This is a genomic window from Xenorhabdus hominickii (assembly GCF_002632725.1).
Taxonomy (GTDB): domain Bacteria; phylum Pseudomonadota; class Gammaproteobacteria; order Enterobacterales; family Enterobacteriaceae; genus Xenorhabdus; species Xenorhabdus hominickii.
Genome location: NZ_NJAI01000012.1, coordinates 1 through 56995, shown reverse-complemented (window position 1 = coordinate 56995; position 56995 = coordinate 1). Strand labels below are relative to the sequence as shown.

The 56995-nt window shown below is 46.0% G+C and carries 63 protein-coding genes and 3 pseudogenes; 46 read left to right on the top strand and 20 right to left on the bottom strand.

The features are described from left to right. From Xhom_RS28490 to Xhom_RS23645, 6 genes and pseudogenes are all read right to left on the bottom strand, one after another. Nucleotides 1–110 (bottom strand): IS1 family transposase (locus Xhom_RS28490; protein WP_338063730.1); only part of this gene is annotated, 110 nt, incomplete at its 3' end. Nucleotides 111–156: 46 nt separating this feature from the next. Beyond that, a pseudogene (locus tag Xhom_RS38225) lies at nucleotides 157–255 on the bottom strand (type II toxin-antitoxin system HicA family toxin); the annotation flags it as partial. Between the two features lie 595 nt (nucleotides 256–850). After that, nucleotides 851–1126 carry a hypothetical protein gene (locus tag Xhom_RS23660; protein ID WP_099140005.1) on the bottom strand — a complete coding sequence of 92 codons (276 nt, stop codon included), beginning with the start codon at nucleotides 1124–1126 and terminating at the stop codon, nucleotides 851–853. A gap of 28 nt (nucleotides 1127–1154) precedes the next feature. Beyond that, the gene (locus Xhom_RS23655; RefSeq protein ID WP_099140004.1) at nucleotides 1155–1436 is read right to left on the bottom strand and encodes a type II toxin-antitoxin system RelE family toxin; all 282 of its coding nucleotides are present in this window, start codon (nucleotides 1434–1436) and stop codon (nucleotides 1155–1157) included. After that, entirely contained in the window at nucleotides 1426–1677 is a 252-nt protein-coding gene (locus Xhom_RS23650; protein WP_099140003.1) for a type II toxin-antitoxin system Phd/YefM family antitoxin, read from the bottom strand. The genes Xhom_RS23655 and Xhom_RS23650 overlap by 11 nt, the downstream gene beginning before the upstream one ends. A gap of 495 nt (nucleotides 1678–2172) precedes the next feature. Continuing rightward, complete coding sequence (locus tag Xhom_RS23645; protein ID WP_099140002.1) at nucleotides 2173–2487, bottom strand: hypothetical protein; 315 nt, start codon at nucleotides 2485–2487, stop codon at nucleotides 2173–2175. Between the two features lie 267 nt (nucleotides 2488–2754). Between Xhom_RS23645 and Xhom_RS23640 the strand changes: the two genes are divergently transcribed. Then, nucleotides 2755–3219, top strand: coding sequence for a hypothetical protein (locus tag Xhom_RS23640; RefSeq protein WP_099140001.1), 465 nt, complete (start codon nucleotides 2755–2757; stop codon nucleotides 3217–3219). A 55-nt stretch (nucleotides 3220–3274) separates the two neighbouring features. Here the strand turns inward: Xhom_RS23640 and Xhom_RS23635 are convergent, their stop codons facing one another. Then, a complete protein-coding gene (locus Xhom_RS23635; RefSeq protein WP_099140000.1) occupies nucleotides 3275–3685 on the bottom strand; it encodes a hypothetical protein in 411 nt (136 codons plus the stop codon). Between the two features lie 178 nt (nucleotides 3686–3863). Here Xhom_RS23635 and Xhom_RS23630 point away from each other — a divergent pair, with 178 nt between their 5' ends. The 25 genes from Xhom_RS23630 to Xhom_RS23510 all read left to right on the top strand — a co-directional run bounded on the left by Xhom_RS23630 (nucleotide 3864) and on the right by Xhom_RS23510 (nucleotide 31702). Further along, nucleotides 3864–5645: a capsid protein gene (locus tag Xhom_RS23630; protein WP_211287909.1), complete on the top strand. Its 1782-nt coding sequence runs from the start codon at nucleotides 3864–3866 to the stop codon at nucleotides 5643–5645. A 46-nt stretch (nucleotides 5646–5691) separates the two neighbouring features. After that, nucleotides 5692–7278 carry a phage tail protein gene (locus tag Xhom_RS23625; RefSeq protein ID WP_099139999.1) on the top strand — a complete coding sequence of 529 codons (1587 nt, stop codon included), beginning with the start codon at nucleotides 5692–5694 and terminating at the stop codon, nucleotides 7276–7278. Between the two features lie 17 nt (nucleotides 7279–7295). Continuing rightward, on the top strand, nucleotides 7296–8006 hold the full coding sequence (locus tag Xhom_RS23620; RefSeq protein WP_099139998.1) for a hypothetical protein: 711 nt from the start codon (nucleotides 7296–7298) through the stop codon (nucleotides 8004–8006). A 42-nt stretch (nucleotides 8007–8048) separates the two neighbouring features. Continuing rightward, a complete protein-coding gene (locus Xhom_RS23615; RefSeq protein WP_099139997.1) occupies nucleotides 8049–8624 on the top strand; it encodes a hypothetical protein in 576 nt (191 codons plus the stop codon). Between the two features lie 12 nt (nucleotides 8625–8636). Next, nucleotides 8637–9128, top strand: a complete 492-nt coding sequence (locus Xhom_RS23610) for a baseplate protein (RefSeq protein ID WP_099139996.1) — start codon at nucleotides 8637–8639, stop codon at nucleotides 9126–9128. 3 nt (nucleotides 9129–9131) lie between these two features. Continuing rightward, nucleotides 9132–9686 carry a hypothetical protein gene (locus tag Xhom_RS23605; protein ID WP_099139995.1) on the top strand — a complete coding sequence of 185 codons (555 nt, stop codon included), beginning with the start codon at nucleotides 9132–9134 and terminating at the stop codon, nucleotides 9684–9686. Between the two features lie 14 nt (nucleotides 9687–9700). Then, nucleotides 9701–10423 (top strand): phage tail protein, encoded by a 723-nt coding sequence (locus Xhom_RS23600; RefSeq protein ID WP_099139994.1) that lies wholly within the window; start codon nucleotides 9701–9703, stop codon nucleotides 10421–10423. Between the two features lie 68 nt (nucleotides 10424–10491). Further along, nucleotides 10492–11265 carry a hypothetical protein gene (locus Xhom_RS23595; RefSeq protein ID WP_145957501.1) on the top strand — a complete coding sequence of 258 codons (774 nt, stop codon included), beginning with the start codon at nucleotides 10492–10494 and terminating at the stop codon, nucleotides 11263–11265. A gap of 124 nt (nucleotides 11266–11389) precedes the next feature. Continuing rightward, nucleotides 11390–16399 (top strand): hypothetical protein, encoded by a 5010-nt coding sequence (locus Xhom_RS23590; RefSeq protein ID WP_099139992.1) that lies wholly within the window; start codon nucleotides 11390–11392, stop codon nucleotides 16397–16399. Between the two features lie 2 nt (nucleotides 16400–16401). Continuing rightward, a complete protein-coding gene (locus tag Xhom_RS23585) occupies nucleotides 16402–16758 on the top strand; it encodes a hypothetical protein (protein WP_099139991.1) in 357 nt (118 codons plus the stop codon). Further along, the gene (locus Xhom_RS23580) at nucleotides 16755–18167 is read left to right on the top strand and encodes a baseplate J/gp47 family protein (protein WP_099139990.1); all 1413 of its coding nucleotides are present in this window, start codon (nucleotides 16755–16757) and stop codon (nucleotides 18165–18167) included. The genes Xhom_RS23585 and Xhom_RS23580 overlap by 4 nt, the downstream gene beginning before the upstream one ends. Nucleotides 18168–18175: 8 nt before the next feature. Continuing rightward, nucleotides 18176–20197 (top strand): hypothetical protein, encoded by a 2022-nt coding sequence (locus Xhom_RS23575; protein ID WP_099139989.1) that lies wholly within the window; start codon nucleotides 18176–18178, stop codon nucleotides 20195–20197. Between the two features lie 72 nt (nucleotides 20198–20269). Further along, nucleotides 20270–20719 carry a phage tail protein gene (locus tag Xhom_RS38220; protein WP_244590812.1) on the top strand — a complete coding sequence of 150 codons (450 nt, stop codon included), beginning with the start codon at nucleotides 20270–20272 and terminating at the stop codon, nucleotides 20717–20719. A 26-nt stretch (nucleotides 20720–20745) separates the two neighbouring features. Further along, entirely contained in the window at nucleotides 20746–22863 is a 2118-nt protein-coding gene (locus tag Xhom_RS23565; RefSeq protein WP_145957500.1) for a hypothetical protein, read from the top strand. Nucleotides 22864–22866: 3 nt separating this feature from the next. Continuing rightward, on the top strand, nucleotides 22867–23382 hold the full coding sequence (locus Xhom_RS23560; protein WP_099139987.1) for a tail fiber assembly protein: 516 nt from the start codon (nucleotides 22867–22869) through the stop codon (nucleotides 23380–23382). 69 nt (nucleotides 23383–23451) lie between these two features. Further along, nucleotides 23452–23973: a hypothetical protein gene (locus Xhom_RS23555; RefSeq protein ID WP_099139986.1), complete on the top strand. Its 522-nt coding sequence runs from the start codon at nucleotides 23452–23454 to the stop codon at nucleotides 23971–23973. 688 nt (nucleotides 23974–24661) lie between these two features. Beyond that, nucleotides 24662–24967, top strand: a complete 306-nt coding sequence (locus tag Xhom_RS23550) for a holin (RefSeq protein ID WP_099139985.1) — start codon at nucleotides 24662–24664, stop codon at nucleotides 24965–24967. Next, nucleotides 24964–25395: a lysis protein gene (locus Xhom_RS23545; RefSeq protein WP_099139984.1), complete on the top strand. Its 432-nt coding sequence runs from the start codon at nucleotides 24964–24966 to the stop codon at nucleotides 25393–25395. Before Xhom_RS23550 ends, Xhom_RS23545 begins: the two co-directional genes overlap by 4 nt. Beyond that, a complete protein-coding gene (locus tag Xhom_RS23540; RefSeq protein WP_099139983.1) occupies nucleotides 25395–26027 on the top strand; it encodes a defense against restriction DarA-related protein in 633 nt (210 codons plus the stop codon). The genes Xhom_RS23545 and Xhom_RS23540 overlap by 1 nt, the downstream gene beginning before the upstream one ends. Beyond that, nucleotides 26024–27160, top strand: coding sequence for an antirestriction phage head protein DarA (gene darA, locus Xhom_RS23535; protein WP_099139982.1), 1137 nt, complete (start codon nucleotides 26024–26026; stop codon nucleotides 27158–27160). The genes Xhom_RS23540 and darA overlap by 4 nt, the downstream gene beginning before the upstream one ends. Nucleotide 27161: 1 nt before the next feature. Beyond that, nucleotides 27162–27545 (top strand): ddrA, encoded by a 384-nt coding sequence (locus Xhom_RS23530; protein WP_099139981.1) that lies wholly within the window; start codon nucleotides 27162–27164, stop codon nucleotides 27543–27545. Nucleotides 27546–27592: 47 nt separating this feature from the next. Beyond that, nucleotides 27593–28933 (top strand): RHS repeat-associated core domain-containing protein, encoded by a 1341-nt coding sequence (locus tag Xhom_RS38215; protein WP_244590811.1) that lies wholly within the window; start codon nucleotides 27593–27595, stop codon nucleotides 28931–28933. Between the two features lie 15 nt (nucleotides 28934–28948). Further along, on the top strand, nucleotides 28949–29566 hold the full coding sequence (locus Xhom_RS23520) for a hypothetical protein (RefSeq protein ID WP_099139980.1): 618 nt from the start codon (nucleotides 28949–28951) through the stop codon (nucleotides 29564–29566). Nucleotides 29567–29920: 354 nt separating this feature from the next. Further along, nucleotides 29921–30424 carry a TIGR02594 family protein gene (locus Xhom_RS23515; RefSeq protein ID WP_099139979.1) on the top strand — a complete coding sequence of 168 codons (504 nt, stop codon included), beginning with the start codon at nucleotides 29921–29923 and terminating at the stop codon, nucleotides 30422–30424. A gap of 402 nt (nucleotides 30425–30826) precedes the next feature. Beyond that, a complete protein-coding gene (locus Xhom_RS23510) occupies nucleotides 30827–31702 on the top strand; it encodes a RepB family plasmid replication initiator protein (protein ID WP_211287908.1) in 876 nt (291 codons plus the stop codon). A gap of 358 nt (nucleotides 31703–32060) precedes the next feature. On the opposite strand, the gene Xhom_RS23505 is transcribed toward Xhom_RS23510, so the two are convergent. Continuing rightward, the gene (locus tag Xhom_RS23505; RefSeq protein ID WP_099139978.1) at nucleotides 32061–32468 is read right to left on the bottom strand and encodes a type II toxin-antitoxin system HicB family antitoxin; all 408 of its coding nucleotides are present in this window, start codon (nucleotides 32466–32468) and stop codon (nucleotides 32061–32063) included. A 61-nt stretch (nucleotides 32469–32529) separates the two neighbouring features. Then, entirely contained in the window at nucleotides 32530–32718 is a 189-nt protein-coding gene (locus Xhom_RS23500) for a type II toxin-antitoxin system HicA family toxin (RefSeq protein ID WP_099139977.1), read from the bottom strand. A gap of 209 nt (nucleotides 32719–32927) precedes the next feature. Between Xhom_RS23500 and Xhom_RS23495 the strand changes: the two are divergent. Continuing rightward, nucleotides 32928–33502, top strand: a pseudogene (locus tag Xhom_RS23495) (IS6 family transposase). Nucleotides 33503–33662: 160 nt separating this feature from the next. On the opposite strand, the gene Xhom_RS23490 reads toward Xhom_RS23495, so the two are convergent. The 3 genes from Xhom_RS23490 to Xhom_RS23480 are packed head-to-tail and all read right to left on the bottom strand — an operon-like array spanning nucleotide 33663 to nucleotide 35190. Beyond that, a complete protein-coding gene (locus Xhom_RS23490) occupies nucleotides 33663–33950 on the bottom strand; it encodes a type II toxin-antitoxin system RelE family toxin (RefSeq protein ID WP_099139976.1) in 288 nt (95 codons plus the stop codon). Beyond that, nucleotides 33947–34198: a type II toxin-antitoxin system Phd/YefM family antitoxin gene (locus Xhom_RS23485; protein ID WP_099139975.1), complete on the bottom strand. Its 252-nt coding sequence runs from the start codon at nucleotides 34196–34198 to the stop codon at nucleotides 33947–33949. The genes Xhom_RS23490 and Xhom_RS23485 overlap by 4 nt, the downstream gene beginning before the upstream one ends. A 56-nt stretch (nucleotides 34199–34254) precedes the next feature. Beyond that, nucleotides 34255–35190 (bottom strand): hypothetical protein, encoded by a 936-nt coding sequence (locus Xhom_RS23480; protein WP_099139974.1) that lies wholly within the window; start codon nucleotides 35188–35190, stop codon nucleotides 34255–34257. A gap of 590 nt (nucleotides 35191–35780) precedes the next feature. Between Xhom_RS23480 and Xhom_RS23475 the strand changes: the two genes are divergently transcribed. The 4 genes from Xhom_RS23475 (at nucleotide 35781) to Xhom_RS23460 (ending at nucleotide 37950) form a co-directional block, all read left to right on the top strand. Continuing rightward, nucleotides 35781–36113, top strand: a complete 333-nt coding sequence (locus Xhom_RS23475; protein ID WP_099139973.1) for a helix-turn-helix domain-containing protein — start codon at nucleotides 35781–35783, stop codon at nucleotides 36111–36113. Next, entirely contained in the window at nucleotides 36079–36786 is a 708-nt protein-coding gene (locus tag Xhom_RS23470) for a hypothetical protein (protein ID WP_099139972.1), read from the top strand. Before Xhom_RS23475 ends, Xhom_RS23470 begins: the two co-directional genes overlap by 35 nt. A gap of 57 nt (nucleotides 36787–36843) precedes the next feature. After that, nucleotides 36844–37630, top strand: a protein-coding gene (locus Xhom_RS23465) for an IS5 family transposase (RefSeq protein ID WP_099139971.1) whose coding sequence is annotated in 2 segments (ribosomal slippage) — nucleotides 36844–37106 and nucleotides 37105–37630 — 789 coding nt in all. Because the reading frame shifts where the segments join, the coding sequence is not laid out codon by codon here. 92 nt (nucleotides 37631–37722) lie between these two features. After that, the gene (locus tag Xhom_RS23460) at nucleotides 37723–37950 is read left to right on the top strand and encodes a hypothetical protein (protein ID WP_099139970.1); all 228 of its coding nucleotides are present in this window, start codon (nucleotides 37723–37725) and stop codon (nucleotides 37948–37950) included. Nucleotides 37951–38132: 182 nt separating this feature from the next. Here the strand turns inward: Xhom_RS23460 and Xhom_RS23455 are convergent, their stop codons facing one another. Together Xhom_RS23455 and Xhom_RS23450 are read right to left on the bottom strand one after the other, a co-directional pair. Continuing rightward, the gene (locus Xhom_RS23455; protein WP_099139969.1) at nucleotides 38133–39164 is read right to left on the bottom strand and encodes a head processing protein; all 1032 of its coding nucleotides are present in this window, start codon (nucleotides 39162–39164) and stop codon (nucleotides 38133–38135) included. 32 nt (nucleotides 39165–39196) lie between these two features. Beyond that, nucleotides 39197–40873, bottom strand: a complete 1677-nt coding sequence (locus Xhom_RS23450; RefSeq protein ID WP_099139968.1) for a phage portal protein — start codon at nucleotides 40871–40873, stop codon at nucleotides 39197–39199. A gap of 139 nt (nucleotides 40874–41012) precedes the next feature. Between Xhom_RS23450 and Xhom_RS34790 the strand changes: the two genes are divergently transcribed. The 3 genes from Xhom_RS34790 to Xhom_RS31705 all read left to right on the top strand — a co-directional run bounded on the left by Xhom_RS34790 (nucleotide 41013) and on the right by Xhom_RS31705 (nucleotide 42177). After that, on the top strand, nucleotides 41013–41630 hold the full coding sequence (locus tag Xhom_RS34790; protein ID WP_211287907.1) for an RHS repeat-associated core domain-containing protein: 618 nt from the start codon (nucleotides 41013–41015) through the stop codon (nucleotides 41628–41630). 1 nt (nucleotide 41631) lies between these two features. Next, nucleotides 41632–41886: a cadherin repeat domain-containing protein gene (locus Xhom_RS23440; protein WP_099139967.1), complete on the top strand. Its 255-nt coding sequence runs from the start codon at nucleotides 41632–41634 to the stop codon at nucleotides 41884–41886. 69 nt (nucleotides 41887–41955) lie between these two features. Next, on the top strand, nucleotides 41956–42177 hold the full coding sequence (locus Xhom_RS31705; protein WP_169928534.1) for a hypothetical protein: 222 nt from the start codon (nucleotides 41956–41958) through the stop codon (nucleotides 42175–42177). On the opposite strand, the pseudogene Xhom_RS23435 reads toward Xhom_RS31705, so the two are convergent. Next, nucleotides 42118–42772: pseudogene (locus Xhom_RS23435) on the bottom strand (IS6 family transposase). The gene Xhom_RS31705 and the pseudogene Xhom_RS23435 overlap by 60 nt on opposite strands. Before the next feature lie 73 nt (nucleotides 42773–42845). On the opposite strand from Xhom_RS23435, the gene Xhom_RS23430 reads away from it, so the two are divergent. The 8 genes from Xhom_RS23430 to Xhom_RS23395 all read left to right on the top strand — a co-directional run bounded on the left by Xhom_RS23430 (nucleotide 42846) and on the right by Xhom_RS23395 (nucleotide 46671). Continuing rightward, the gene (locus Xhom_RS23430) at nucleotides 42846–43040 is read left to right on the top strand and encodes a hypothetical protein (protein WP_099139966.1); all 195 of its coding nucleotides are present in this window, start codon (nucleotides 42846–42848) and stop codon (nucleotides 43038–43040) included. 21 nt (nucleotides 43041–43061) lie between these two features. Further along, nucleotides 43062–43280 (top strand): hypothetical protein, encoded by a 219-nt coding sequence (locus Xhom_RS23425; protein ID WP_099139965.1) that lies wholly within the window; start codon nucleotides 43062–43064, stop codon nucleotides 43278–43280. A 116-nt stretch (nucleotides 43281–43396) separates the two neighbouring features. Then, nucleotides 43397–43717 carry a hypothetical protein gene (locus tag Xhom_RS23420; RefSeq protein WP_099139964.1) on the top strand — a complete coding sequence of 107 codons (321 nt, stop codon included), beginning with the start codon at nucleotides 43397–43399 and terminating at the stop codon, nucleotides 43715–43717. Beyond that, entirely contained in the window at nucleotides 43714–43992 is a 279-nt protein-coding gene (locus Xhom_RS23415; RefSeq protein ID WP_099139963.1) for a hypothetical protein, read from the top strand. The genes Xhom_RS23420 and Xhom_RS23415 overlap by 4 nt, the downstream gene beginning before the upstream one ends. Nucleotides 43993–44354: 362 nt before the next feature. Beyond that, on the top strand, nucleotides 44355–44960 hold the full coding sequence (locus Xhom_RS23410) for a VRR-NUC domain-containing protein (RefSeq protein ID WP_099139962.1): 606 nt from the start codon (nucleotides 44355–44357) through the stop codon (nucleotides 44958–44960). Continuing rightward, on the top strand, nucleotides 44947–45516 hold the full coding sequence (locus tag Xhom_RS23405; protein ID WP_099139961.1) for a Thoeris anti-defense Tad2 family protein: 570 nt from the start codon (nucleotides 44947–44949) through the stop codon (nucleotides 45514–45516). Before Xhom_RS23410 ends, Xhom_RS23405 begins: the two co-directional genes overlap by 14 nt. Then, a complete protein-coding gene (locus Xhom_RS23400) occupies nucleotides 45509–45805 on the top strand; it encodes a hypothetical protein (protein WP_099139960.1) in 297 nt (98 codons plus the stop codon). Before Xhom_RS23405 ends, Xhom_RS23400 begins: the two co-directional genes overlap by 8 nt. A 602-nt stretch (nucleotides 45806–46407) precedes the next feature. Further along, a complete protein-coding gene (locus tag Xhom_RS23395) occupies nucleotides 46408–46671 on the top strand; it encodes a hypothetical protein (protein WP_099139959.1) in 264 nt (87 codons plus the stop codon). A gap of 141 nt (nucleotides 46672–46812) precedes the next feature. On the opposite strand, the gene Xhom_RS23390 is transcribed toward Xhom_RS23395, so the two are convergent. Continuing rightward, nucleotides 46813–47382 carry a helix-turn-helix transcriptional regulator gene (locus Xhom_RS23390; protein ID WP_099139958.1) on the bottom strand — a complete coding sequence of 190 codons (570 nt, stop codon included), beginning with the start codon at nucleotides 47380–47382 and terminating at the stop codon, nucleotides 46813–46815. A gap of 534 nt (nucleotides 47383–47916) precedes the next feature. On the opposite strand from Xhom_RS23390, the gene Xhom_RS23380 reads away from it, so the two are divergent. Beyond that, nucleotides 47917–48312 (top strand): hypothetical protein, encoded by a 396-nt coding sequence (locus tag Xhom_RS23380; RefSeq protein ID WP_099139956.1) that lies wholly within the window; start codon nucleotides 47917–47919, stop codon nucleotides 48310–48312. Between the two features lie 424 nt (nucleotides 48313–48736). On the opposite strand, the gene Xhom_RS23375 is transcribed toward Xhom_RS23380, so the two are convergent. Then, nucleotides 48737–49720, bottom strand: coding sequence for a ParB family protein (locus Xhom_RS23375; RefSeq protein WP_099139955.1), 984 nt, complete (start codon nucleotides 49718–49720; stop codon nucleotides 48737–48739). Beyond that, a complete protein-coding gene (locus Xhom_RS23370; RefSeq protein WP_099139954.1) occupies nucleotides 49717–50922 on the bottom strand; it encodes an AAA family ATPase in 1206 nt (401 codons plus the stop codon). The genes Xhom_RS23375 and Xhom_RS23370 overlap by 4 nt, the downstream gene beginning before the upstream one ends. A gap of 258 nt (nucleotides 50923–51180) precedes the next feature. On the opposite strand from Xhom_RS23370, the gene Xhom_RS23365 reads away from it, so the two are divergent. Further along, entirely contained in the window at nucleotides 51181–52350 is a 1170-nt protein-coding gene (locus tag Xhom_RS23365; protein ID WP_099139953.1) for a hypothetical protein, read from the top strand. Nucleotides 52351–52355: 5 nt separating this feature from the next. After that, the gene (locus Xhom_RS23360) at nucleotides 52356–53879 is read left to right on the top strand and encodes a terminase (RefSeq protein WP_099139952.1); all 1524 of its coding nucleotides are present in this window, start codon (nucleotides 52356–52358) and stop codon (nucleotides 53877–53879) included. On the opposite strand, the gene Xhom_RS23355 is transcribed toward Xhom_RS23360, so the two are convergent. Together Xhom_RS23355 and Xhom_RS31700 are read right to left on the bottom strand one after the other, a co-directional pair. Beyond that, nucleotides 53852–54817, bottom strand: coding sequence for a hypothetical protein (locus Xhom_RS23355; RefSeq protein WP_099139951.1), 966 nt, complete (start codon nucleotides 54815–54817; stop codon nucleotides 53852–53854). The two genes, Xhom_RS23360 and Xhom_RS23355, sit on opposite strands and share 28 nt — an antisense overlap. 117 nt (nucleotides 54818–54934) lie before the next feature. Continuing rightward, complete coding sequence (locus Xhom_RS31700; protein WP_211287906.1) at nucleotides 54935–55093, bottom strand: hypothetical protein; 159 nt, start codon at nucleotides 55091–55093, stop codon at nucleotides 54935–54937. Between the two features lie 470 nt (nucleotides 55094–55563). On the opposite strand from Xhom_RS31700, the gene Xhom_RS23345 reads away from it, so the two are divergent. Then, on the top strand, nucleotides 55564–56622 hold the full coding sequence (locus tag Xhom_RS23345; protein ID WP_099139949.1) for a tyrosine-type recombinase/integrase: 1059 nt from the start codon (nucleotides 55564–55566) through the stop codon (nucleotides 56620–56622). Nucleotides 56623–56995 lie beyond the last annotated feature (373 nt).

Here is a 56995-nt window from a genome sequence, read left to right as displayed (position 1 = left end):
TTACAGCAGGTATAGCAACGATAACGAGGATGTCCGCCATTCCCTTTTCCATGTCCTTTGACATGTTCTGATTTGTGACAATAACGGCAATAGACGTCAACTTTGGCCATGCTTTACCCTTAAAAGGCGGGAAGCATATCACAACAACTAACTATTTAATACATGACCCCATTTAATACCGGATTTTGGCGGTTTGGTTAGGACGTCATCCAGTGTTTTGCGGTGCTTTGTACTCAATTCCTTAACCTTAATCATTATCACTGTTTTCCTTTGTGATGTCAAACAATGACGTCATAATACAACACACTAACAGCGACGTCAATTAATGACGTCAAAAAACAAAGTTTGAGAAAAACGTAAACGAAAACCACACAATCATTTGTTAATATTTGAACAATCCCCCATCTGAGATAACACTATTCAGAGCGCGTTACAGCGCTCAATACGGTTAATTCGGCATTATCCGGCGAAAATACCAACCTGAAAACAGCGGTCAATGTTCAGAGCGAGAATATACGCCTTTTGCACCATGACATCGCTGAACGGGATAACCGGTTAATTGAATTAACGTAGTCTATAAGGAAAAAGTCAGACAATCGTTAGCGGAGTGCAACGATAAAAATCAGAGGGCAAATGAGATGAATGCAAGACTATAACAACTCAACTTGCATGAACTCAGCGGTCATTTTCAGAAGATGATGTCACACCAGAAATTATACTACTCATCCCCGTTGATACGGGGAACATGATACGGAAAACAAAAAAAATCAAAAAACAACAACGGTTTATGCCCGATAACCGTATCGACCTTGGCTAATCGGGTAATTTACCGATTTTTTCCGCTAACTGATTAAGACCAGATCGGATTATTCACCCATTCACGAATAATAGACAAATTTCTCTCATCTAAGCAGTTCATAGCTTGAATAAAATCAAAATTATATCGGTTATCATTATTCCAAATGCCAAGATAGAACCTGAGCATATGTTGCTCCCCCGTGCTTAATAAGCCCATTCTATTTTCGACTTCACCTTCAAAAAGATGACTTTCCTTCCAATCCCAAAAATCAATAAATTCTGGATGATTTCGCTGAATAAACGCTTTAAATTTGAGTCTGTCTTCCATTTTCATCCCCCTTATTGTTTAGACTCGCTTATCGCTTATCTGCCTGTCCATAAACTTCATCATCAGCACGTTTGCCAACAGCGATCACAAGCAGCAAGACCTTGTTATCAATCACCTCATAGACCAAACGGTATCCTGACGATTTCAGTTTAATCTTAAATCGGTTAGTTCGCCCACTTAATCGAGAAGCTGGGACGTGAGGGTTTTCTAAACGTTCAGCCAACTTCTTTTTCAGTTGCTCCCGTATTGTGTGCCCCAAATTTTTCCACTCCTTGAGCGCTCTTTTCTCAAATTCGAGTTTATAGGTCATCGAAACTAACACTCACAAATTCAGGATCTTCCAGTCGTTTATCTGCGATGAGGTTTAGTTCAGCATCTTCCGCTAATTCCAGATAATACGCGTATAGTTCAGGAGGAACACAATAGAATGCGGGTTCATTGCGATTCAGGATTGCAACCGCACCCCCCTCCCCTTCTTCAAGGGTTCCCATTGGGTTACGTTTTAGATCAGTGATGCTGGCCGCTGTGGTTGTTAAGACTTGATAAGCCATATTTTCCCCCGCTGTTAAGTACATTAATAGAATTTTTAAAAACACCATAATAGCACCTTTTAAAGCGCTTTTAAAAGTACCATTAAAAGATTTTTTATGTCGGGTGATATTCTATTGCGATTGTTTCAGGCCGGAAAATTATCTGTGCCGATAGGGGCATTTTCCCCCGCCCATTTCCTGAATAGATAATAGATATGAAGGATGAAGCGTAATAAGATCGGGAAAACCTGATAGCAGGGGCTATCAGGTTTTTTAGTGCCAGTGAAAACATTGAGGTATATTATTACTTTAGCGATATTAAATGATATTAAATGATATTAAATAGCGTGTAATGCCTTTTACAGTGTAGCCCTATTTTCGAAAAACAGGGGGATAGAGGTCACAAAATGAATTTTATTTGTATTCGCCAAATTCCGCTCAGTGAAAACTTCTATAATAATAAACATAACACTGTTTATTCTGTTTACAGGTAGTCTGCAAGAATAACGCCCCTCATTATTCATCACCCTTAATAGAACTCCTTTTCTCTTCATGCCACGTTTTAAATTTAGCGGTTTTCTCTATTTGTTCGACACGGTGACGTTGATACGCAAAGCGATTCACCAACGAGCCTGACTCAGCAGCCGGAACGGGATCACCTAAAAAATGCTGGATGGCTGCCCCCGTCCACCCTTGACGACTTTTCAGCTCTGAGAGGGTAATCCATTCGCGTTCCCACGAGGCTCGTCGATCTCGACGCTCTTGCTGTTTTTTACGTCGAAATGCAGCCAGCTCTTTGTGGGAAATATATCGAAAATATGGAAAAATCACGAGACCTCCTTGATATAAAGGATGAGTTCATGAATATGAATATGAATATGAATATGAATACAGAGATTATAAGACAAATATCAGAAACCCTGGGAAATGGAGTGAATAAAACTACGTCACGCTAACAGTGACATCAATTAATGACGTCAAAAAACAAAGTTTGAGAAAAACGTAAGCGAAAACCACACAATCATTTTTTAATATTTGAACAATCCCCCCATCTGAGATAATACTATTCGTTATGGTTATTGGCTGGTTGGAGGCGGTATGTTAACGCCCTCAGAAAAAGACAAGATGTATAAAGATGTTGGTTGGGTAAACAAAAAAAGAGTGTATATTCCTTACGGAACAATATTTAATCATGGAAGTACTTTACACAGGATCGGTGGTGCTACAGTTGAGGGTGTTGGGCAAACCGGGCACACTGGAGACGCAATTTGGTTGGCACCTGAACAAGATGAAAAGGCACCTACTGGTTATACTAAGTCTCGTTATAATCCGGGTTCATCGCGTGTATTATCTAAGTATAAGGTTACAGCACCGCTAACATTAGCAGCACTTGATGACGACCATGATTACTTAGAGCATAGCGATATAGAGTCATGGAAACTAATTAAGGAATATGATGGGTTGGATGGTGTTGCGTCATTGTATGCAGTTAATCAGATCCAAGAAATTTTGTTGTTCAACAAAACGAAAATAACGCTAATACAACGAACTGAATTAAAATAGTGCATGTTTGGGTATGTAAAAGGCCACGTATACATGGCCTTTTACATAGCCATTATTAATTTCCGCGCCAATCGTAAAACATCTCATCCATCGGGGCATTATCCCCCATTTTCTCTAGGCATATTTCCTGAATGGCCCTGCTCGCACTGCCCTTCCCCAGTGCCTGCAAAAACGCATACATCTGGGTTGGCATTGATAATGACGCGATTTTCGGCGTTTTCAGGCTGCGTTTTTTCCCCAGTTTAGGCCACGGGATCAGTGCCAACGTTTTCTCGTTCACCTGACCCATGCTGAAAATAAACAGCGGCGCTTTCTTGTATTCCAGCACAATATCTTTCGCGGTTTCGCGCAAATCCGCATCCGTCAGCAAGGATTCAATATGCTGGCGGATAATTTTTCTGTCACGGGTAAAACATAAATGACTCTGGCGACCATTCTCATACGTCAGGTAAGCGCGATAGCTCATAATTTCCTTATTTACTCATAACTCAACGGGGTAATGACGGAAAATTCTAAATGATTTTTTTTGGAAAAAATACAAAAAGCGCAGCGTTAGGGTTAGGGAGGGATATTGTAGTTAACCTATGCTAAGCCCGTCGAAAAGCTAACTCCCGTGTCTTCGCACTCTGAAAAGGGGCATTACGGTGAGTAATAATATTAAAGCATTTAAAGAGCGTCAGAAAGACGTGAATGAGCGCGCGGCACAAGTCCTTTCGTTTGCAGCCCATGCACAATTCAGGGACGGGGCTTTCATTGACGATCCCCAGGAACGTTACGCCAGTATCTTAGCATCGGCAAAAACCGTCCCGATGTTTGAGGGCGTGAATCCGGAATATGTCGGCCAGGTCGCCAGTGCGTGGGCGGATAGTCTGGCTGAATACAGTGATCGCAATGGTCATTACCCCTCATCTGAAATTCTGGCCAACTGTCACCATGCGTGTGAGCGCCTGATTCTGGAAGCTGCGGCAGAAAAACATGAGGGTGTTGGCGCGGCCATGTTCGAAAGTGTCAAATCGGATATGTCCACCAGCGACGGTGTGATGCGGCAGGCGCTTTTTGCCGCCCTGATCCTGCCGACGGCGTTAGGCGCCGCGACGGGGGATGCCTGTACATTCGTCCCCTGTGAACGCGATGAATCAAACGTTTATGAAGTCTTCAACGTAGCAGGGTCTAAATTTGGTTCCTATGACATCGGGGATGAGCTGAATATGCAATCTGCCGGTGTTTACTCACAAATGAGTCGCACCTATATTTTCCCTGATGACCAGCAACCCGACGGCACTAAAAAAACATTCAAATTCAAGGTAGCACAAACGCAGGAAGGCCAAGAAATGCCTATCCGTGCGGGTCGCACGGTACTGATGGTCAACCGTAAACGCTCTGATCGTGATAACAAGTCAGGCAAAGTCTATTTTGACGGACAGGATCATTCCGGCATCACATATTCAATCACCGGCACCATTGATTATGCCAAAGGCGACATCACGGTCGATTTTAACGGTGACACCATTCCGGCAAAAGGCACGGAGTTAGCCGTTGCGCTCGAAATTGATATTGAGAAAAAAGCCGACCTGATCCCACTGGTGAATCACGGAATGCGTAAATGGGAAGTGGTGCCGTCCCAATACGTATTGGCAGCGGAACACACCATACAATCGCTGATGGACGCCCGCCGCGAATTTGGGCTGGATTTAGCCTCCCTGCAATTCTCCACCGTGCGCAGCTGGTTATCCCATGAAATTGACATGATGCGCCTGCGCAAAATTGTCTTTCATACTATCCACGGCAGCGAATTTGATATTGCCCTGCCAACCACCCAACAATGGGATTCCTACGTTGCGTTGCTGAAATCGGCCATCACGCACGAATCCACCCAAATGACCAATCGCACCAAAAAAACAGGGATTCGCGGGGGGTTTGCGGGTGGGGCGGCGGCGAACTTCATTAAATCCATGCCGGAAACTTACTTCAAACCTGCGGACGGGTATGTCCAGTCCCCCCGCATTCAGTTCATCGGCACGTTGTTTGGTGTGTACCGTATTTTTGAAGTGCCGGAAACGGTTTGTGAGCAACTGTCTGACGAGGGGTGTCAGTTCTCTGCCAACGACATTTTTTTCTATGGCCGTGGGGACAATATCGGCGATGCCGGTTTAGTGGCCGGTGATGCCGTGCCTGCCATTCCGTTCGTTCATCCAACGACAACCGCTCTCATCAATCGCACCACCTTATGGGGTTCAGCGATCAATGAAATTCATCCCCGAAATGGCGAAAAATATTTCACAAAACTCACGCTGACCAACACCAAGATCGGCGCCATCGACATGCTCACCGGCAAACTCATTGCTGACGGCCATCGCGTGACGGCGCCCCCCTCAGACTCAAAGGTCGATATCGAAAAAAACCGCAATAAAAAAAACCTTGATTAAATTTCATTGATTACGGCGCCCGCCAGGGCGCCATAAGGAAGAACAAATGAATAAAATTCCTTTCGCTCTGGGTCAGGCTCCCGGTGTGGCCATTATGCCGCCAAACGCGGACGCCACCTTTACGAATGCGACAGGGGGTTCCTCCGTTTTTGCCGGTGTGGTGGTGGCAAAGCGGGGAAAACCCAACACCGTACTGCACGTCACACCGGATACCTTACACAAAGTCTTGGGTGCCCCCATCCATCCCCACTCAAGCAAGCATTTTGAGCCGTATCGTCATGTCTATCAGGCGTTAAATGGGGGCAATGGCTATGTCGTCCGCGTTGCTCCATCCGACATGAAAATTCCGTACCTAAAAGTGATCGACCCCAATAACAACACTTGGATGACTCCCGTGCTTTATACGGGTAATTTTACTTTCGGTTCAGAAATACCGACGAACAATACAACGTTCTTTTCCATCTATGTTGATGATGGTGATGCCTCTGATAATCGCACCTTGTCACTGATTAGAAACTCAGACAAAAAAGGGCTTTACACCCTGATCCTCAAAGAAGTCGATGATTTGAAACGCGAAACGACACTGGATACCATTCAGGTGTCGTTTAATCCTGAAGCGCTTAATGACATGGGACAACCTGCGTTCTTGCCTATCGCACTGGAAAATAATACGCATCGTTTACGAGCGGTCGTCGGTGACAGAGACAAAATGGCGCAATTTCCACCTGATTATGCCGGATTTAAAAACCAGAAATTTGAGGGCGGATCAGACGGTAATATTAACGACATTAAAGATGCTCATTATGGGGAGGCGCTTCAAGCACTGACGGCTTCAATGGTGAATTATACCGCGATTTTATCATTAGGGTGTTATTCGTCTTACGTTTTAGCCAAACTCGCAGAATTAGCGAATAATGTCCGTGTAGATATGTTCTGTGATTTACCCCCTGCCCTTCTGCCTAATCCGGCGATTAATGTCGCTGATAACCAAGGGTTTGGGGAGTACGCCCATATTTGCCGTTATTATTTCCCGTATCAGTCCCGTGATCCGTTCTCCGGTGGTCAGGTGGTGTATGGGCTGTCAGGTGATGCGTTCACCGCTAAGGCCAAAGGCGTTGCGATGGTTGCAGACGTGGGAGGCTATCACTTATCCCCCGCAGGACAATCCCGCGGCGTGTTGCTGCGACAAAACATCAAACCGCTGCCGGCCGCCGCTGAGATTGACCGCGAAAATTACGCCACTAAAGGGATCAATACCGTGGGCTTTGCTTCAGACGGTTCCGTCATGATCGATGACGCACTCACCACGTATGCCAAGAGAAACTATTTCAGGTTCCAGCATGTTAATAGTACGTTCAATGCGATTGCCCGCCTTGTCTATGACATTGGCAATGCACTGAAACATGAGCCTGATGGCATTACCCGCCGGGGTCTGGAGAGAGAAATTCCGAGGTTACTCGACCGTTTTGTGGCCTCCGGCGCATTAGTCTCTCCCCGTAATGCGGCAGAGGGTACAGCGCCCTATGAAGTAACGGTGACACAGGATGAGTTTGATATGTGGCATATCCGGTATGCCGCCTGTCCAACCGGTGTATCACGCCGAATCATCGCTGAACCGGTGCTAATCCCGTAATGAAGGAGGTAATCAAAATGAGTAAAGGCATGTTCACACGCGGTGTGCTGCTTCATTCCCGTTTAAGGGCATTCGCAACGCCAGCCGGTCAGGTGGCGATGATGGAATCCAATCAGGCTCACCCCGTGGGTAATCATCAATCGCGGCCTTCCGCTGGGGATGAGATGCTGCTGGAAGCCGTGTATAAAAAGGCCGAACAAGACGCCCGTGGGATTGCCGCTGCCGCAGTGATTGACTGGGTTCAGAATGGTGAAGGCACGTTCGATTCCTTTGATGAATTCGCACTGGGACTGGCTGATCTGCTTCAGGATAACGATGATGACCTCACTGATGAGCAAATCGACGACTACAACATGTGGTTAGGGTTCATGGCGGACGCGACAGTTTCAATGGGGGCCGATCAAGGTGATGTGACGGCCATGATCGACAATGCCGATGATGAGGCGGCGGATGCCGTTCTTTCTGCTATTGACATTTCACCCGATGATGAAGACGACATTATTGCGGAATTTTCGGTCACGGGGGGGGATGACGGCGCCATGATGGAAGCCAGCATCAAAGTGGTACGCGAGGGTGTCGTTAAGCTGATCCGCAAGCGCCCCCGTCCGCGCCGTTTAAGTGCGGCACAGAAAAGTGCGCTGAAAAAAGCCCGCATGAAAGCGCAAACCGCGTCGGCCAGGAAAGCCCGCAAAAAGTCCAACCTCATACGTAAAAAACGCGGATTGTAATCACACCCCCCCGCTGAACGGCGGGGGGATAAGGGGAATTTCATGGTTTGTGGTGCCATTATGCCAGATGGGATCAGCCCATTTCTAAAAGCTTATATCACTAACACGGAATCGATGGTGGTGGGCTATATCGGTGATGGTGCAATGGCGACGCTTCAGTCCCTTTGGGAATCGCCTTTCGAAAATGATTCAATTGGGTCAATGGCCGGGATATCCACGCTCGCCAATGGCGCACAGGTCATGACAGACAGCACGTCCGTTACCCGTATTAACTCGCTGATGGTTTGGCAGGGTCAAAAACCCCCGCAAATCACCCTGCCGTTGCATTTTATGGCGAAACAGGACGCTCAGATCGAAGTTCAGTCAGCCATTATGACGTTATTACAAATGGCCTCGCCTGAATTAGGGATGGTCATGCCGGGCGGAAGACGCCCGGAGCCGGTGGTGATCGATATCGGACGTCGGTTAAAACTCACTGATGTTGTGATTCAGGAAGTGAGTTTCGAACTGGACGCCCCCAGAACAGCGGAAGGTTACTACACCCATAACACGGTGACGCTTTCACTGTCAGGTATGCAGGTGCAAAACAAGTCCGAAATCCCTTACATGTTTATTTAATGGAGTTAATGAATGGCTGGTTTCAGTAATAGTAAAGCGAATAAGGCGTTTCTGAAAAAACGGTTTAACCAATCAAAAGCGGCGGGAGAACGACTCATCGGCGCGGATTATTGGATGGTCATCAAAGGGTATGAGCATTTATCCATTCTGATCCGCACAACGCAGCTGGGCGAATTTACCCGTGAAGATGTCGAGGATTATGCGCCTTCCGGTGTGAAAATAAACCAGCACGGTGTCTTTAGAAATCAGGGTGAATTCCAGTTTCAGTGCGCAGAAACCATCGACGGCGTGGTGTTGGCCGCCGTCAAAGAGTGGGTATTGGAAAAGGCTTATATCGATATCGATATTTACCTTGCCAGTGAATCGAAAGCGGGCGAATGGGGTCAGCCGATCCGGGCCTATGAAATGGTGAAATTGTACTGCGATGCCGTGGATTTGGCGTCTGAAGATGTCACGGCGGTCGTTCGTCCTTCTATGCGGGCTGTGTACAACTGGCAGGAATAATCCATGACACCGAGGCAACTCTTAGATTCTGTTAAAACGCGATTCAGGCCGCTCCTTGTTGTTGAAGACGATACGTTAAAAGGGATGCTGGTTAAGGCACTGACAGAATACCAAGATCGCGCAGGACTCATTAAACGGATGCATTTAGCGAAAGCGGCGGGGGTATCCCTGCCCTATCCGGATGATTATCTTGAGTTAGTCCATGTCATGGATCACCGTAGCGCCCTCGTCTTTGCTGAACCTTATGAGGACGCCCTCCAGCTTGATTTGATGGGCGATGAGCGCTACCCCTTTACGCTGGTGTATCTCGTCAATATGCGCGATTGCGACTTAGACAAGTGGGTTATTCCCCCCGGCATTTGCGGTGTACTGGAAAACTACCTTGAATGCCTGATCGATATTCAAAACACGGAACGTAAGCGGCGGGTGTCGGCGGCGGGCAAACTGGATATCAGTCACCTGCCTGATGAAACCACCCTGTACCAACGTAAAATCGATCTGGAAGACAAAATGGCGGCGAACCGCGCCATTATCACCGGCGCCAGTTTAATGCCGTAAATAAGGAGGCATCAATGGGGATCTTCAGCGGCGTAGGCAAGTCGCTAGGTTACAACAGCCTGTCCAGCGTTGGCAAAGCCGCTGGCAACCATTTTATCAGCAAGGTGTTAGAGCGTTCCACGTCAATGATCGCCGGTAGCGTTGGCGGCGCGGGAAGCCTGAATGCGGAACTGAGCAAGGCAAAATCCATTGTCCACTCAGCCCTGCGTATTCGTTATGCACAGGGCTGGCAATGGGCTATCGAAGCCGACGGACTCAATGGCTTAGATATGTTTGCCAAAGACATCACTTACGATTCCATCACGATAGAAACAGAGGCCAAACAGATAGGGGCGGTCGTTTTCAACAAACCCACCCATCGGGAAGCCGGCACCATCACCATTACCGTGCGTGATTCTGAAGAAGGCGCCATTGCACGTTGGTTTGATGAAAGAGCAAATCGCGTCACCAACAGTGACGGTACTGTCAATCTTCCTGCTCAGTATGCGATGGGAATACGTCTCTATCGCGTGATGCAAAACGGGGGCCTTGATCTGGAGAGTGAATTTGACGTTTTCCCGGTCTCTCGCGGAGAAACAACGCGGTCGCGTGACCAGGTGACCGAATTTCTCGCCTACCCGCTGACCTTTATTAAAACGTCATCGATTGAACCCGGTGTTGTCTCAATGGTGGGTGGCGCTCTACGCGATGCGGCGGCAGGGGCGGGAAGTTCTAACAGTAACATTATTAAATTTTAAACGGATTATGTATGCAAATTCCTGATTTCCCCCTCCCCTCTAATCCCGGTATCGAAATTCGCTTCCGGATGCCGACCGTATCCGAGGCGATGGCCTACAGCGGTGCTGATCCGGAGCAAGAAGAAGCACTGACCACCCGCTATCTGAACGAAATCCAGTACAAAGAAAACCAGCATGATGCGGCCCTTTGGACAGCGCAAGACCGCCGCACGGCCTTATGGTGGATCTTCTGTAATTCCAGAATCGACACGACATTAACCGTTTCCTATGAGTGCGCTCATTGCAAAAAAGAGCACTATTACGATTACGATGCAAGGGCGCTGGATATAACGGCAGGGGTACTGACCATTGAACCCGTTGAAACCGTCGCGATCCCCGTCAGCGGCCAATCCCATGATTGGGTATTAAAGCCATTGGATGGCCGTGCAATGGAACATCTCGAAACCGCCCGTAATAGTCTGCCCGCCCCGACTGAGCCGGCTTATAACGATGAACTGATTAATCTCAGGATCATGGAATTAACACACCAGGCTCATTTAAATGCGCAGCCGGCAGATTTTATGGCGGCCGCCCAAAGCCGTTACGAACTGATCAAGCGAATGGCGCTGGATACTGAATTCTCCCCGTTAGTTGCCAGTATTGAACTGATGAACCGCCGTCTTGCGCACGGGCTGGCGATGAAAATAGAAAAAGGCACGGCTCACCTGCTGTTACCCAAACACCGTTGCCCTGATTCAGGTAAGGAGGGTGCGGCCAAATATACTCAGCTGTACACGCCCTTTCGGAATCACCACTTCTTTCCAGACTTTAGATCTCAATGGCTGGCTGGTATTAACCACTAATCTGGCGCTCTACGGCAATCAACCCACGGGCGATATAGACCGGCTACCGGAGTGGCGAGCCTTCAAAATGAATGAAGCGTTAGAAGAAAAATTCAAAAAAAATACGTGATGGTGAGAGAGAGAAATGGTCAACACAGCCTTAGCGTTACCCGAACAGGAGCGCATCATCAATGCGATTGAAAAAGCCAGTGACGCCGAATTATCCGCACTCGCGGCTATCCGGACAGATATCCGCACCCTGTTCAGCAAAAACGACAAAACCAAGGCGGATGGCAATGGATTAATTATCAGCCGCCCCCCACGCCGGGTATCAAAAAACACCCAGCCTAATACCCTTGGTGTAAAACTCATAGAGGCGGAAAAAACACCTTCGGGAGATACACATTCAGTTAACGACATTCAAAATTCAATCAATAACCAAACGAATGCAATTCAGAACAAAAATAGAACACAAATACAAAACATTTCCGTTCTAAATGAACAACAAACAACGAGCAAATCCAAACGAGCACAAAACAGTAAACAAACAGATACAATTCAGAACGAAAATAAATCAAAAACACAAAACGTTTCCGTTCTAAATGAACAGCAAACAACGAGCAAATACAAACGAGCACAAAACAGTAAACAAACAGATGCAATTCAGAACGAAAATAAATCAGAAACACAAAACGTTTCTGTTTCAAATGAACAACAAACAACGAGCAAATACAAACGAGCACAAAACAGTAAACAAACAGATGCAATTCAGAACGAAAATAAATCAGAAACACAAAACGTTTCTGTTTCAAATGAACAACAAACAACGAGCAAATACAAACGAGCACAAAACAGTAAACAAACAGATGCAATTCAGAACGAAAATAAATCAGAAACACAAAACGTTTCTGTTTCAAATGAACAACAAACAACGAGCAAATACAAACGAGCACAAAACAGTAAACAAACAGATGCAATTCAGAACGAAAATAAATCAGAAACACAAAACGTTTCTGTTTCAAATGAACAACAAACAGTTAATGAATTAAAACGAATACCGAACGTTAATCCAATAAACGACATCCGCCATGCCAATGACCAACGGATAAAAAACAATGGTACAGGAGAGATCCCTAATGCCATTTCCTTTCAATCCTATTTAGCAAACAAAAAGGCGTTAAATGGAAACCAAAAAGCACACGCGTCGATAGCCGCAAAAAATATCAGAACAGAAAATAGAGCCGAACAATCTCGCACCGCTTCGGGGCGTTTCGCATCAAAAGATAAAAACGAATCGCTCAAAACCCACAAAGCCCGCCAGCAGGAAAGAAAAGACAATACGAAAATGCAGGCCGGTTTTCTGCGTAAGCTCAGTGGCGTGATTGGACAGTCAGGTAAGGCATTGGCTGACACGAAAAATCAGAGCGCATTAGATGTTGTGGGTGCTGCGGGCGGTTCGTTCTGGCAGGCAGGAAAAGAAGCCGCAAACGTCACCTCAAATGCGGTCAACAACGTTGTTTCGCTGCATGACTGGGTGAAAGGTCAACGCAAAAAAACGCAGCCTGCAACCCAACAAACGACCATCCCCCGTCCCACACTGCCGGTCCCGACCTGGGGGGGTGAGAAACAAACAAAATCAGCCAAAGCCTTCGCCATCCAAAATCAAAACGACCAGACGAAAGCGATTAAGGCACAGACCCAATTAACCCAGGCTAATGATGAAAAAGTCATTAGTCTGCTTGAAGACCTCGTTGATAAGAGTAAAGCGAAGAAGGGGGAGGGTATTCTGGGGGCGCTCTTCAGTGCGCTGGCTGTCAAAGCTATCGGTAAGAAAATCGGCGGGAAACTGGGTGCGGCAATCCTGTCTGCGCTGGCACTGGGTAAAATCAAATCACGGGTATCCAAATTCAGCGCCGGAGGCACCGGGGGCAACGGCATTGAGATTGACGTTAACGGACACGATAAAAAGAACCCCCAAAAAACCAAGGCAAAAAACAAAAAAGGGCTAAAAAACATCGGAAAAGGGGCAGTGAAAACCACTGCCGCCGTCGCAGGTTCAGCGGGCGTTATCATGGCGGGTAACGCGATCCTCGACAGTGCTGAAGAGAAAGCCGGTGAACAGGCCACGCAAAAAGCGGCAACAAAAGGCGCGGAAAAAACCACGGAGAGCAGTGCAACAAAGGCGGCTAAAGCAGGCACAGAAAAAAGTGCTGAAAAAGCCGCCGGCAAAATTGCGGGGAAAACCGCACTCAAAGCCGTTCCTCTTGTGGGGACGGCGATCGGGGTCGGCTGGGATGCCTATGATGGTTTTACCGATACAGACGCTCAGCGCGAAACATTCGGTTTACAAGACGGGCAGGATGTCACCACCCGCCAGCAGACAGAATATGCCCTCGCAAATGTGGCTGATCTGGGCGGATTAGTCTCCGGTTCAGCGGGATTGCTGGCGGACGGGGCTAAATGGCTGGGGATGGACAGTGTTTCTGAGGCTCTGACCTTTGATGCCGGTGACATCGCCAAGACAATCGATAACGGCGTGACGGCCATCGATAAAAAAGCGACGGCCGTTCTTGATTTTTTCTCGTTTGGCGACGACAAGGACGACCCGAAGAAAGAAGACGATACACAGCAAATCAGGCAAAGTCAGGCAGAAAATGCGGAATTGGTGCAGGCCGTCACGGAAGGCGCAGACCAGACCACGCAGGCGGTGAACAAATTAACCAATCAAATCCCCCCGTTTGGTACGGAAATGGGGCACGATGGCAAAACGGTGCCCGTTAATGGGTTTTCCCCGACGACACCGGCGCAAAATCATTTTACGGATGGCCTGAATATTGGCGGGAAAAACGCCCAAAACCGTAATTTCCGCAATAACAACTTTGGTAATTTGGTTTATGTCGGACAAAAGGGCGCCCGTCTTGAGGATGCCAACGCCAAAGGCGAGCAACGATTTGCGAAGTTCGAGACCCCTGAAGAAGGAATGAGGGCGCTTGCCAACCAAATCACGTCATACGCGAACGGCACCTCAAAAGCGGCCGGTTATCAAAAGCTGAATACCGTTGAATCGATCATCACAAAATACGCCCCGAAAAATGAAAACCACACCGAAGGCTATATTGCTAATTTAGCAAAATCGCTGGGAGTGAACGCCGATCAGCAATTAGATCTCTCAAACCCTGCCGCCATGACAAAGATGATCAGGGCCATTTCAACCATTGAAGGGGGCAATCCCCAAGTCACCGACGAATTTATCAAAAATGCCATCGGCACCCGTGACGAATCCGCCAATTCATGGATCGGTAAATTTAGCCCAGAAACACTGGAACAGGTGAACAAAGCACGGGCAGAAAAAGGGCTGAAAGCCGTGAGTTCAGCGGATCAATTCAGCGCGCCCGAACTCGCCAGTACCACGGCAAAAGCGCAAAAAAACCTGACACCGGTGGCACCGGTTCCCTCCGCCGCACCGACAACGCCAGATGATAAAAATTCGGGTTTTTGGGGCAGTCTCAAAAACGCCCGTCATCGCGCAGATGAAAAGTTCAGCGAGGTATTAGCCGGCAATAACGTTGCCGGTATTCGCCTGAATAAACCCGATGCCGGGCTGACACTCCCCGCGAAGATGAGTGCGGAAAATCTGCCGGCCGGATTACGAACGGCCATGCTTCCCGCAGACCAGATCGTCCAAGCGAATCACGCCAAATTTGTCGAAAATCGCGTTCATGATCCGCTGGCACAAAGACAAAACCCCCCACAAGATCCGTCGGTATCGGCAATAAAACCCACGGATACTGGAAATGGCAATCATGAGAAAGACGCTGTTCCCATCAACAAAGACGCGATACCTGTCGTTTCTGTCAATGAAGTGAATAAAGCCTTACCCGCCCGCTCTCCGCCTGCAAGTATGGCGGATAAAAAACCCGCAGAGGGGGGATTTTCACCAACATGGCAAACCGTGGCTGACATTGTATTACCGAGTGTGGCCGACACCGCTGACAGCCTGACACAGGGGTTTTCCAGTAACGGCATGTTGGACGGGATGCGGGGCAAAATCGGTTTAGACAACGATAAGATCAGGGCCCTGTCCCCCCTCACCGGTTTTGTGGCCCAACACATTGATGGCGGTGTACACGGCATGACAGACAGCGTGGCGGATACCCTACGCCAGCCTGTCGGCATTGTTGGGCGTGTGTCAGCAATGACAACATCGCCAGACTCGGCAAGCCGGGATAACCCGCCCGCTATGGCGGACAAGAACGCCCATCAAACACCCCCAGAGCCGCCTGCCGGGGGATTTTCACAAACGCTGCAAACACTGGCTGACATTGTATTGCCGAGTGTGGCTGATACGGCTAACAGCCTGACACAGGGGTTTTCCAGTAACGGCATATTGGACGGGATGCTGGGCAAAATCGGTTTAGACAACGATAAGATCAGGGCCCTGTCCCCCCTCACCGGCTTTGTGTCCCAACACATTGATGGCGGCGTACACGGCATGACAGACAGCGTGACTGAAACCTTACGCCAGCCTGTCAACATGGCTAATCTGTTGCCAACCTTGACAGAATCCTCCGATCCGACACACAACAAAGGCAGTTTGCCGGTGGCTCTGGCAAAGAATGCGAATCAAGCCCCGGCAGAACAGCCTTCTGGCGGCTTTTTACACACCGTGTCTGAGATGGCAGCCGATACCGTTAAGAGCCTGACACCCGACTTTTCCAGTGGGGGCCTGTTAGATGACCTGTTAGGCCAGACCGGACTGAATAAGGAGACGGCCAGCGCACTGAATCCCCTCACCGGTTTTGTATCTGGCGGTGTACACAGCATGACAGACACGCTGGCTAACACGGTTCGCCAACCCGCTGGGATCACCCTGCCCAGTCGTCTGCCTACCGTCACTGATTTGGCGGCCAGTGGGGTAAAAACACCGGTCACACGCGATAAATCATCCAGCAATGCCGACAAAGCCATGCTTACCCAGCTGCAAAAAATAGCGGCGTCTCTCGAAAAACTGATCGGCGTTCAGAAAGAAGCTAATAGCAACGGGCAAGATCCCAATACGACCGCCAATTCCGCACAACCCGCACCAAGAAATGATATTCCGCTGGGTGCCGCAAGCCATGCACTCGCAGAAATGCTCAGAGACAGGACGAACTAAAGATGAATGAAATCGACTGCTTACTCCGTATCAATGCCGGGGGCTTAACCCTCAAGTCAGGGGAAAGCGAAGCCTTGCCCGCACGATTGGAGGAATGGCTTCGTACCCCCCTTGGCAGTATTTACGGCTTACCGGAGTGGGGTAATCCCTTAGTGGAATTCAAACATGAACCCACCAACCAGCTGGTGGCCGTTTTCATTGAGAACCGGTTGATCTCGAAATTACGGACCGACATCCCTGAGATCAGTCTGTCAGGGATACGTTGTACACCCGCCAACGATGCCATCGATATGTATGTCATCACCTTCCAAATACAAACAGGTACAGTCACCATCGGACTTCAAAAGGGGGATTCATGAGGACGCAGGATTTACTCGACAAATTTAATGAAACATTGCAGAAGAATAGCTGGTGGGCGCGTTTTACTAACAGCCAATTTGTCAAAATGATGGCGATTTTTGGGACTCAGGTCATTTACTACGCGCAAACGTTCGCTGAACGTGCTTTAGCGGAAGGGTTTATTTCCACCGCCACTAAACGCTCATCCATTCTGGCCGCCGCAGAAGACAAAGGCTATGTCGGTCGATTGATTATCCCCAGCCACGGGTTAGCCGCCGTACATAATAAGACAAACCAGCGCATTCAGTTACCGGCATTCTCAACTTACCTCTCCGATCAGCAGTATCCCTATATGATTATGGACGTGCTGGATATTCCGGCCGGGGAAACGGTGAAAGACGTCAATATCAGGCAGATGGAGATTGTCAAAGTCACCAAGATAGTGCAGCTGGAAGAGGACTTTCTGTCCGTGACGCTGCCCAAGGATCTGACCGCCGAATGCGTCAAGGTCGATGTTTACATCACGGTGGAGGGTGTAGAAGAACGCTGGGAGGAAAACCCGCAATTTCGTCTTGCCACCGAAATCAGCCAAAACTACGTCCTGTTTTACAAACCGACTGAACAGTTAGGTATCCGTTTCGGGGATGGCTCTATCGGCAAAAAACCGCCGGAAGGCAGCATTATTACTATTCACGTCTGGTGCAGCGCGGGCGATATCACGCTGGTAGAAGGGCAAAAACTGATCCCGTCTAATACGTTTTCCCCTTACACCAACAGTCTGGAGATTATCACCACCACGCCCATCACAGGGGGAGCCGGTAGCGAGACAACGGAAGAAATCCGAAACCGGGCGCAATACTATATCGCCTATGACGATCAAGTGGTGTGGGGCGGTGACTATAAGTTTTATCTGAAGTCCAAAATTGTCGGGACGTCATGGATTAACGTCTGGGGCGAACAGCAGCAGGAGAAATCCACCGGCATTAAAGATCTGAATAACATTAATGCGATTTTCATTTGTGGTCACAAACCCCAATCCCCACAAGCAGCCCTGAAAAAAGAAATTTTAGGTGCCGTAGAATCGATTCCGAATGCGCTGAATAAAAAATTTGTTTATGTCGATTCGCACGAATTGCCCTTCACCATCAAACTGACGGGAATTGCGGTCAAAAACGTCATTATCTCCGAGGCAAAAACCCAAATCCGTGATCGGCTCAATCACCAGTTCGGGCGTGATGCAACGAGTTTTGACTCGAACAGCACCGGTGATTTTGAACAGATCCGCGTCAATAACCTGTGGGCCTGCGTTGAATCGCTGGGGATACTGGCGGAATTCAAGATTGAGGTGATCGGCATGACAGAAGCAAAACAGCTGAATGATTTTATCTATCTCGATACTGAGCGTTCAGTGTTCGAAATATCTTATTAAGGCCGGACATGATTAAAGATTGGTTGAAACACAGGCTGACCCCCGAAAAACAGAAATCAACCCTGTGGTGTGAGTTTACGGACAGCTTGCAAGCCGTTTTGGAAGAAACGGTGGAACCCTTGTTGGAACGCATTTCCCATCGGAAATCGATCTTTACCATGCACCCTGAAGATCTGGATAAGCGCATCGCGGAACTGGGGAAATTTTTTATTATCCGGACAGAACGCGAGAAAAGTAAACCCGTGTTACTTTCTCAGCGTCTGGATGAGATCCATTTTAAAGGGACGGAACGGCCGATTTCCGCCACCTTCTGGCGGGAATTTAACAACCTGCCCGCCAAATGGTCGCCGTTATGGGCACCCGTGGATCAGGCGCATTTTCCCTACGGCACCGTCTTCTTGCCTCATGAGCTGGTGGAAACGGCTAAATCACGCTACGGCGAGTTTTTTCTGACCTCACGCGGCGTCATCCAGTTATCGCTGAACACGCTGTATGAAAAATACGGCTACAAAGAACAGGCCAAGCTGTTCAGCAGGCTAACAAAACAGTTTGATCAGGTCATTGCCCCGCTGATCCCGTTGGAAATCGTGTATAACGGCTTTCACTTCTTTTTCTACTTCACCATCACGGAAGAAGCCGAATTACTGATACTGAAACAAACCCGTCTCTTCATCGATGCTCAATTTAAACTTCAGGATGTCGAAAATACCTTGTCAGGGGCAACCCGTCAGTTAACACTGCCCAATCAGGTCATCCGGGCCATTATCCGGCCACTGAAACAGCACACTTATCGTTTTGACGACATGCCCCTTGATGCGTGGGCGCTGGACTTACACCATACCCCGCCCATTATTCCGGTGCCTTTGGGCACACAAAATGATCCGCGATTGACGCTTGTCGAGAATCAAATCTGGATCTCGACGGAAGGCCATTACGGGTGTTTAGTGTCACTGAAAGGGGAGGACATCAAACGCTATTCATTCCCTTCATGGGCGAAAAAAGCCTTTTTACCTATTCCGGTTGAAAAAATTCCCCTGATAGAAAAAATTACCTATTGTGTGATACCGGAATTCATTCTGTATGACGTGCCACTGGCGGAACACCCCGACACCCTTCAGCTGAAACAGACAACCGAGCAGGTCAGTATCCGCGCTATACCGGAAAAAACCGACACGCTGAACAGGCAACGCGCTGACATCCGGCTCGACGCTCATATTCAGCTGGAAGATAACAGTGATGCCACACGACTGGATCAGCTGGCTGAGCAGGTACGTATCAGCGCAATATTGGAAAAACAGACAGCCGTTGAACGCATCCGTTTGAGCACGGGGCTGGCCGCGCATCTTGCGCCCGTCAAATTTAACGCCGTTACCCGCCTGAATATGACGGAAATCCGCATTTTCTACACCGCCCAGCTACAGGATAAACGGGCGTCGGTTCACCTTGAACGGACAACGGAACACGTCCGAGTCAGTGCCCTACCGGAAAAACGGGAAGCCGTCGAACGCATCCGTTTCAGCTCAGGGTTTTCATCCCCCATAGCGCCCGTCGAGTTTAAAGCGTTGACCCGCCTGAGTAGGGCGGAAATCCGCCTGTTCTATACCGCTCAACTGCATGAGCGCCGCCACCGCCTGCGTTTTGAATCGACCACGGAAAAAGTCCGTGTCAGTGCCCTGTCGGAAAAACGCGATACAGTGAATAACATGCAGGTCGGCGCAGAACTCTCATCCCATATGGCTCCCGTCGAATTCAAACCCCACACCACGTATCTGAACATGGATGAAGTGCCACTGGATATGTGGGCGCTGGATGTGAATGTGCTTGCATCACCGGTCTTGAGGGGTGATCCCCGTCTCCGGGAAGAAGCCGGGCGGATCATGCTTGAAACCACCGGACAGCGGGGCTGTCTGGTGAGTTATTCAGACGGAAAAATGAATCGCTATGAATTCCCGTTGGGGGCAACGGAAGTACATCTGCCGCATGACGGTCTGCATTCATTTCACGACATCCTGAAGATCGTCTTTATCTAGCCTACACAGGAGTTCATAGAGAAATTGTAGTTCGAATACACTGCCATAAAATACACAGAATGAGGTTGTTTTATGGCAGATGCTCTCGCGTCCGTATCAAACGGAAAACTCTACAAAGGTCAATTACTGAACTATTACTACAGTCGCCGTGCGGAATCCGCCATCGGGGTTAACGGCCAGTTTCTGATTACCAAAGGCTGGTTTGGCATGTCATCCCTTGTCACCGCCAACCCGACCGGCGGCTGGGACATTGCCGATATTCCGCTGGATTTCGCCAATACCGATCTGTTAAAGAAATTCGCGGAATGCTCACTGATTTGTACCGTCAACGGCAGCACCATTTCAATCAATGCCACGCTCCCGGAATCCGATCTGCCTGAAGATACGGCGTTTGACTTTAACACACTGGCGCTGGTGGATAATAAAGGCAATATTTTCGGCGTGTTGTGTTGTCAACAAGACACGCTGCATAAGGGCAAATTATTTACCGCACTCATGACTATTGAGCAAAAGGTGGCCTAATGTCTCAGGTGATCAACGAAGCAGCCGTGCTATCCAGTAACAGGGATGCCCTACCGCTGTTAGCCGATATTCAATATTTGGAACCCTACACTTCAAGCGCCTTAAACCGGAAATTGAAGGGGATCTTAAGAGCGGGCATTTATACCGGTTTTCAGCCGAAAGCAGGCACCGGCCTGTCAGTGCTGATCACCTCATCCTCAGAGCAAGACGGGCAGGGCGCAGCCTCTATCAACGTCGGAAAAAACCAGATTTCCATTCAACAGGTGAAAGAGGTCATGGTGCCGGTTCCGGCCAGCAAAACCAGCATCATTGCGCTTGAAGCCAATTTTGAATTTGGCAAAGTCACTAACCAGGTGGATTCAGCCTCCACGATTAAAGCGGCCCATATCGTCGTTGTGGACGTTTCTCAGGGCATATCAGGCAATCAGTTAGAATTGTGCCGTGTTAACGTTCCTATGGACGCTAAAGCGATTACAGAGGCGATGATTGACACCTCACATCGCCTGGCTCAAACCGTGGGGATCACCTTAAGTGAAAAGATCGACAGTGATGAAGAAGGGATTGCTGCCAATCCCAAGGCCGTCAATCGTCTCAGGAAAACCTTACTTGATAACGCCCCGCAGGGTTTAAACACTATCGGTCAGCTGGCAACGTCGCTTGACGGTAACAAAAACTTTGCCGAAACGATGAACCATGCGTTATCGGGAAAAATGTCAAAACAGGAAATCGCATCTCTTGATGAGACGGGAAAATTTCAACATTGTTTATCGAGCGGTTTTTATAAGGTCGAGATTAAAAATATTGCCGCTGTAGCCGATGCCCCCGCAGGGTTTTACGGTTACGGTATTTTGGAAGTGCATAATAGCAATGGCGTAATTGCCCAACGTTACACCGCCCATAACGGCCAGGTCGCGGTACGGCAATCGTGGGATAATGGTACGGAATGGATCGGTTGGAATGCCGTCTATTCATCCACAACGAAACCTACTGCCGCCGAGGTCGGCGCGTACAGCCGAGCCGAAACTGACCAGCACATCAATGATACCAGGGCACAGGCAAACGCGGCCCAGACTGCCGCCAACAATGCCAACAACAACGCCAATGGTCGTGTTCCCGCTGACCGCAAAGTGAACGGTAAGCCGTTGTCTGGCGATATTGCGCTGACTGCCGGTGAGGTCGGCGCCTACAGTAAAGGCGAGACGTACAGCCGAGGCGAAATCGATGGCCGAGTCAATGACGTCAGAAACGTCGCCAACAATGCCAACAACAACGCCAATGGTCGTGTCCCCGCTGACCGCAAAGTGAACGGTAAGCCGTTGTCTGGCGATATTGCGCTGACTGCCGGTGAGGTCGGCGCCTACAGTAAAGGCGAGACGTACAGCCGCGGCGAAATCGATGGCCGAGTCAATGACGTCAGAAACGTCGCCAACAATGCCAGCAACAACGCCAATGGCCGTGTCCCTGCTGACCGCAAAGTGAACGGCAAACCACTGGCCGGCGATATTGCGCTGACTGCCGGTGAAGTCGGCGCCTACAGTAAAGGCGAGACGTACAGCCGCAGCGAAATCGATGGCCGAGTCAATGATGTCAGAAACGTCGCCAACAATGCACAAACAGCAGCGAACAATGCCAACCATAACGCCAACAGTCGTCTCGAAAAATCAAAGAATGGTGCAGACATTCCCGACAAAGAGGCTTTTCTTTATAACCTTGGTTTAGCGGAAACCCGCCAGCAGGCCCAAAATGCCGTCCCTTACGGGCGCAGAGTCAACGGCCAGATGCTGGGGGGGGATGTCTGGCTGAGCGCGGGGGATGTCGGCGCCTACAGCAAGGGCGAGGTGGAAAGCCGAATCAATGAGGCTAAAAATTTAGTTCATAATGTTGTAGGAGATATGAGATTCTCAAAACCCAGAGTTTCCTATCGTAGTGGTGGTTGGAACAAAGGAAACACGACAACACGACAAGGAGGGGAATTTCTAATTGATATTGACTTTGCCGGAGAAGGTATTGGTAAGGATTGGGATACTAAGCATTTTACCACAATACAATATTTTAAAAATGGTATTTGGGTAAATATAAATGATAATTACAGGCTACGCGTAATCCCTCATACGTATGGTATACAAGAATATATTGAGAAATAATGGATGATTAATATAAAAAACTTCAAGGAATATAAACCGGATAATCTTAAATTCGGTGAAAATGTGATTTATCTGATTTCGGATGACGGTCAGGACTGGTATGAATGCCAGAAAAAATATCGAGAAGACACGCTGAAAGTGGAATACTATGCGGACGGAAGCATAATCAGGACATCAAAAGATGTATCCCGGCTATGTCCTTACAACGCCAGTGTGCTGGAAACAGAATTTGATGAAGAATTAGATATAACTCAATGCCATGTTGTAAATGGAAAATTAATTAAAAAAGATGCCAAAATATTAGCGCAAGAGGCGCAGTTAGAAGCAAATCGAATCAAACTGATATTGATTTCTGATGCCCAGAAACAGATGCAGATGTTACACACCAAATTACTAATGGGGAGAATCTCTGAAACTGAGCGTCAGAAATTAAATCACTGGCTGGACTATGTGGACACTGTTGAGGCTGTGGACACATCAACAGCGCCTGATATCCAATGGCCGGAACAACCAGAGTAATACCAGTGGGGCTGAAGGCCCCATCTTTAGCTTTTAAACTAAGTAAGTTTGTTTTATAACTTAATTTAGATGTTATCTGCTACATTAACCCAGTTACCGTTTATCAAGTATTGTATTGTAGCAAAGGTTGGTTTAGCGGAAACCCGCCAGCAGGCCCAAAATGCCGTCCCTTACGGGCGCAGAGTCAACGGCCAGATGCTGGGGGGGGATGTCTGGCTGAGCGCGGGGGATGTCGGCGCCTACAGCAAGGGCGAAACCTACAGTAAAGGGGAAACCTACAGTCGGGGCGAGGTCGATGGCCGTGTCAATGAAGCTAAGAATGCCGCCAGCAATACGGTGAGCGGAATGAGATTATCCGCCTTTCGAAATTACAGTTTTGGTTCAAATCGAACTAGCTATCTCTTTAGAAAAACTGAGTATAAAGAAGCTCATTTTGGCCTTAGTTGGAATACAAGCAGCGGAAATGTCAGCAGAGGGGATCATAACTATTTAGCTTATAATGGTAGAAGAAATGGTGAGGTTATTATTAATATGCTCTTTCAGTCCTCAGACGAGAATTTTCCTCGTCATTGGAGATTAACAAGGTTATAAAGAAACAGATTCGTCTTAATTTTCGTCGTTAATTCACTCGCCTATTTCAAAATAGACAAGAAAAGACCGATTATTTTTTGCTGATGACACGGGTCATTATGGATAACAAATAATCAACTTGCCATCTTATCAAAATAAACGACAGCACGAACATAATTTGACCTGTTTTGTATGATAAATGTGTGAATTGAATAACAGGAAAAGAGGGGGAGTAGATAAAAACAAAAAAGCCAATGATGAGATTGGCTTTCGTGCTATTGCCCTTTTAAAAAAAGGACTCACTTAACGCTAACAAGGATATTTTAACGTGACCGCTACATTTTTTCAGCTAACAGCAAACCAAGCAAAAGTTAACAGAAATAAACCACCCAAGATTATCTTTTCTTTTTAAGAAAATCAATTAAATATTATCAATTAAAACCAGGAAATATAAATTAATAATTTATTTAATCAACAAAAAACCTGTAAATGATATTTTATCATCAGATCATTAAAATGATGAGTAAAGAAAATAGCCTAATAAATCCAGCGACTTATTTTTTAATAAAAAACACCGCACCTTAAATTTAAATATAATTATTTTTCAATCCCCGCAACCCGCTAAAAAACTAGCAATTTTCAATTTAAATCCCAAAGAAAAGTTTTGTTATTCTGCCGAAACAATATTTCCAATAGGGGAGAGTGCTAAGTGCAACCAGAAACAGAGGTGTTAGCACTTGCGATTGCCTTTTCTGTGTTCAGTGGCATTGGCGTATATCTGCAAGGAATTCGTGAAAAACGCATTTCGGGTGATGTTATGGATTTGCTGACTGAGCTGATTATGTCAGTCAGTGCTGGACTCGTCGCGTATTTTCTCGCGCAGCATCAACAATGGGATGAACCACTGATGTTCATTGCCGTCATCGGGGCCAGCAACAACGGACAAGAGTTGCTGACTGGCATTAAAAATAAATTAGTTCAACTATTTGATCACTCGTTCGGGAGTAAAAAATGATGTTATCACCGTCTGTCATTACAACAGCTTCACTGGCTGTGGCCGTGATTGACCGGATCGTTTTCCAGCGCAAACAAATCATTATCCTCAATATTGGCGATGCCATTGATCGGGGACGGGCCATTGCGTTCCCCGTGATGTTTAAGAACAAAGTGAACCTGTTAAAAGGCGCGTTAATCGAATATTGGCTGCGCGACACGAATAACCCGACCACCGTGATAAATGGCAAAGCCCGTACCTTAGACATTTCCAGGAAAGGCGTGAACGAAGAATACCTGTTGATTGATAAAAAATACCTCACGTCTGGCACCTGGGAACTCCACGTTCGTGTCACTCATGGTAACTGCCGCTGGAATCCTTTGTATCGTCTTTTCCCTGTCCAAAGCCAGCGACAAAAATCTTGTTCAATCCCATTAGGAGAGCAGTAATGGCCTTAAGTTTGATGTCCCAGAATGGGAAAAAATATACCGTCCTTGACTACGACCAGCTGAATGAAAAAGGGCTAAAAAAGCTGACGACCACCCTTGCCAGCGCGGATTGTCAAATCGTGAAACTGGCGGGCGCAGAAACCGCCAGAAAGAAAGACGGCATTCCGACGAAAACGTTTTCCCTTCACACCGAAGACGGCCAGGCAATGGCGATTCAGGTCAACAATACCGGCGACATTTCCGCAGTGAAATTAAACGGGAAAGTGATTCCGTTCACCTCCCCCAGAAATATCATCGATCTGGCTCGTCAGATAGCGACCGCTTTCAAAGCCGCAGCACCGGCCTTCGCCAGTTCATTAGCCAAAAAGCTGGCAAATGCGAACCGGGACGACGCCAGGAAAAGCCGAACACCGGCGGTGAAATCCAATGCCCAACGCTGGCAGGAGGCAAAAGACAAGGCCAGCAGCGTTGAAGCTGACATTGCCACGTTAAATAACGCACTGTCCCAGCGCCAAGACACCCTGTCAAAAGCGGAGTCCGCATTAGAAAACACCCGTACTGCGCTGAATTCAGAACAAGCCACGACCCGACAACTCAAAGAAGAAATCGCCCACTTGGAGGAAGCACTATGATCGCTGACTATTCGGTCAAAAATGCCATTCGTGTTATCGATAAAATTGATTTTATGCTCAGTACACCGACAGAAGACCAGTTTAATGCGCTTTTCCAAGGCACCGGGGCGGACTTAATGCTGGAAAACGTGTCACTGGATGAAATCGAGTACAGTTACTTAGGTCAGGAATGCGTATCCAGTGATACCGCCATGTTTGAGAGCATTACGACCACCCGAATGCGTTTATCCCAAACCATGCGCGCGTTTATCCGCAAACTGAATCAGGGCTTGTCAGGCACCGGTATTGTCGCCGGTACAAACGATAACGGCGATACCGAGGGCGGAATGCCCTCGATTGGCGGGGCTGAAATTGGCCGTGTCCGTCGCGTCGGGATGATTCCGGTGATGGCGGCGAAAATCCCCCTGTCCGACGGCCAAAGCGTTTCTGTCATTTTCCACAGCCCCACCAGCGGCAACGGACGCCTCCAGAATGAGGATGTGCTCACCGCGTTTCGTTTTTTGCTGAACAAACGGGAGGTTTCTCACGTCGTCGCGCCGATGAACGGACGTGATATTTCACTGCCCCAAGTGTGCCAGTCCCTGTCAAACCTGATCGAACGCAACTCCGGTAAGTTTCAGCGACAGATCGCCAATGCTGCCAAGATAAAAGCGGATATTGATGCAGAATTAGCACGTTCTGATGCACTGGAACAGCAAAAAGTGGCATTAATTGAAACGGGTGATCAATTACAGCAGAGGGCAGATGAACAGAAAGATGAACTGTCTAAACTGCAAACTCGTTTAAACAGACAGATTGAGATAAACGAAAAATTACGCCGTCAGCTGGCACAATTGAAAAGCCAAGCGGAACAGAAACAGATACCAGCAGATACCGGCAATACTGAGGATGAAACCAATGAAGCAGACAAAGCCGCGTCAGAGGCGATCACGTTCCTGAAATCCATATTGCGCCTTGAAAGTCACAATATTCAAGAGCTGGCAGAAATCCGGACGCAAACCCGCGCCGCCATTGCCGCACTCAATGCAGCCACGGTTTACGAAGAAAATTCAGGACTGGTCACTGAGGCGGTGAACCATCTGTCAGGACTTCTCGCGGCCATAGCCAAATCAGCAATGGCAGGGGGGCAGTAACATGAATTTATCCCCGCTTGAGATTCTAGACCTTCAGGATCAGTTATCGGATTTGTTAGGCCAGCTGGTGACGGCTGACCCGTTAACCCAGCTGGATATCCAGGATGAGATCACTGCCATCATGGAGAAGTTAGGCTATGGCGTATCACCCGTGCTTACGACGCCAGCAGATGATACGTCCCCCGATCCGGAACAGACCACCCCAGAGATCCCCCAGATTGTGACGGACTATCTGGCCGGAAAGTTCGTGAAGCAAAATACCGAGGCGTTTATTACTACCCTTGAACATCTTGAACCTTACGTGACGACCTTCATCACCATGCCTCAAGTATGCGACGGCGCCAATAGCTGGTGGGAAAACACCGGCAAGCAGTTAGCCGCCTGAACACAACATGAGAGAGAGCCACCCACACCAGACCATTTGAGGAAGGAATGTCTATTACACAAACGACGGCCACGGTTCAGCAACCTAGCGCACCGGTCACACCTGCCGTCAGCAACTCAGGATATGGCCGCGTATCCTACGTGAGCACCGTCAACGGGGAGAAGGTCAAAACCGCCTTTAATATCGTGGAAACCTCAGACCTGATTATCTCGAACCATCCGGATGGCCGGATCAACGCAGCGTACCCACAGGCACTACAACCACGGGATCGCACTCGTTTATCCAGTCAATTACAGGTGAACGCCATTGCAAAAAGTTTGCAGCCCGCGCAGCTGGCTGATTCGGCGTTATCCGGCGAGGGGGCCCCCATCACTGGTCGTGACCATATCGTTGAATCAGGGAATGGCCGCAGTATGGGGATCGTGAAGGCTTACGCCAACGGAAGCGCAGACGCTTACAAAGACTATCTGATCCAAAACGCCCCTGAATACGGGTTAAACAGCGCCCTGATTGCAGACATGGCCCGTCCCGTGCTTATTCGTGTGCGCCTTGATGAGGTGGATCGTGCTCAATTCGCCAGAGACAGTAACTGGCCGGATACTCAGAATACGATCGACAACAGGGTGACAGGGTTATTTGAGAGTGCGCCAGCCCCCAATACCGGCGTTTTCAGTCAGGCCAAATCGATTGATGAATTAATCCGAAACATCCGTAGCATCACAGAACATCACAGCGGTACGCTGGGAAAATTCGCCGGCCAATGGCTGGATGAAGAAAGCGGGTTATACTACAACCGCTTTCAGTATTATTTACCGGAGACTGGGCAGTATATCTCGCCAGACCCCATCGGGCTGCTGGGCGGGTTTAACCCGTATAGCTATGTGCATAATCCTGCAAATTTTGTTGATCCTTACGGGCTGGAAACGTGTCCATCGGCATTCATAAATGCTGATGTTGTTCGTCATGCGAGTAAAGGTGATTGGACAGAAGCGAGTTCTATGAAATCTAAGGATAGAAAAGATTTTCCTAACGGAAGGCTAAAGAGTGGCGGGCATGGTCAATCAGCTATTAATGAGTTAGACGCTAGAGGTATTGCTTACAATATAGAGCATACTTATCCTAACGGTGTACGGGTAGGAAATATACCTAGCCATCCTTCTAAAGGAAAGCGCACAGGAACAGGTCAATCATGGTTCCCAGAGCATTGGAGTGATGCAGATATCAAACATGCGGGGAAAACAGTTTGGGATTCTCCAAATAATCCGAAACAAGATTTGGGTTCAGGTGGAGTTATGGTTTCAGGAACGTACAATGGGGTCTTTATTAGGGTTGTCCGCGATTCTAAAGGTGGTGGTTCTATTTTCCCAGATAATGCAATTCAACCTTAATATGTGATGGATTATATGATTATAGAGAACAACATTCATGAGATTAAAAGAAAGTGTGATGAAATACTCTCTTTTAGTATGTGGTTTAATCTTAGTGAGAGTGCTTTTTGGCCAATCATTGAACTAATGGATATTGATGAGGATTTTCTTATAAATATCTATAGTTCTATTGAAGATAAGCACCTTGAGATTTTGTGTCATGAGCCAGTGATTGTTGCTGTGATTGAATCTCTTCAGAGTAAAAAGTTGATTGATTATATTATAAGTATCAGGTATGAAAAGCCTGATTTAATTGATGATATTCTCATTCGTGATATTGAATCTGCTTTATTTGTTAACTTTGATGAAACGGTGGATATTTTGGATGTCCAAAAATTTAAAGATACTTATATGGCTCTCAAGGAATTTACAAAAGAGACTTTAAATAAAGATCAAAATAATGATGAAATAATAAACACTTTAGATTCAATTATTGATTTTTCAGAAAAGAATAGACATGAATATTTATCTTATATTCGTGTCTATTGGCTAAATCTTTATTTTCAAAAAGCTAGCCTTAAACTTAAAAATCAAGATTTAATAAAATATTATAGTAAGGTTTTATCTGGTTTGTTTCCATTCGGTTGTTTTTAAATTAATAATAACTGAAATTTGATTCAAATTAAGAAAGCCGGAAAGATCCCCATGATCTTCCGGTTTTATCTTTTTTAAGAGCGGCTCACTCCCTGCCCTTAGCCGCTTTTGTAGTCGCCTATCAGTTCGCGCATTCGCAGCTTAATTTCACTGAGCTGCGGGTATCTTCTGCATGGGAAGAACACCTAGTGGAGATAGCAGGGGAAGAAGAACAGGCTGAGAATTTCTGGACATATTTTTAGATTTTAAAATAAAAAGGGCGATTAAAGCCCTTTTTTACTACACATGAGAGTAGCCACCGAATAGGTAACTGATGTTCAGTATTTTATCGCATTGTTACTTAGGGTGGAAGATATGGTTGTGGAAAGTGCAAGAAAAGAAGATAACCCAAAATGGATCGAAGAGGGATACAAATACATTGGAATGCATGAAATTACAGGTGATCAGCATCATCCCTATATTTTGCAATGGTGGAAAGATATCAAGCGAGGAGGCATTCGTGATGATGAAACGCCGTGGTGTGCAGCCTATGTAGGTGCTATGTTCGAGCATGTCGGTATCCGATCAAGCCGATTTGAATCCGCAAAATCGTATCTTGAGTGGGGAATGCAGTTAAAAGAGCCTTATTATGGTTGTGTGGCGGTTTTCACCCGTACAGGAGGGGGACACGTAGGTTTTGTTGTTGGTGTGGCTGAGAATGGAGATTTGATGGTTTTAGGCGGCAATCAGTCCGATGAAGTAAGTATCCGATCCTTTCCACGATCCAGAGTGTCAGGTTATCGTTGGCCTATCGGGGAACCGATAAGCCGTGGTTTACTTTCTTTGATGGTCGCTTGTCGGTCAGAGAGTGAGGTGTAAATAATAATATTCATTTCACAATGAGTTGTTGTCCAAGCGAATATCAAATCCTCGAAATCATATTTTAACTACACTCACAAGATATGGTTTTTAGTTAACAATAAAAATTTATTAATTGTGAAAGTAGTGTGGAGTTAGTGGGTAACTGATTTCAGTTATCCACTAATCCACACGATAGATCCAATGATAAGATCCTTGAGTACCTAAAGTACCTTAAAGAGATCCCGTGTAACTGTAGCCCTTTTTTTATCGGGCTTTCAAACAAGTTGGGTGTATTCTAATTGGGTTTAGGTGTATTCTAATTGGGTTTTTGGTGTATTCTAATTGGGTTTTTGGTGTATTCTAATTGGGTGCTATGGTGTATTCTAATTGGGTTTTAAATAACAAAATGTGGACTAAATTGTGAATAACAATAACGAAGATAATCAATTCTTACCGTCAACTGAGTTTTTGAATGCTGAAATGCCAATTTTGTCATGTAATACAACAACAAGTGTGCAACCAAATGTATTGCTAAGAACGGGAGTTTTTACTCCTATTGGAAGAAGAAGCTCGACAAAATATGTAGAAATGGATCTTTCTGAAGATCTTAGGAGCTTGGAGCTTTGTCAGAAAGAAGGCTATGATCGCGTAAGTGTTCGTGGTGATAAGTTAAACGTAGAAACTGACTTTAAAGTATGGTGTGGAATTGTTTTAGCATTCAGCACTTATGGAGCTAAATCGAATAAAATTACTCTAAAGTTTAGTGAATTTGCTAAGTTCTGCGCATATCCAAGCCGCAGATTTGATAAAAATCTTAGGAGACAGATTGGTGAGTCATTAGGTCGCATACAGTCTCAAAGCCTCTCATTTCTTCGCAAAGGTGCTACTAAAGGGGTTCATACAGGGCTGCTTTTAAGAGCTGAATATGACGAATTTGAGGACATAGTGGCTTTAATGGCGGATGAAAATCTGTGGGATCTTTATCGTCTAGATTATCAGGTTCTGGTTAGCCTTAAGGTGTTGGATAAGTTACCCAGAGCTGAAGTGGCTCAATGTCTTTATCTGTATTTTGTTGCTCTACCTGAGCGACCAATTCCTATATCTTTTGAGAGGCTCAGAGAGCGCTTGCAATTAAATACCTCTGTAAAAGAAGCTAACCGAAAAATTAAGACCGGAATTCAAAAACTTGAATCAATTGGTTTTTTGTCAGGTAATTTTGTTAGAAAAGATGGTGAAACCTATTATATCGTAGATACAAGAAACAAAAAGCTGATCGCCGTAAAAACAGAGCAATGATGATGGTGTATTCAAAAAGGGTAGAATTGCTTGATGGTATCTTGAGGTGTATCCTAATTGGGTTACTGTATTGTTTTTCGATTGCTTTTTAAGCTCATATGGCTTTCTCTATTCAATTAGAGTGCACTATGTGACCAGTGTCTTATGATGAAACCCAATTAGGATACACCATCTGACACAATCTCGAATGCTACAACCCAATTAGAATACACCTTTTGCTAATTTTACTAGGCAAAATAGTGAAAGTGTATCCTAATTGGGTTGTGAGTAAGTAATGCTACACTTCCTCTAGTATCATATATCGCGGGGTAAGTGGATATGTAGGAATAATCAGGGCGCATTCCGCCCTGGTATGCGATTAAGGATGAGTGATTTCTTTTCTTGCCAGTTCTGCCAGAAAAGCAGAGCGATTCTTATAACGACCATTTTTCTCAATATAACGGTCTATGGCAGTTAACAAATTGCCTGGCATGGTCAAGTTGAACTTGACTGCCTTTGATTCATATTTAGTAGGATCTAACTCAATAAGTGCAATCACTCCGCCATTTTCAGATAAGCGCGGATCATTGATGTAATCTGATGGACTTTTAGGGGCAGGGACATGACCGCCTTGCTCAGTCAAAACCTCCATGTATTGTCCGAAAGCGTTTTCCGCATCACGGATGCTTTCTTCTAAAGTATTTCCAGCGAAAAAACAGCCGTCAACATCGGGAAAATAACCGTCAAATCCATCTTCTTTTTTAAAGATAAAGAGCGGATAAATCATAATATTACCTCGTTATTTATGATGAGTAGCACAGAGAGGAGTGGTTTAACCGCTCCTTTTGTTACAACAATTTCAATCCTGAAATTACTTGTGCCTGTCGGATAATGCCTTTGGATGCGTTCTTTCTGGGGTGTGGAACGGTAATTATCTTTTCGCCCCCCGATTTAGTCAGCGTGACATGACTGCCGTTTTGCCTTGCCTTTACCCATCCATCATTCATCTGGTGTTTGATTAGCTCTGTACTACTCATCAGTTCTCCATTTCGTGAAATTACAGGTGTAATACCTACAATAAATGACGTGTTCAATACTTTTGTGGGTGTTATACCTATTTTTAATGTCCAAAATGAATGTTCAAGATATTACGTACCGTACCCAATGGATTGAACCCATTTTATTGGTTCTGTCGCATTAATCTGTGGTCGGGTAACATATCGTTTTTTTATTGAGTGATCTGACGATGTCCCTTGTCCGAAAAGCGTTCAAACGTCTGCATTACCCTGTTGATATCATCGCTCAGTGTGTTCGTTGGTATCTGGCCTACACCCTGACGGAGCGGGGGATTGCCGTTGATCATTCCACGTTCTCTTGCTGGGCTCATCGTCTGATCCCTCTGATTGTTAAAGGCTACCGGCGTAGCAAACCCGCTGTTGGGCGTCGGTAGCGAATGGATGAAACCGATATCAAAATCAAAGGGCAATGGCGTTACCTTTACCGTGCGGTCGACTCGGATGGGAATACTGTCGACTTTCTGTTGACGACCTATCGGGATAAGCCGGCCGCGTTGCGTTTCTTCAAAAAGGCGATGCGTCAGCACGGACAACCTTAGGTGGTGACCCTGGATAAGAGTGGCGCCAAAAAAGCCGCGCTAGACGAGTTAAATCAGGGAAAACCGAAGGATAAGCAGATCAATATCCAGCAAAATAAGTATCTTAATAATCTGATTGAACAGGATCACCGCAACGTCAAACGGCGGACACGTCCTATACTGGGATTGAACTGGTCTGTATGTTGCGCAGAGGACAATACCCGTAAGAACCAGAATATCCAATTTTACCGGCGGCCTATTTCTATCAGCTAACTGCATAAAAATAAATCAAGATACTTTCGATCGAGAGATCTCTGTTAATGCGATAAAACCCTTTTCTTTGGTGGCTGCAAAGCGCGATTTTGTTTTTTGTCTTAAAAGTTAAATCTATCGTAAACGTTCACTTGCCAAGTTATAAACATCACTACGTTCACGTTTCCCTACTGCAACTACGGCAATTATCAATTGTCCGTCTATGACTTGATAAACCAAGCGGAAGCCAGACGTTCGGAGTTTGATCTTATAACAGTCTGGTATACCGCGTAGCTTAGCGGATGGAATACGTGGATTTTCGCAGCATTTTTTCAGTTTCTTAGTAAACTGTTGCTGAATGGTTTTATCCAGTTTATTCCACTCTTTGAACGCATCTTCCCTGAATTTTATCTTATAACTCACAGATAATTGTCCAAATCAATATCGATTAATGGCTGTTTTTCGCGTTCTTTAACTAATTTCACAAGTTCTTGATCATCGAGTTTATCAAGCATCTTTTCGTAAAGTTCAGCTGGGATGCAATAAAATGCGGGTTGGTTTCTATTCAGAATAGCTACAGGATGTCCTGCACCAGCATTCACTGTAGCCATTGGATTTTTCTTTAACTCACTAATACTTGCACTGGTATCACTCAAAATGATGTTTGCCATAAAACCTCCACAATAAGACCTGTTAACAAGTCTTATTGTAGGTCATTTAAGACCTGTTAACAAGTCTCTTTGTGATGAATAAAATAAGTATTCATAATATTACGCACGGTACTCAATGGATCAAACCCTCTTTCTTTGGCAGTGGTAAGGCGCGATTCTGTTTCCTGCCTTGCTTGTTCCGCTTCTTGATCAACACGATTACGGTAATAAGCACTTACCCCAGTATTCTTGCTGGTGGATCGTGACTGAGAACGCGATGATAAGAACGTCTGGCGTTTAACTAGGTTATTGAGTTTTTCCCTCAATGCACTACGCTCAGCCTGTTTGATGTTCTCACTTTCTGCATGATCAAGCGCTTTAGTTTTTGCCCGTTCTGCAAGGGCTGTTGTGCTTGTTTTTACATTGACAGAAGATGGTTCCGGTTTAACCGGAATACTCTTTATCTTTTCTTCTTGGTCTAAGACTTTTACTTCTCTTTGTCGCTCATTTTGATCGGGGGAGCTCGGTACATTTTGATCGGGGGGGGAGGGTTGTACCTGCGATTTAAATTTGTTCTGAAATACCTCAGTAATACAGCTGATAATTTTGCGAATATCCTTACGCACAAACCCTTTTATCGCTTGTATGCAATCCAGTGCAACACTCAGAAATGAATCTGTAAATTTGTATTCTGTGGCTTGTTGACCGGCATCGGGATCAAATACATAGGTTTTAGTCAATATCCTTGCGGATACTGCCTTATTCAAGTTACGACGTACTGTCGCAATGGAAGTCCCGCACTCCATGCTGAGATTACGTTTTGTTTTGTAGATCTTGTATTCGGATGTAGATGAGGCCACTCCTGAGACAACGGATAAGATTTGCTTGGCTGGACGGGAAAGAATGTCAATCGGTAAGTAACTGATAATAAAACTCAGGCCATAGCCTGAAATTTGCCCGTTTCTCTTGATGTATGGATTGCGTGGGTTTATAATGTCCCTTGTAATTTGCATATTTTGTTTCCAATAAAATATTCATTGTTTTCTTGCTGCAAACAAGAAAACGTCACCCTATGGGTGAAAAGAAGAGCGTCAGTCTAATGAGCTGGCGCTTTTTTTTGCCTATACATTTTAAACTGGATTTTAATACAGTGTTGTGATAATCAAGCCTGCATTGCGGGAATGATCCTACACGCGTTTAGATTGTCAGATCAATATGATAAGAAAATTATTATTTAGATATTTATTTTATTTTCGTATCAACTTATTGTTTTTAATTGTTTTTATTTAATTTTTTTATTTAGACAATTTTTAATTGAGGTTTATTGATATCAATAAAAATTAATAACTTTTTTGACACGTTCCCTTGAAAATAAGTGTTTTAGAGCCTGTTCAGAGTCTTTAGCTTTTTTGGTGATTTTATTGAACAGGCTCTTAGGACAACTGTATTACAACTTGTTTTCCAGAGGCTACGCCCCTCGGCAATCGTGACAATCGAACATGTTTATCGTGTGACATAATGTTATATTGTGATCCACTAAGTTTTAATGTGTAACTAAAATCTAATCAATTGATGGGGTTGTCAATATGAGTTTATTCAATTAATGAGTTTTGGAAACAGAATAAAAGAAGAAAGAAAAAAATTGAGGCTAACTCAAGTGCAATTTGCAAGTGTTGGAGGAGTTCAACCTACAACACAGGTAAACTATGAAAAAGGAACTAGAACTCCTGATGCTGAATATTTAGAAAAGATTGCAGTAGCTGGGTGTGATGTCCTTTACATACTGACAGGAAATAGAACACCACAATCAGAAATATCACATGAAGAACAAAAATTGATTGAACATTATCGCGCTATGAGTGAGGAATCACGTTTAAACATGCAAGCTGTAGGAGCTTCTTTTGCACAATCAGCACCTAGTAAAAAAGCAAAGTGACGCGATATTAAAGAAAAAAACAAACCAGATTATTCCCTTAAACAACCAAGAAGGAAAGCTTATGATCACAATAGCTCAAGCTAATGCTATAAACGGTATTATAAGGGGACATTTTTTTTGGGGACACAAATCGGACAACAAGGTTTATTTGTCGGACTATGGCACTGCTAGTAATGTCCAAAAAACGTACCGCAATGAGCAAGCTCGAGAAGCTAATAAATCCATTTGGATACAGCGAACGGCAGGTTTTACCTTTGCTGATAAAATGAATATGCTTCCCTACGAACGTGCTGGTAATTGCGGGGAATATACTGAACATGCTGTGAATCTTGCTCTTGCTATGGATCAGGTCAGTACTGTTTGGACTTTCGGCTGTAGTGAACCTGGAGGAATAAATCATATATTTTGTGTTTTTAACTTACATCAGGCTCCAAATAACATTACATGCCTAGAAGAGATGTCTTCTGACAATTCCCGTCCTGATGTGATTGTTTGCGATCCATGGGCAAATATAGTGTGTCTTTACACTGACTATCCAATAAGACTACGTGATAAGATGGCTAAGTGGAATATGAGTGGAAAGAGCATTAAGTTAGGGATAAGCTCAATATCTGCGATAGCGTGGGGAAATAGATGCTTGAACGCACCAGCATATTTTGAACAGAAACGTTAGTTCTTAGAGCCTGTTCAGAGTCTTTACTAAAATGCATTTATCCTTGATCATTTGCACATGAGAAAAGGATACCCAAGTGATATTACCCGCGAGCAATTTGAACAGGTACGCCCCTTGTTTAAGCAATCTCGTAAACGAACTGCGCCCCGTCAAATCGACCTTCACGAGGTTTTTTGCACCCTCCTTTATTTGCTGAAAAGTGGATGTCAATGGCGTATGCTGCCGTCCGATTTCTTCCTGTGGCGCACCGTCCATTATTACTATCAGATTTGGAGTGAACCCCGTGAATCCGGCAGCCTGTTGACACCGGCTTTAAAACAATCAGGTTCAAAAGGCAAGACAAAAAGCCCGCCTTCATCCCTTGAGCACATTTTTAATTGTCGATGCGCAAAGTGTGAAGAACACCGATACCGCCAAATGCAAAGGTTATGATGCCGGGAAAAAGATATCTGGGATAAAACGCCACCTTGTAGTTGATAGCCAAGGGCTCCCCCATGAGATTGCTGTGACAACAGCCAATGTCACTGACCGAGAAGGGGCATTGGATGCGTTGGCTGTTCATCATACTGAGCTGGCGAAAGTACAGTGTCTTGTGGTCGATGGTGGATATAGCGGAGATGCGTTTGCTCTGGCGGTAAAATTGCTGTGTGGAGCCACGGTAGAAATTGGCAAACGTTCTGAGTTGCATACGTTTGAAGTGATCCCTAAGCGTTGGGTGGTTGAGCGTTCATTCGGTTGGCTGGAAAAATCCCGACGGCTTTGGAAAAACGGTGAACGAAAATTGAATACCAGCCTACAAATAGTCAATGTAGCTTTTTTGGTGATTTTATTGAGAATACTCTGAACAGGCTCTTAGAGGGGCAGTAGTAAATCCTACTGTCGGGATTGGAACCTCGATGGTGGTGATTATTTTACTATCATAGAGACACTGCCATCATGGTTGATAATCTTGCGCATCCCAGCGCCCAAAATTCTATAAATTTCTGTTATGCGCAATCGCGTACTGTTGATGAATTCTCCCCAGAGCGTGTAACCATAAATGCTCAGTCATGGGATGAAGCTCGACGTATTATTGCACCATATTATATTGCCACATACGCTGGTCATGTCCCTCTCTGGCATGATGCTCTAAAGTTGACAACTGAACGCCAGTCACTTATCTGATTTGGATTAAAAGAAAGCCCAAAACCAATTGGTAAGGTTGGTTTTTGGACTTGGTTTTTCAAAACGGATAGAAATACACCCAACAGTTTATTACTAAAATCGATAATATCAAGTTTTGCCAGACAGAGATGAAAGTCTATACCCCTCGCTCCGCCTAGATTAGGCGAGGTTTATGCGATCTTTTAGCTGAATTTTGGCGGCTTGTGTGTTTTCAATGAGAAAATAGGCGCTTGGTTGAGTGGTGTTGAAGATCGTTTATGTGGAGCAGGCTGATAGTCGCTCATTCGACCTAATGGCAGCCGCCCGAAATCAACTTTGCCGACTGATTCGAAAATAGCTTCAACCCGCTGTAAATCATCTTCCGTTTCCATGCGTAACATCGCCTTTTTTTGTTCCTCAGAAAGGAACACCGGCAGCTTATCGATGGCTGATTGGAGGTAACGTCTGCGCAGCGTCTCTTGACGCTGTACCGCCTCAAGCATCGCATCTTGCGACTCGATTTTTTGGTTGAGTTCCATTAAATGGCCGGATAACACTAATAACTCGCCCTCAGCGGTCTGGGCGCGATTGACTGACTCGATCATCATGTCGTGCTCACGCATTTTTTCAAAATGCGCGGAGAGGTCAATGGCGGCGCTTTCGGTGAATCCGGCGTTAACGAACGTCCGGACAATATGGCTTTGTCTGTCTGAAACGGATTCCGACATCATAATTTCACGGTCAAGGCTGATGTAGTTGGGTGTCGTAACATAATCGAAGCCATAAAAACGGCGTACAACCGATTTCCAGGGACTGTCTGACCCGCCTGTTACCCAACTCCAGCCCCCCGCGCGTGAGCGTTCCATCCCTTGAACAATGCGCCCACTATCGTTATCTAAAATTTCCTGAGTATGGCTCACAATACCGGCATCATCGATACTGACGGCGACCGTGCGGTTGGACGGTACATTGTCGATAACGACGGGTTTACCATCAATCATAATAATACTGGTTTCAGGCAAGCGTAGCTCTCCCGTGCGTTTATAATGTTCCTCACGACGACTGTGGCCATAAAAGCCGAACAGTTCCCCTAATGCCATCCGTTCTTTTACTTCGTCACTTTCCAGTGACGCTTTCACGGAACTGAGCACATAGTTTCGGGCATTTTGCGGGGTATGTTTTCGAATGTTGTCAATCACCGAAAAACGATCAGTGACGGTCAATAACTTACTCATATTTTTTCCTTAAAAATCGGCATGAAGGGGATTTAGTGGGTTATAAATTTGAAAAGCGTTTTCAGTTCTTCATGGCTCATGGACTCGATATCGAGTCCGGCTCCGGTGAGTGGGGCTGACTCCATCATGTCGTTGTCCTCTTTAGCCTCCGGAGTGGCTTTGAATTCTTTAATCATGGCCTGCGCGGTATCGGGATCAATCTCCATTGTGTCGGCCAGGGTGTACTGCATGAAGGTGTCCGAACCACTCATTTTCGGATTGTTGAGCAGGGCATCGATTACCGTCACCACCTGCGCGGAGTAGTTGGCTCGGCTATCCAGTTCGCGGTTGCGCTGTTCCTGAATGGCCGTATTCAGGGAATTAAAGGTGATCTGGTAGGGGCGGTCATTGGGCGGAAAAACCTTGCCGTATTTGTAGGCACAGTGAATATCAATGATGCGATAGATGGCCTCGGTACACCCGTGTCGTATCCAGTCACTGCGCTCTGCCGCACTGCTTGAGGTTTGTTGCCAGCCCCCTTCCCCCAGTCCGCCACTCATCTGATCCGCCCAGCCCAGCATGGTGGCATCGATACCCAGTGAGGCGGCCAGCTGGCGCAAGTGAAACATGACATCTTCTATGCCGTTGATATCGGCCGGTATGGTTTGGGTATCAATCACAATGCCGCCTTTTCCGTCACTCATCACGGGGATCACATGGTTCATGACGGTAGGCAGGGCGTTTCCGTTCATCATGCGGCGCTGGATTTCGACCGCGTTGCGTTTTAATCCCTGTGTCACGGCGCGGGTGTAACTGGCAGCCTGTACCGGATCCAGGGTATTGGTGGTCAGGGCAACCAGGCGGTCAATTTTGGCCGCGTTATTTCGGGTGGCTTTCAGTGCTTTCAGGGCATCACACAGATTCACAAAGGCTTCATAGGCATGTTCGAGAAAGCTGGCCCCGTAATTTTGGGTTTCTCTTAACGGGGATTCATCGATGGAAGCCAGCAGGCTGAACCCTTTGCTACCATAAATAATCGGTCGATGGTCATAACTGGGTACCCACGTCGGGAGTTTCATGGCGATGAGATCCCACGGTTGCGCCATCACGCGCTGATACGTCTCCGGATGGAGTAAAAACTCGCCGGTGAATCCGGCCAGCTGACCGCCGCGCACAAATTCCTGAACAAAATGGGGCAGGGTATGGTAATCACTTTCCAGGGTAATGATGCCTTTCCCTTTTTCCGCATAGGGGCGGATATAAGACGTGCCAAACACCGTCATGATGCGCGCCCAATTCGGCAGGTTGGCATTGATTAACGTCCCCAGATCGCCTTGCAGTTCTTTACAACGGGCACTGAGTGCTTTATCAGCGGTGTCTTTGGGTTCAATCGTGATGATGGCGCGGGATTTTTTATCCATGCTCAGTGCATTGGAAATATGGATGTTCAGCGCTGCCGCCACGGTAGGCGATTTTGCCATCATGCTGAGAAGAGCATATTTGGACAACCGTTCTTCAGGAAGTTGAGCGCTGGCCTTGATTTCGTCACCGGTGGAGGTGAAAACATCGGTATCGTCATTTTTATTTTGATAGAGCGCCATCCCAGAACGAGAAACGATAGCGCCATTACTGCCTGCGATAGGGACGCCATGCAAGTCATCACGCTCAGAATGCGCGGGAAGTAACTTGCGTAGAATGTCTATTGGCGACCACGACGTTTTGGATTTCACTGTTATTACCCGCCAGTCATAAATTAAAGGTTTACTAGAATCGCCAATTCTAATGAACCTTTATTTCGGGACGTGAACCTTGGTCGATAAATTAACCTCCACACAGAGTGATACATCGTTGTTTTTAGGCGTGACCAGTATGGCTGAACTGATTATGGTTATCCGTTCTGCCTCATTGACAAGATCTCCGGTAGTATTTGGCATTACAAAAACAGAAGGGGTCAGGAGGAAACAAGCCGAAGATGATGAAATTGGTTTATACTACAACCGTTTTCGGCACTATGTTCGGGGTACAAGGCAGTATCTGACGTTAGACCCCAGACCCGATTGGGCTGCTGGGGGGAACGTCACTAAAGAGAATTTTTCCATCAAACAAACTGGAGCTAGACAAGTTCTAAATCCAGATAGCGCAATTGGATGGGAAAAAGCTGAAAAGTTCTACGATAAAATTAGGGCTGATTACACGGATATCTCTACCATTGTGAAAAATACAGGATGGAAAGAATTCATAATTGCTCGGATAAAAGACCATGTATTTTTCAGAGAACATGAATTAGGTTATGGAAAAGGCCGATTTGATGCTGATCCTGAGATGGTCAACGCTTGGGAACGTTTGAAGAAAGGCGATTTTGTAAAATCTGATATTGAGTTGTTAAGACATGAATATTTTGAATCTAGATTCGAAAGAATATTTTCAACAGACTACATAACGTCTCATATTGCAGCAGTAAAATCAGGAAGAGATTGGAAACCTTAATATGGCATTTTGTATATTGATCTTCAAAAAAGAAGAAAATGAAAATTTCGCTCGTTATAGTTTTACGGCTAGTGAATTTATGGACACCGAAAAAGAACACGGCATTTTTGAAATAAATAAGGAAAACGGTGAAATCACATTAATCAAATCTGCTGATTATGATGAAAAAAAATACTTTTACCAAAGGGCTTCATATAAGATATTTAAGCACTGGAAAGATGGGGTTCTTCCAGATGAGACAATGTGGGCATCATAACAAACGCTTTAGTTTGAATTGCAGATAGACTGAGATGCATTGAACCTTATGTAACTGGCTTTCTCACTAATGGTGGAGGGAGAGCGGTTTATCAATGGTAGCTGGTATCAGATGGAATCAGGCCGCTTGGTTTACGATTCTGGTGCAAAGACCACGAAACTGAACCCAGACCGTTACGGCGTCACAATGTATGACGAATTATCAGATCGCCTATCGACGCCGGAAAGGATGTTAAGCCTCACGTTTGAGCAATTTTCCGCTATTGCAAAAAGACGGCTCTGTGGGCGATAAATTCTCGCCTTCATTTTGAAGACATAGTCTTTTACACAGCATGATGACTAACTCTATCCCCATCAGCAACGTTTGTGCCCGTCGGAACGATTTCAATCCCAGCATCGGGCTTATCCGACGTTTGACATGGCGATGGTCTTGCTCAATGAGGTTATTCAGGTATTTGTTTTGCCGGATTTCAATCACCTGCTGAGGCGATTTTCCGCATTGAGGAGGGTGAGCGTGGCGGTATTGGCCCCACTTTTATCAAGGGTCACGATGGCGGGTCTGCAGTGCTGGCGTATCGCTTTACGGAAAAAACGCAGGGCTGCCGTTGCATCGCGGCGAGCTGTCAGCAAAAAGTCAATCGTCTGACCATCAGTATCAACCACCCGGTAAAGGTATTTCCACTGACCTTTCACTTTGATATCGGTTTCATCCATCCGCCACCGGGAACCAACGGGCTTTTTGCGTGGTCGACGAAGATCCTCCGTTCTGTCATTATTTCTTCCAAATTACGCAGACTCAGCGCATAAGCAAGATACCAGCGAACACATAGGGCAATGATATCGATGGGATAATGGAGGCGTTTAAACGCGTTTCGGATCAGGGACATCGTTCTTGATTTGCTCAAAAAGAAGGGGAGTTTACAGTAAGGATTTTGCTACCCGTTTGCGGATGCTATCGCTTTGGGCTTTGCTGAAGAACATGAGATTACTGAATCGCTTTTCTTGGATTTTCAGCGGCGTAATGATGTGGTTGCATTGATTAATCAGCATTGCAGGCTGTCACTTTATGAGAACGGATTCTGGTATAAAATAAAGGTGAAAGCTGGCCTTATCTCTCAGGAGGGTGTGGATAAAACCACCGCAGAAAAATCCTGAATAGAACAAGAAGCCCAAAAAATGTGTATCGCCCAGTTGGGAAACAATATCATTGTGAAAACCAACAGCAGTCATCTTCGCGGGGGTAAAGGCGCTAACCGTTATGACTATTCCCCCGATGAATGTTACTGCTTTAACTATATCAGGGGCAAAGACGGTGCGTTATTTGAGGCAAAAGACGATTTGAAAGCGGATTTCCCCGCGAAATATATAATGGCTGTAATCCGAGTGACGAGTTAGCTGGTAGCTGGTGGATCATATCGAAAGAGTACGCACTTGATGATATTTTATCGGTCATTCAACGACATGAATAATTACTTTTGGAGCTGCGTTCTGCTTGGGGCGCATGTAAATCAATGACGACATTAATTGACACTATTCAGCCCCCAGAATCCTATCTGGAAACCCTACTGACAGAGGCTACCGGTACAAAAGTATGTCACATTCTACCTCACGAATTTTATTGCCCGATTAAAGGCAGAATCCAAATTGTATCGCTCTTTTGGGGCGTGGTGATCGCCCCCCTTTATTTGAGTGAACGCTTTGAGAATGGCGTTGTTTATTCCGCTGATCATATCCTCGCTGTTAACGATGAGTCCGATGATACTGACCCCTATCTGTGGTTCAGCAACGATGAGGATATGGAAATGCTGATTCAACGGAGGGGGAGACTGTGATCCATAATCAGAGCACCAGTGAGAAAAGGTATTACACGAAAAGTGAGCTGGAAGATCTGGCTGGGAAACGCGGATATCTTCTGAATTTCAACCGCCTTCTTAAGGTCTTCGAGCTGAAAGATAAGCAGCACGATAGTCGATGGTGCTGGATTGTCCGTCCTTCTAATGGGAACAAGATTGAACGAGTAAGGGAATGTGAAATGAGCGAGTGGGATACGCTGCTTGCTTTCAATATCGCTCGTCTGGAAAAAAGCACTAAATTTACTCCAAGTTAGTTGAAAAAGTTAGAGATTATCATTGAAGTTTGAAAAAAAAGAGTTAAAATCTAATTTTAAAATAAAAAATAATTTAGACTTTTTTAAGATTATGATTTTTAATGGCATTAAAATAACCTATTTTATCAGTGAGTTATTCATCTATTGGCACGTCGCTACTCAAAATATGAATAATTAAGGTTGCTGTCATATAAAACACACCACATAGCCCGCAATTTTTTTGATTTGACGATTTATCACGCAGAAAAGGGAATTTGATCCTCTCAAAAATCTATGATCTCTATCCTGTTCAGCGGATAGATCGCTTCACCGCTAACAAATAATAAACTGATTAGCATTGAGATAATGTTGTTGGAGTGAGAATGCTTAGGGCTTCTGAAAAATGGTATAGCGATTACTGCGAAAGGACGAAGAAAAAAGGGCAACTCACTAAGGGTAAAAAGTCCGTCATATATGATGTCGCTATCAGTTGGGGTAAGCCCAACAACAAGGCACGTTCCCCTCATGCAGTCGCCTTAGAACGGTTGTCAAAAAAACCTGAATTACTGAAAGGCAACCACGAACATTACTCGCAGGTGCGTTTTTTCCATCATTGTGAGGTTAATGCTCCCGACCTCTACAAACGTTTGCATTCGACGCCTAACGGGGGATTGCGGCACAAAAAGACAGGCGAGCATCTTAGGGCGGAAGGGCAACGCAAAGGCTATCCCGATGTTTCGTTAGATTTAGCAAAAGGGTGTTACCACGGTATGCGCTTGGAGTTTAAACATGGGGCCAATAAACCGTCTGAAGATCAAAAGCAATGGCTGAATATGTTATCTGAGGATGGATTTTACTGTGCGGTTGTCTACGGTGAACACGAGGCAATCGAGACCGTTACACAATATTGGTGTTTAGAATCTGGGGAATCGCTCCCTGTCCATAAAAATGATCATCTTTGGAAGGGGGGGCGTTATGAAATTCAATGAAGACCTTTTCTATGAATGGTTACTGGAGAAATCGGCCATTAAGCGTGATGCCACTAAGCAAAAAATTGCGTACTGTATGGTCTGCCTGATTGAGTTACATATTAAAAGCAAAGGCCGAAAGGTAAAAGCAATCCAATTATATAAATACGCAAATACTAATAAAGCCGCGCTTCATTACGCTGTAGGTGGAGTGAAAAATTTATGGGAGATGATCCGCAGGGCAACTTCTGATTATGAACATCGCCTATCAAAAAAACAGAAATCCATTATCAGTCATATTTTCGCTGATGCACACCAAGATACACCAGCGGAAACGCAGGTAAGCGCCCCTGATGTCAGATTAATGAATTACCCGTCAGCATTGAACCTCATGATTAGGCGTGATTTTAGCGTCTATCGCAGCAATTGGGCTGGTGGGCGTGTGATGCTGCACTGTGATAAGCAAAAAGGAAGTGAACGTACGTTCTTATTTGTAGCCCCTGAAGGTATCTCTATTACGTGGAATCCGTCTGTTCAGGATCAGCTGGCAGAAAACTGGGCAATATACCGTGCATAGCAAAGTTTATCTTTCCGTCCCGCTGAATATGCCCGTTTATGAAATAACCTTAGTGTTTATTGAAGAGAGCTATCAAAACGCCGGATATTCGGTCAGTAATCCAGGCTCTTTTTACGGTGTTGGTGCCTGCTTAGAATCGCTAGTGACGCGGGTATGTATGCTGGTATTGGCTAATGAAGTGTGGTTCCCGAAAGATTTCGAACGAGATCCGGTGTGTGTGGCCGAATACCACTACGCCTATGCACTGGGAAAAAAAATCACGGTTGATAAGCGCCAGTTGTTATTGTGATAATTTCCTCTACGGTTTAAATAAATTATCATTTAGAACTTTATTATAAAAAATGGCAAAGAAATTCTACTTTTTCAATGTCTCATTCGGCCAATCAGGGCTGGAGACACAATCTGTAATTGTGAAACATCCGACACCAAGGATGACCCATCTTAGACTGTTAGAAGCGCAAACAAGTCTTGGCGTCTGCGCCAATTCAGCGGTGATAGGGGTGAGTTTTTTGGGAAAAATGACAGAAAAACAATGGAATGAAGAAAGATGACACCAACTGAATATTCAGCAACAAATCAAGCAAATTCATAGCAGTTACCAACGCCAGAAACAATTACTCTGCAATGTGAAAGGCTCCCGCGATACAGTAAAACGCCTGGCGAAGCACCGAACCGCACATCGGCATCACGATAAAGGCATTTTGCGTCGTCTGTGGCATTCACTCCGGTAGTGATGAACGGATACTTTTAATTGTGATGACCGGATGTATAAATACTGATCTCTTTTCTGTTCGTTCAGCGAATTAGTTGGGCGCCCCCATTTCTACACCCCTGGCGGCACCAGACCTTTGTAATTGATCTGGTGGCCGTCCTTTTTCTGTGGAAAGTCGAATGACAATAGAATATGCAATAATCAGCGAAAATAATTTTGATGGCCTGACAGATCGCTATGCTCTGAAAGATGACAAACGGGCTATTTCATCCCCTAAGCATTTGGCGGAGATGTGCGCGAAGGATTATCACGATAATCATGATGGATGGGAAGCCTACTGGCCGCTTGATATCGTGGTGTTTGCTGATGGAAAATATCTTGGTGTATTCAGAATAATGCAAGAGTATAACCCCACATTTACAGCCTCATATCAGAGGACATGACAGGCCGTGACACCCGCTTTGTAGTACCGGAGCCGCTTGATGCGGCCTTTTTTGATTCTTTTGATAATGCAGTCAAAAAAAGGCCATCATTGAGATGGCCGAAAAGTGAGTGAGACTGATATTTTTAAGAAAGATTGTTAACTACATAGAGAGCATAGTGTGGTTATTACTGCCTTTCAGAGCGTACAGGAATTGAAAAACGGCATCCATTGAATTATTGTTGCGAATTGATAGCGCTGTGTTAATGGCACCGGTAATGCGCGCCTGTTCCACCAGCTCATTGTCAATAAGGTTGTTTTTTGCCAGCCATTCAGCAATATCACTCCAAGACCATAACGGGCGATTACTGTCTATACGGAGGATAGGTGTCGGGAAATCCCCTGCTCCACGGCTTCCTTTGCTATAGCGAGATAAAGTAGCCTTTGTTGTTCCTGACAGTTCAGCGGCATCACTTAAACTGACAACATCACCCATATCTACCGATAAACACCTTAAACCAGAGATTGATTCAATATTCGCTATAGCAGATGCCACAGCTTGAGCATAACTGTCACTTTTTCGTGTGAAGTTAATGTACAAAGTGCCATTATATGCAGCAGGGTGCGAATCACTGCATCCCGCCTCATACAGTGCGTCTGATATATCAAATAAATCATCATCGGTAGTGATTTTCTTTCCGCCTACCACGATACTAAAATCGTATTCTCTCATTCTATTTTCCTATCATTGAGAGGTGAGACTCATAAAAAGGCCGCCGATTGACGGCCTTGATATTATTTGCACTTATCTACCAATGAGATAATGTCTTTTGCGTGGTTTTGGGGGCTATCAGGTGTCCCCCAAACTGATCTTTGGTGGCATTTATCTTCGCTGCCACAGCGTAAAATCCCTACAGCATGGCCTTTTCCAGTACGTTTGATATAGATCCAGCCTTGAGACACGGCATATGAAACCGCCGCATTAATCTCTTTGTTTTTATGGTACGAGATACAAAATACTCCTTTTAAGTCTCACTTTGTTAAAGAACACGGTTGACTAATCCCATCAACCAACTGGTAATTATAGTAACCATTAATATCTATTGTGTCAACTATTGTTACCGATCTTTAATAATTATTCCTTTTTTATCTTCATATAATTACTGCATATTTTATTATTAACTTATTGTAATTTATGGATATTTATTTATATTTCTGGCTTTTTAGGTAAGATAAAAAACCATTTAGCATTTTCTTGGAAAAGAGCGTGAAGGAAAAAATCTCCAATATTCATCTGGCTGATGTGCTACTGAGAGAAAACCGCCCTCTGACTGCCAAAGAGGTGATGAATGCCATTCGCCGTTATCATCCCAGCGTTGAGATAGACAAAGATTTTGTTTATGCCCGCCTGAATGTGTTTTGCGCCTCCAAAAATATCATTTGCCTCATGGACACCAGCGTCCGGCCAAGAACGTTTGAAATGAAACACATCACACAGGCGCATTTTAAGCCGCGTCATGGCATGACCATTGATTTCTCAAAAACGGTTATTCCCGCTGGTGGTGTGAGGGAGGATGAAAAAAAAGCTGCAAAGAATGCGGCCTTGTTATGTCATATGTGGGATGACCTAATCCGAAAAAGGAGGATAGATACTACTTTTTAGCTCCATACAGAGGTGGCGATCGTATCCCAATCACTGATTTTTGATTTAATGCTAGCGGAATATATAGCTGTTGTGGAACGATGCTAAAGGAAAAAAGGAATGGGTTTATTGTATTCCCTCTGAACGTTCAGCGCTAATGGTAGAATATTGTTGTCTAATGCCAGTCGTAAATGATCTGGCTATGCGAACTTGCGCGGGACCACGCTTTTGCAGCCAGTATTAACTGTTTTTACGACGATAATATGTGATAGTACCACCAGCCAGAACTATGAAGATAAAAATAGCGGGATTTCGCCCCGAAATTATCATAAATAATATATTATAATCATATAGTTATTGGTTAAATTGGCGTGGGTCATTGAGGGGGTGTAATTCACGAAATACAGGCATAAAAAAGCCCAGACTGGCTGGGCCTTACAAGGACTTACTCGTACTGCTCAATGATAGTTCGAATAGCCTCATCAATTTTGTCCTGTACGTCTTTGCTGATCCGGCTAAACTCGTAAGAAACTTTTCTTTCTTTCGCGTTGGTTTTTTTTCGTGCATAAACGCGGCGATCATCGAACGTTCTGAGGGCTTCTGTTACTGGCTTATTAGTCATAGGTTTTGCTGTCAGTTTCGAAATCGATTTATCAAAAAGTTTAATGACCTCGTTTTTGAAATCTTCCGGGATCAGCTTCTGTTCTGAGTGTAAGGCTTCCACCTCTTTCGCAACATCGGCTACTAGTTCTTTAAGCGATGAGTCTTTTTTACCGGCAATCTCTGCTACAGTGAACAGTTTCTTATAGTCAGGATAAGTCAGCTCTGATTGGATAGGAAAAACAGACAGTAATTCATCAGGGACAGAAGCAGCCTGAATTGCTCGCGTAACTTTCGTCGGGGAAATACGCGTGGACTCAGCGATCTCCTTCTGACTCATACCACTCTCACGCAGAGCAAGCAAGCGGATACCGACCTCGCGGATATTATGCTCTTTGGCAGTCTGAATATCGGCTGCAAGCTGGCGGGCATCTTCCGGGGATATTTCACTGCGGGTGAACATAACTCGAAGGCCGACATTGCAGATAAGCGCTGCGGCGCGACGGCGTGATCCATCCAGAATTTCGATGCGTCCATTAACCTCGCGACCAATAAGGGGGAAAAACTGCTGTAAAGGTAGAGTACGTGTTATATCTTCCAAAGATTCCGGGCTGAGAGCATTTTGATCACGTCCGTTAATGGTTTGATCTACGTAAGTGCGAGTAGCAATCTGTTCAGCCGGAATAGTCTCTATGTGAAACATAACCTTGTGGCCGGATGCAAGTGTGAAGCGCTGACTGGTTTCCACAGATGAAACGAATGATTTACCAGCTAATGGTGATTCACTAAAGGTGCGACCAATGATCGGCCTTTCGGTTTTTTGTGTCATACAGCACTCCTCAGAAGCTCAATGCGGTCGAAAATTGCGCGGGAAAAATCTTCTGCTGAGGTTTTTGCACTACGTAGTGCATCAGGGCTACCTGCGTAAGATTGTGGATTTGCACTTATGACCGTATCAAAGGACTCTCCGCAGCGCTCGTAACCTTCTAGTCGGGGAAGAACAGCATCAAGCATATCGCCACCAAACACGTCTTTGGCATAGCTGTGTGTTTGTTTGTGGTCGGGTTTATTAATGACTTTTGACATGAACCCAACGTTAGCAATGATGTTGCTTTGAAGGCCGGAATCTTCAATAAGCTGCACCAACTCCGGCAAACGGGTTAGGTATTTTAACGTCGAGTGAAAATCTACTTGTGGCGGTGGAACCGGAGTCATCAGCATATCACTGGCTGCTAGTGAGTTGATCAGGAATGGGTCGAGGTGCGGGCCGGTATCGATAAAAATAAAATCGTAGTCGCCACTGATTTTGTCGATGATATTTTCGCGGAGAACATTATTTTCGTTCATATCCGGCAGGTGATCATTACACAATTGAGTCCAGCGTGAAGCGATAAAACCATCTTCAAGGGAGGCAGGGATAACATCCACGCCCGGCACAATAGAAGGTTGAACAAACTCTTCAAGAATTTCTTCACGGGTAAGGTCTTTGCTTAACATAGCCTGTGCGCTGGAGTTATTGACAAGACCGATGCTGTGGGAATGGTTAAGGAACATCGTTGAAGATGCCTGCGGGTCAAGGTCGATAACCAAAATCCGCAGATCTTCATGTAGTAAGGAGGGATGCGCACGCATACCGTGTGCCATTGTGACAGTCGATACCGTCTTGGACACGCCGCCTTTTAAATTCACGACGAAAATAACGAAGGCCTTTCCACGTTTCTCACGGTACGTTTTAATGCCACGGTGAGCGTAGATATCAATAATGTTCTGTAGGGTCATAGCGAACTGCGTAGAAGTTCCCCCATGACGTTTATTAAACACATATCCCGCAGCCTCCATTTCTTCGACTGCGGTATCAACAGCACGTTTGCTTAGATGTGGAAGTTTAGAAACAGCAGACTTTGAATAGGTCTTATAAAACTCGGTTTGTTCAAACTCTTCACGCTTTGACTGGATCTGTTCTGTTAGCCATTTAAGCATAACGTTTGCACGATTTCCGGTTTCGAGCAATTTGTCAAAATTATCGGACATGGATTCACCTTATGTTATCGTTTTTTTGAACTATAGCAGAATTTTAGGTACATGGTGATAATTTAGATAACAGTAAATGAAAATTCAAAATTTGGCCTACAGGTTGAGTCTGCGTAATAATTGTTTCCCAAATAGGAAACAAACAGGAAATAAATATCCACCATTCTTTGTGAGGATTCGGGATTAAATTACCTTAATCAAACATGTTAAGGCTTGTGTATCATCGGCGGCATTGAGTATTTACTTTGGTTGATAGGGATGAACTGGCAGGAACACGTATCTAATTTCAATAGACTACGCGCTGAGAAAGGGATCAGCATCCGTGAATATGCCGAACATTACCACCTGAACCCGAATACCGCACGGCGCTATTTACGTGCTGCCAGTTTCCTACCGTCAGATGATCAAAAGCATGATCACATTTCGAAAGATGATCATTGTCTTGCCAAAAGTGCCCCCAAAAAAGCACAGGGGAAAAAGCAGAAAATCCCCGCCAACACTGGTGTCAAGCAAGGTAAGCGACAGGGACACACAGACACCGATGATCACCCTCAGCAGGCCAATCGCGCCAAACACCAAAACGCGAAAATGATCATTTCGCCGATGGCGATCATGGCGCATCAAAAATTGCCACGGGGGGAAGGTCGCCGGTTGACCGCGGGCAATGAAACGTCCATGAAACATGGCCGGTATGCAACCCCCAGAAGCATCGATTTAAACAAGGCCGATACCTTGATGGACACAGGCTATCTGGACGTGTTGGAAGTGGATTTGATGCGGCGGGCATTGGCGCATTTTGAACTCGTGGAACGCATACGGGATCGATCCATCGAAGAGCTTCAGAAACAGGAATCGGACTTTGACACTGGCGATGACGGTGCCCTGCATCCGGTGTTTAAGCAGCTCAAGATGCTGAACGACTGTTCGTATGCCATGACCGATTTCATGCGCACCATGACATCAATGAAACAGGGATTACTGAGGAATCGCCGTGAAGAGGAAAAACACGCGGTCAAAATGGGGGAAACGGTTGTCATCGCCAACGCCTATCACCTTCAGCAGGAACAGGACTGGGACGCCATGCAAACGGCGGTTTATATCGAGTCCAATGGCGGTAAAGTGCCCCCCGCCCTCTTGGATAAATTGCGCCATGACCTCAAACAGGATCAGGGCGATGAGGTTGATAATGGGGGGATTGATCAGGATGAACTGGACAGACAGGCCAGAGCGTATCGGGAGACGCAGGCCGGACGAGATGCCTATATTGCCGGAAAGCGCCAGCTGGTTGATGAGATTGTCGATAAAGGCGGCTATGGGGATATCGATAATCTGGGCGAGGGGCGCGAAGGCGAATTGCTGGAAACGTTAGAAGACGAGCCGGATTATGACTATGAGGCCACTCACGATATCTACGATGATGAGGACTGAGGCTCATGGCATCCGGACGTAAAAAACAACGCAGTGTTGTCAGTGATCCCCGTTGGCGGGATATGGTCATTCAATACCGTTACGACTGGGGACTGGCTGCTGTCCATCTTTTCGGTAAACCCCCCACTTGGCAACAAGACCTGATCCTTGAATCCGTACAGGAATGCGGCAGTAAAACCAGTGTCACTTCCGGCCACGGAACGGGCAAATCGGACATGACCAGTATCATGATCCTGTGTTTTATCCTGTTCCACCCTAACGCCCGTGTGATCATCATTGCGAACAAAATCCAGCAGGTGATGACGGGAATATTTAAGTACCTGAAGGTGAACTGGCATGAATGTGTCCGACGCTTCCCGTGGCTGCAAAATTACTTTGTTCTGACTGATACCGCATTTTACGCAGTGGGGGGGAAAGGCGTCTGGACGGTCATCCCCAAGGGCTTCCGTTTGGGTAACGAAGAAGCACTGGCCGGTGAACATGCCGAATACCTGTTTTACATTATCGATGAGGCATCAGGGGTGTCAGATAAAGCCTTTGGTATCATCACCGGTGCGTTAACACAGAAAGATAACCGTATCCTGTTACTGTCCCAGCCGACGCGCCCCAGCGGGTATTTCTACGATACCCATCACAGCCTCGCCAGGCATCCTGATAACCCCAATGGCCTGTATGTGGCGATCACGCTCAATTCAGAGGAATCGCCGCTGGTTGAACCGGAATTTATTAAAATGAAGCTGGCGGAATACGGTGGCCGCGACAGCGTAGAATACCAAATCAAGGTATTAGGCGAGTTTCCGACATCGGTCACAGGGTATTTATTGGGGCGGGATGAATACGACAGGGCGGCAAGGCGCAAAGTGTACCTTGAGCAGGGCTGGGGCTGGGTAGCCTTGTGTGACGTTGGTAATGGGCGCGATAAGTCCATTCTGAATATCTGTAAAGTATCGGGTTCCCGTGGCGATAAACGCCGGTTGGTAAATTACAAAATAATTGAAATGGACGGTACCTGTGATCCGGTGGAGTTTGGTGAATTCATCCATCTGGAGTGTGATCCGGCCGTGTATTCCAATATCAGCCTCGTGGTGGACAGTGATGGGGTGGGTTCTGATACGGCGAGTATCTTGGAGCGTCGTGGCCGCGATGTTCAGCGTATCCGCTGGGGTAAGCCGATGTTCAGCAAATATGATCGTAACCGGTACATCAATCAGCGCGCTTACGCCAATATTGCCGCACAACGGGCCATCCGCAGCGGCAGAATGCGACCGGATAAAAGCCCCAAGACCGCAGAGCAGGCTTCTAAAATTCCGGTCAAGATTGATGAGAACGGGCGCTGGGTTATCATGAAAAAAGAAACGATGAGAGCGAAGCTCAATCTTCGCTCTCCGGATAGATGGGATACATTTTGTTTTGGGATGTTGTGTGATTTTGTTCCGGCTTATGAAGACGTCGGTTTTGAAGAGGCCGCTACCCGTTCTGACGCGATGAAGTACCTTGATGATTATGATGATTGCTCGTCAGTTGCCTGAACTGACGAAAGCCAGTCCGTCGTTTTTTGTTGCACATACTGTTGCGCTTTCTGTTTTTCTTGCGCGATCCGGTGCAGGCGTTGTTGTTCTTTTTGTGTTGGATCACTTTTTTTACGGGGGATCGGATTTGTTTTGGCGAGACTGGCCGCCGTGATTTGGCGGGCGGCTTTGGCGCGTTCAATATCAGCGATGAGATATAACGAGCCACCGGTAAACAGAGAGCACCGCACTGGGGAGATCAGGTCAAAGTAGCGGGAAATCGGTTTTTCGCCGCAGTAGATATCGTAGGCATCGGGGGCATTCAGGCTGTTCCCGTCAATAATAATGCCATGAGCCCCCACCCGATAACGCTCATCTTTAGGATTTTTAATGCTTTTCCTTCGCGTTAATTTTTGGGTTGATTTTTTGTCAGTGCCAATATCCAGCACAACATCGGTGTAACCGCTTATGCGGCGGCGAAACCGTGTTCCTTCTGGGTACTGGGCCATCATGTTCTTATCCTGTTCCAAGTCAATGATGTAAAAATAATTTTTGTCTTTTGTCTTGTGTAACAGTTTGAGTTTTTTATCTATTTTTCTGAGAATTTCTTCACGAAGAAAATTTTGGGTGCTGGTGGCCTCGAATCCGCCAATTGTGAACGTTTTCACTGCCTTGAGGATATCAGGCACAGGGGAATATATTTGCACGGGGACAGAGGACAGACCGGCAATTCGCTTGTGTTCTGCCCACTCCGCAAATTGTTGCCATGCCAGCCGTAACTCTTCCGACCGATTCAGGGAGGATTTATCGGTCAGTATCGCCACAGGGCGGGAAGCCTTGCCCTGCGCATTGATATCAACATAGACTGCATGGTTGAAGACGATCTTCATCCACTCACTCCGGATTTTCAGAAAGTCTTTATACCTTTCTTCAAAAATGCGGTCACTGAAAGCATCCATGAAATTCACTCCTAATGGTCGTCTTTTACACACATCATATTTATAACTTTATCAGGTTTGACAAAAGTAATAAAAAATTAGTTAGACATTTCTCATTAAAAGTGGCCGGTGGCCGGCTTATTTCAAACTTTTCAGCAAGTGGATCAGGATGGTTGGGTAGTCACAGGGGGAACCGTCGTCATGGGTGGCATATCTCAGGGTATAGATATGACGGGAAAGAATGTGAGGCAGCGTACTGTCGTGCGGATCGAGGTTCAATTCATTTGCTATATTCATTATGTGTTCGGTTGTGTAACGTGTAATGTCCATTGGGTATATATTTCCGTGGGGTCAAAAAAACGGCCAGGCAGTAATCCCAAGCCAAATAAAAAATCTTCGTGATTATATCTGTGAGTAATTAAATTGCTTATTCCTCTTATTCCTCTTATTTCTCTTATTACGCCTTGTTCTCATCAACGTGCTTTTTATGCTAAAAACTGAAATCCGATGAAAATAGAATAATGGTACTTATTCTATTTTCTAATGGCTATAATAGATCGGGTAGGGGGGTGCGGGCGGATACGTCCCGCACGTGAACAGTTTCAGGCGTGATAATAACAATTAGATCGGTTTGGCCTGCTCTGGCCGAACGATTCTGAGACGGTCGGTTTTCGTTAATAACTAATATGGCGCTGCGTAAAATCTGGGGCATTTGCTCCGTGTATTCCGTTAGATTTTACGTAGCGCCACCAAAGAAGGGGAATTTTATGGCGGGTGGACTGGCGTTGCTGGGGAGTGACGTAACCCTGATACCGGATAACGCGGATCTGAATGAGGAAGTGATCCGCAACCTCAATGCGTTCCTGAAAGACAAGGACGCCTTTGCGGACACCACATGGCGGCAGTTCCTGATTGTCGTGCGCAAATGGTGCCGCTGGTGCATTGCCAAGGGGCATTCTTATCTGCCCGTGGAGGCCGACGCCCTGCGGGATTACCTGCTGGAGCTGCATGAAAACGGGTTGGCCTCCACCACCATCAGCAATTATACCGCCATGCTGAACCTGTTACACCGGCAGGCGGGGTTAATCCCCGCCGGTGACAGCCAGAAGGTGAAACGGGTGTTAAAAAAAATCAACCGTGTCGCCATCATTAACGGCGACACGGAGGGACAGGCGATCCCCTTTCGCATTGCCGATCTGAATCAGGTCGATGCGGCATGGAACGCGTCCGGCCAGCTGAAAACCGTCCGTGATCTGGCCTTCCTGTTTGTGGCCTACAATACCCTGTTGCGGGTGTCCAATCTGGCGCGCCTTCGGGTCCGGGATGTGACGCTCAGTCCGGACGGCAGTGTGCTGCTGAACATCGGCTACACCAAGACAGTGCTGGACGGACAGGGATTCATCAAGGCGCTGAGTCCCCGCGCCTCCGTCCGTTTGCTGCAATGGCTGGACGTGTCCGGCTTGGCGGAGCATCCCGACGCATACGTTTTCTGTAAAGTGAATAAGTCGCAGAACGTGTATAAGGCGGTCGTCACGGTCGATAAGCCGTTAAATACCTTTAATCTGTCACGGGTATTTTCCGCCGCCTGGACGGTGGTACACGGGGCGGACAGGGGCGCGAAAAACAAAGGCCGGTATGCGACATGGACGGGCCACAGTGCGCGGGTGGGGGCGGCGCAGGACATGACAGAATCGGGCTACAGCCTCGCCCAGATCATGCACGAGGGAACCTGGAAAAAGCCGGAAACCGTGTTGGGCTATATCCGTAACTTGGAGGCGAAAAAGAGCGTCATGATTGACTTGGTGGAGGGGCGCACCGATGAATAATTACTATTGCATTGAGCGGGAAACACCACATTGAATAGCGGCTTGAGGTAGCAAAGTCACTTGGATTTTTGGGATTCTCTTCTAGGGGTTGTAAGCTGGAATCCCAGAAATTTCCGTCACCCTAAATTCAGTCCCACCACAACTTCAGCAACTAGCACTTATACAGTGCCCTATTCTGTCAAAAATCTAGGCAAAAAGTCGATTTCATGAGGTAAGACTAGGGGGTTCGAGTCACAATTATGTGAAAACCCCATTATCCGATAAGCGCTTTTGTCTTAGCTCTTATATCTTCCAGTTCTGAAGAGTTAATCTTACCTTTCTTTGTCACCTTTCTGGCTCGCCAATCAACGCATGTTATCTGGTCGGCTAAGGC

Excerpts from the sequence above, each read along its gene's own strand:
- Xhom_RS23660 (WP_099140005.1), bottom strand. The coding sequence starts at position 1,126 with ATGGAAGACAGACTCAAATTTAAAGCGTTTATTCAGCGAAATCATCCA.
- Xhom_RS23655 (WP_099140004.1), bottom strand. The coding sequence starts at position 1,436 with ATGACCTATAAACTCGAATTTGAGAAAAGAGCGCTCAAGGAGTGGAAA.
- Xhom_RS23650 (WP_099140003.1), bottom strand. The coding sequence starts at position 1,677 with ATGGCTTATCAAGTCTTAACAACCACAGCGGCCAGCATCACTGATCTA.
- Xhom_RS23640 (WP_099140001.1), top strand. The coding sequence starts at position 2,755 with ATGTTAACGCCCTCAGAAAAAGACAAGATGTATAAAGATGTTGGTTGG.
- Xhom_RS23635 (WP_099140000.1), bottom strand. The coding sequence starts at position 3,685 with ATGAGCTATCGCGCTTACCTGACGTATGAGAATGGTCGCCAGAGTCAT.
- Xhom_RS23625 (WP_099139999.1), top strand. The coding sequence starts at position 5,692 with ATGAATAAAATTCCTTTCGCTCTGGGTCAGGCTCCCGGTGTGGCCATT.
- Xhom_RS23620 (WP_099139998.1), top strand. The coding sequence starts at position 7,296 with ATGAGTAAAGGCATGTTCACACGCGGTGTGCTGCTTCATTCCCGTTTA.
- Xhom_RS23615 (WP_099139997.1), top strand. The coding sequence starts at position 8,049 with ATGGTTTGTGGTGCCATTATGCCAGATGGGATCAGCCCATTTCTAAAA.
- Xhom_RS23610 (WP_099139996.1), top strand. The coding sequence starts at position 8,637 with ATGGCTGGTTTCAGTAATAGTAAAGCGAATAAGGCGTTTCTGAAAAAA.
- Xhom_RS23605 (WP_099139995.1), top strand. The coding sequence starts at position 9,132 with ATGACACCGAGGCAACTCTTAGATTCTGTTAAAACGCGATTCAGGCCG.
- Xhom_RS23600 (WP_099139994.1), top strand. The coding sequence starts at position 9,701 with ATGGGGATCTTCAGCGGCGTAGGCAAGTCGCTAGGTTACAACAGCCTG.
- Xhom_RS23595 (WP_145957501.1), top strand. The coding sequence starts at position 10,492 with ATGCCGACCGTATCCGAGGCGATGGCCTACAGCGGTGCTGATCCGGAG.
- Xhom_RS23590 (WP_099139992.1), top strand. The coding sequence starts at position 11,390 with ATGGTCAACACAGCCTTAGCGTTACCCGAACAGGAGCGCATCATCAAT.
- Xhom_RS23585 (WP_099139991.1), top strand. The coding sequence starts at position 16,402 with ATGAATGAAATCGACTGCTTACTCCGTATCAATGCCGGGGGCTTAACC.
- Xhom_RS23580 (WP_099139990.1), top strand. The coding sequence starts at position 16,755 with ATGAGGACGCAGGATTTACTCGACAAATTTAATGAAACATTGCAGAAG.
- Xhom_RS23575 (WP_099139989.1), top strand. The coding sequence starts at position 18,176 with ATGATTAAAGATTGGTTGAAACACAGGCTGACCCCCGAAAAACAGAAA.
- Xhom_RS38220 (WP_244590812.1), top strand. The coding sequence starts at position 20,270 with ATGGCAGATGCTCTCGCGTCCGTATCAAACGGAAAACTCTACAAAGGT.
- Xhom_RS23560 (WP_099139987.1), top strand. The coding sequence starts at position 22,867 with ATGATTAATATAAAAAACTTCAAGGAATATAAACCGGATAATCTTAAA.
- Xhom_RS23555 (WP_099139986.1), top strand. The coding sequence starts at position 23,452 with ATGTTATCTGCTACATTAACCCAGTTACCGTTTATCAAGTATTGTATT.
- Xhom_RS23545 (WP_099139984.1), top strand. The coding sequence starts at position 24,964 with ATGATGTTATCACCGTCTGTCATTACAACAGCTTCACTGGCTGTGGCC.
- Xhom_RS23540 (WP_099139983.1), top strand. The coding sequence starts at position 25,395 with ATGGCCTTAAGTTTGATGTCCCAGAATGGGAAAAAATATACCGTCCTT.
- darA (WP_099139982.1), top strand. The coding sequence starts at position 26,024 with ATGATCGCTGACTATTCGGTCAAAAATGCCATTCGTGTTATCGATAAA.
- Xhom_RS23530 (WP_099139981.1), top strand. The coding sequence starts at position 27,162 with ATGAATTTATCCCCGCTTGAGATTCTAGACCTTCAGGATCAGTTATCG.
- Xhom_RS38215 (WP_244590811.1), top strand. The coding sequence starts at position 27,593 with ATGTCTATTACACAAACGACGGCCACGGTTCAGCAACCTAGCGCACCG.
- Xhom_RS23520 (WP_099139980.1), top strand. The coding sequence starts at position 28,949 with ATGATTATAGAGAACAACATTCATGAGATTAAAAGAAAGTGTGATGAA.
- Xhom_RS23515 (WP_099139979.1), top strand. The coding sequence starts at position 29,921 with ATGGTTGTGGAAAGTGCAAGAAAAGAAGATAACCCAAAATGGATCGAA.
- Xhom_RS23505 (WP_099139978.1), bottom strand. The coding sequence starts at position 32,468 with ATGATTTATCCGCTCTTTATCTTTAAAAAAGAAGATGGATTTGACGGT.
- Xhom_RS23500 (WP_099139977.1), bottom strand. The coding sequence starts at position 32,718 with ATGAGTAGTACAGAGCTAATCAAACACCAGATGAATGATGGATGGGTA.
- Xhom_RS23485 (WP_099139975.1), bottom strand. The coding sequence starts at position 34,198 with ATGGCAAACATCATTTTGAGTGATACCAGTGCAAGTATTAGTGAGTTA.
- Xhom_RS23480 (WP_099139974.1), bottom strand. The coding sequence starts at position 35,190 with ATGCAAATTACAAGGGACATTATAAACCCACGCAATCCATACATCAAG.
- Xhom_RS23475 (WP_099139973.1), top strand. The coding sequence starts at position 35,781 with ATGAGTTTTGGAAACAGAATAAAAGAAGAAAGAAAAAAATTGAGGCTA.
- Xhom_RS23460 (WP_099139970.1), top strand. The coding sequence starts at position 37,723 with ATGGTTGATAATCTTGCGCATCCCAGCGCCCAAAATTCTATAAATTTC.
- Xhom_RS23455 (WP_099139969.1), bottom strand. The coding sequence starts at position 39,164 with ATGAGTAAGTTATTGACCGTCACTGATCGTTTTTCGGTGATTGACAAC.
- Xhom_RS34790 (WP_211287907.1), top strand. The coding sequence starts at position 41,013 with ATGGCTGAACTGATTATGGTTATCCGTTCTGCCTCATTGACAAGATCT.
- Xhom_RS23440 (WP_099139967.1), top strand. The coding sequence starts at position 41,632 with ATGGCATTTTGTATATTGATCTTCAAAAAAGAAGAAAATGAAAATTTC.
- Xhom_RS31705 (WP_169928534.1), top strand. The coding sequence starts at position 41,956 with ATGGTGGAGGGAGAGCGGTTTATCAATGGTAGCTGGTATCAGATGGAA.
- Xhom_RS23425 (WP_099139965.1), top strand. The coding sequence starts at position 43,062 with ATGTGTATCGCCCAGTTGGGAAACAATATCATTGTGAAAACCAACAGC.
- Xhom_RS23420 (WP_099139964.1), top strand. The coding sequence starts at position 43,397 with ATGACGACATTAATTGACACTATTCAGCCCCCAGAATCCTATCTGGAA.
- Xhom_RS23410 (WP_099139962.1), top strand. The coding sequence starts at position 44,355 with ATGCTTAGGGCTTCTGAAAAATGGTATAGCGATTACTGCGAAAGGACG.
- Xhom_RS23405 (WP_099139961.1), top strand. The coding sequence starts at position 44,947 with ATGAAATTCAATGAAGACCTTTTCTATGAATGGTTACTGGAGAAATCG.
- Xhom_RS23395 (WP_099139959.1), top strand. The coding sequence starts at position 46,408 with ATGACAATAGAATATGCAATAATCAGCGAAAATAATTTTGATGGCCTG.
- Xhom_RS23390 (WP_099139958.1), bottom strand. The coding sequence starts at position 47,382 with ATGAGAGAATACGATTTTAGTATCGTGGTAGGCGGAAAGAAAATCACT.
- Xhom_RS23375 (WP_099139955.1), bottom strand. The coding sequence starts at position 49,720 with ATGACACAAAAAACCGAAAGGCCGATCATTGGTCGCACCTTTAGTGAA.
- Xhom_RS23370 (WP_099139954.1), bottom strand. The coding sequence starts at position 50,922 with ATGTCCGATAATTTTGACAAATTGCTCGAAACCGGAAATCGTGCAAAC.
- Xhom_RS23365 (WP_099139953.1), top strand. The coding sequence starts at position 51,181 with ATGAACTGGCAGGAACACGTATCTAATTTCAATAGACTACGCGCTGAG.
- Xhom_RS23360 (WP_099139952.1), top strand. The coding sequence starts at position 52,356 with ATGGCATCCGGACGTAAAAAACAACGCAGTGTTGTCAGTGATCCCCGT.
- Xhom_RS23355 (WP_099139951.1), bottom strand. The coding sequence starts at position 54,817 with ATGGATGCTTTCAGTGACCGCATTTTTGAAGAAAGGTATAAAGACTTT.
- Xhom_RS31700 (WP_211287906.1), bottom strand. The coding sequence starts at position 55,093 with ATGAATATAGCAAATGAATTGAACCTCGATCCGCACGACAGTACGCTG.
- Xhom_RS23345 (WP_099139949.1), top strand. The coding sequence starts at position 55,564 with ATGGCGGGTGGACTGGCGTTGCTGGGGAGTGACGTAACCCTGATACCG.